The sequence below is a fragment of the Bacteroidota bacterium genome (assembly GCA_017303905.1).
In the GTDB taxonomy this organism is placed as follows: Bacteria; Bacteroidota; Bacteroidia; order B-17B0; family Aurantibacillaceae; genus JAHEYG01.
This window is the reverse complement of record JAFLBH010000004.1, coordinates 1-57,671: the sequence shown is the minus strand read 5'-3', so window position 1 is coordinate 57,671 and position 57,671 is coordinate 1. Positions and strand designations below refer to the sequence as shown.

The following is a 57,671-nucleotide window of genomic DNA, read 5'->3' as shown; positions in this document are numbered from 1 at the left end:
AAAGGCATTTAGTACCTTCAAACGCACTTGCTGCTGAATTCAAAATTTGATAAGTCGTATCTGTATTGATGGAATTCTGAATTGTAATACCGGTTGTGGTTCCATAGCCTTCAAAACTTTCAATCCAATGAAATACACAAGCGTCTTTGTATTTAAACGTAAAATTTCGATTAACGGTAACACCTGGCTCAACAGCTGTGTCAATTATAATTGGCTGATAAAACTCGTAGGGTTGGCGGGTAGCCGAAATTCCATTGTTTTTTATGCCGGCAAAGAAGCTTAAAGTATTATTTCCTGAAACAGGAAAAGGCATGATATTTCCAACTGGATACGCTCCTTTAAATTGTCCGTTAATGTAATACCAAATGTCGGTAATATTATGACTGGTACTTCCTTGTAGGGTGTTAGTTGCCACAGCAATGGTTTGCGGCTTCACAAAAAAAGCATCGGGTGCTTTGTATTTGTCTTTGGTACAGCCGTAAAATAAAATAAAGAGTAAAAAATATTTCAATAACCTCATATAAAATTTAAAGGCGCAAAAGTAAGGTACATTTACTTATTGAGGAAGTTATTTTATCGTCTGATTGAGTATTTTTTCATCAATGATTTGCACCATTTTTAAAACCTCAATCGCTTCTTCAAGAGTAACGGCCGGCTTTTCACCTGTTGTTATACTCTTATGAAACGCTATTAACTCGTCTTTTATTGCGTTAGAAGGGGAAATATTCGGGTATTTTATTAACACATCTGTATCCTTTGAGTTTCGCAAAGAATCACTATTGGTTTTAGTTAGATTCTTAAATTCAGTTACAATGGATTTTTTATGAAGTAAATCAATTTGAATGATGTTATTATCCTGATATACAATTGTTTCTCTTTGGTTATAGGAAGCGTTTCTGTTAGTGATGAGTGTGGCGATACAACCATTTTCAAACTCAAGAGTGGCTTCGGCTACATCCGAGCTATTACTAATTTCTGTACGGCCATGAGCTGTAATGTTTTTTACCTGACTTTTTACAATATCTAACAATATATCTAAATCATGCACCATTAAATCGAGTGTTACAGATACGTCAGTGCCTCTCGGGTTATAAATAGCAAAGCGTTTAAATTCAATTAAATGTGGTGTTTTAAATAGAGAAACACATGAAGTGTAAGCGGGATTAAAACGCTCCACGTGTCCGATTTGAATAACTGCATTTTTTTGGTTTAGCATCAAAAGCTTCAAAGCTTCCTCTACTGTCGGGGTGACAGGTTTTTCAATAAATACGTGCTTTCCTTGTTCGAGGGCAAATGCTGCCAGTTTAAAGTGAGTAACACTTGGGGTAATGATATCAATGGCTTCGCTGATTTCAAGCAACTCCCGGTAGCTGTTGCAAGCGCGTAAATTAAATTGTTTTGCTAAATCATTCGTTAATTGAGTATCGATATCGTAAAGACCAACAATTTCGAATCCATCGATCTCTTGTAAAAGTTTCAAGTGAGTTTTACCAAGGTGGCCTAAACCGATTATTCCAATTTTTATCATCCAAAGCAAAAATATGTTTTAAAGTTTAATTGTTAGCAATAAAATTTAATAGTTTAAAAGATAACTGAATTGCCCCTTAAATTTGAAATCTAAACAAAAAAAGTGTTTTATCACGTAAGTAAAGAAGACGAGTATCTTTTTCAGGGAAAGCGAAGAAGGTTGGTTGAGCAGCTCAAATTAAAGGGAATTTTAGATGAGGCTGTATTAAAAGCCATTGAGAAAATTCCGCGTCATTTGTTTTTTGACCAAAGTACAGCCCGTCCCGCCATGTTAGAACATGCGTATTCGGATAAAGCGTTGCCAATAGGCGCGGGTCAAACCATCTCACATCCCTTTACAGTTGCTTTTCAAACCGAAAAATTGGAAATTAAAAGCGGAGAGAAAGTATTGGAGATAGGAAGTGGATGCGGGTATCAAACAGCCGTGTTAGTTGAAATGGGCGCAAAAGTTTTTACCATTGAGCGTCAAAAATCTTTATACGATAAAACAAAATTGTTTCTTCCATACCTCGGTTACAAATCAGTCCGTTTTTTTTACGGTGATGGGTATAAAGGTTTGCCGCAACACGCACCATTTGATAAAATAATTGTAACGGCCGGCGCACCTTATCTGCCCAATGATTTATTGGTTCAGCTAAAAACCGGCGGCATTATGGTAATTCCTATTGGAGAGGGGGAACAGCAGGAAATGTATATTCTTAAGAAAACGAGCGAAACAACCTTCGAAAGACAGGTTTTAGGCAAGTTTAAATTTGTACCTCTACTTCAAAACAAGGTCTGATAATCACTGTTTAACAAGCATTTAACATTTCTTTGTTAAAAAACTAACTTAAATCAGTTTAGCGTGTCTAATATAACAGGTAAATTTGCTCAATCATAAAACTAAACAAAACTATGAAAAAATCAATCGCTCTATTAGCATTAGCATTCGGTGTAACCGGTGCATATGCGCAAGATTTAACCTCTAAGAAAGGTGAGCCGATTTTACCAGAGGCCGAAGACTGGTCAATTGGTGTTGACGCTACTCCTTTTTTAAACTATGTTGGTAACATGTTTGGCAAAACTGCTAACAACGTTGCTCCAACATGGAATAACTACGGTGCAAACCAAACTATCGTAGGTAAAAAATTTAAGGATGCACAAAACGCTTACCGTGCAATTGTTCGTATTGGTTACAGCAACCAATCTTGGAAGAACGAGATCGCGAAGCCTGTTGCATCTACTTCTACACCTCCTACATTTCCTAATAAGCCTGAAATGGTTGAAGATAAATACAGCCGCTCAAGCACATTTGTGGGTGTTGGTGTAGGTATGGAAAAGCGTAAGGGAAAAACTCGTCTACAAGGTTTCTATGGTGCTGACGTGTTTATTTGGTTCTCTTCAAGTAAAGACAAATTCAAATATGGTAACGATTTAGTTCAGCAAAATGCAGCTAGTACAATCGACCCAGATGTTGATCCGGTAACACACTCTACTGATTGGTCTACAATTCCGGCTGCTGGTTTAGCTACAGCTAATACCGGTAATACCGGTTTAAATGCAGGTGCAGTTCAATGGCGTAAATTGTCTGAGAAATCAGGTGGACAATTTGGTTTAGGAGTACGTGCATTTATTGGTGCTGAATATTTTATCTTACCTAAAATATCTTTAGCTGGTGAATTCGGTTGGGGTGTTGGTGTTGCAATGAACCTTAAATCAAAAACAGTTTATGAAGCTGAAGGTTTAAATAGTGCAGGTGACGAGGTAAAAGGAGAAATCGAAAACACAGCAAAGCGTGGTATGCAGTTAATTCTTGATACTGACCGTAACGCAGCTGCAGGTTCTCAGTATAACTTAACTCCAAACGGAACATTACGTTTAAACTTCCATTTCTAGTCTTTAAACATTCTCTCTATATAAACCGCGGGCTTTGTCCCGCGGTTTTTTTATTTATAAAAAATCACAAAATCCACACCCAATTAAAACATAAACCTACTTTTGTATCATGTTTTGGCGGTTTTTCATATTCTTTATTATTGTAACTGTAATCGAAATCTATTTCTTACAGGCTGTTAAAACATTTAGCCAGGATTTTAGTGATGGAAAAAAGAAGGCCGTTCTTTGGGTGGCTTATGCATTAGCTTTTTATAACATTGCCATTGCTGTAATCTCCTTATTTCATCCGGTTCCTGAATGGAGCGCGAAGTTTCGTTTTATCTCTGCCGCAGGGTTAATACTTGTAATTTGTAAGCTGTTTGGCATTAGTTTTTTATTAATTGATGATATTATCCGCATGTTTAAATGGCTTTACCAAATCATTTTTGTAAAAGCACAGGCCAACGAAACCATTAACGAGAATGGCATTTCCCGCATAAAATTCTTAAGTCAGTTAGCCATCACTTTTACAGTTATTCCTGCAGTTTCCTTTTTATACGGCATGATAAAAGGAGCCTATAAGTATCGTGTTCATAAAGCAGAAGTGAGAAGTCCGAATTTACCGGAAGCATTCGACGGATTTAAAATTGTTCAGATATCCGATATTCATATTGGTTCATTTATGGATAATGAGCCGGTAAAAAAAGCATTTGATATCGTGATGCAACAAGGCGCGGATGTGATTTTATTTACCGGTGATTTGGTAAACAACATTGCAGATGAAACACGTGGCTTCGAAGAGCAATTAAAAAGTTTAAAAGCACCCCATGGTGTGTATTCCGTTTTAGGTAATCATGATTATGGTGACTATGTAAGTTGGCCAACAGAGGAAGCTAAGAAACAAAATCTGGATGCACTCAAAAAGGTACATGCCGATTCGGGATGGAAATTAATGATGAATGAGCATGTGGCATTGGAAAAAGACGGACAAAAAATTGCTTTATTGGGAATAGAAAATTGGGGTGCAAACATGCATTTTCCTAAATATGGAAAAATGCATTTGGCGTATGAAGGCGCTAATGAGTATCCGTTTAAAATATTAATGAGTCACGATCCATCGCATTGGGATAAACAAATACGCACAGAGTATCCTGATATTGATTTAACCTTAAGCGGACATACACACGGAATGCAGTTTGGAATTGAAATTCCGGGATTTAAATGGAGTCCGGTGCAATATATATACAAACAATGGGCCGGTTTATACAAGCAGGATAATCAGCATTTATACGTAAACAGAGGCTTAGGCTTTTTAGGTTATCCGGGCAGAGTAGGAATTTGGCCTGAGATAACTGTTATCGAATTAAAACGCGCTTAATTATTTTTTAAACGCTTTTTCATAAGTAGAAATCCAATCTTTCACACTTACTTTTTTTACTAGTTCTCCAATTAATTTATAAGGAATTCCGTCTGTTTTCTTAAAGCGAATACAACTTTTCCCCATGTCTAATTTGTATTTACTGTGTTTTGGAAATTCGCTCACAAACCAATCGTGTAAGTCTTTATTGGCATAAATCCCCATGTGATAAAATGCAATGAAGTTTTTTTGTGAAGCCAATCCCATAAAAGGAAGTGGTTGTTTAGGATCGCAATGATAGCCATTTGGATAAATTGAATGCGGTACACAATAGCCAACCATGCCATAACCCATGGCTTCCTGAAAACCCTTCGGTAAATTTTTCAGAATGTTTTTTCGCAATTCATCCATTGCTTCTTTACGTTCTTCCGGTAAAGATTTAAAATATTCATTCGGAGTTTTGGCTTCTGAGCGCATAATTGAAATTGTTGGAAAATAAAATTATCAATTATGCCTCATAAAATCAAATAAACAAAGCGTATTGTTTTACCTTGGCACTTTGCTTTTTTGCTGGTTGCTTAACCGGAGAGGTTTTACTGTTGTTATAATAAACGCTTTTAACCGGTTGCGGCACTTCTGTTTTGCATTCTAAAACCGGCTGTGCTGTAAGCATCGCTTCATTTTTAAGTGCTTTATAATCTAAATAAGCTTTGCCTTTAAAACAATTCAACACCTCATTAAGTAAGCCGGTACGCTTCTCGATGTACCACATGCGGTATAACTTATCCCACTTGGCACCCGGAAGGCTCTTTACTAATTTTACTAATTCATCGCTATATGAAAACTCAAGTTTTACAACCTCTCTGTGCTCATATACCATCTTGTTAACATGTACTACTGAATAATTCATAATTAATATTGTTTTTGATATAACAAAATTACTACGAATTAAAGCGAAGTGTTGCTACGTTTTGTAGCAAATTAAATAATCTAAGTGTTTGTAAATGAGTTATTTGTGATTATGGAGAACTTATGCTTCATTAATGCTTGCTATAATTTGCTGCAAAGCGAAGCGAAGTTCTTTATTGGAAATGATTAATGGCGGTGCCAGGCGCATCGCGGTGCTGCAATGTAAAAACCAATCGGTGATAACTCCTTTTTCTATACACTTCGAAATGATTTTCATGTTTAATTCCGTGTCTTCAAACTCAATGGCGCATAAGGCACCAACGCATCTTACTTCTTTTATTTTTGGATGCACCAACACTTCTTTCATCACTTTTTCAATTTCAAGTGCACGTAAGTATAATTTTTTATCTACCAAAACCTCTAACGTAGCTTGCGCCGCGGCAACGCAAACGGCATTACCGCCAAATGTGGTTATATGCCCAAGCACCGGATTGTTGGTTAAACAACTCATTAATTTTTCTGAAGCTACAAAAGCACCAATCGGCAATCCTCCGCCCATACCTTTCGCAATCAGCATTACATCCGGAACCACACCGTAGTTTTCAAATGCAAACAGGGCTCCGGTTCTTCCGAATCCGCTTTGTATTTCGTCAAATATTAAGAGTACACAGTGGTCGTCACATTTTTTGCGTAAAGCTTTTAAATATTCTGCATTAGCAATGTGTACACCGGCTTCTCCTTGTATTGGTTCAATGATAACGCAAGCCGTTTTACTGCTAATTTGTTCGAGCTGAGAAAAATTATTGAATTCTAATTGCTTTACGTCCGGTAATAAGGGGCGAAACGAATTTTTATATTCTTCATTTCCCATTACGCTTAATGCGCCATGTGTGCTGCCGTGATAAGAGTTCTTAAAGGAAATTATTTCACTTCTTCCAGTTACGCGCTTAGCTAATTTTAAGGCGCCTTCGGTTGCTTCTGTTCCCGAATTGGTAAAGTAAATGCAGTTGAGTTGAGGCGGCAATAAAGAGGTGAGTAATTTCGCGTACTGCGTTTGAGGATATTGAACATATTCACCATACACCATTAAGTGCATGTATGTTTGCGCTTGTTTATTAATTGCTTCAACAACTTTTGGATGGCAATGCCCTAAATTACTCACAGATATACCACTGATTAAATCAATGTACTGTTTCCCATTGGCATCTGTCATGTAAATACCTTCCGCTTTTACAATTTCCAATGCCAATGGAGTGGGAGAGGTTTGCGCTACGTTATGTAAAAATATATGGCGATGATTGACGTTCATTTATTTTTTAATTAAAAGAATAAACAACTCTCTTCCGGCACGTGGTGCAATGGAATTATAACAAGGTGCAAAGGTTTTGTAGGTGAAGTAAGGGTCGAAATAAGTTCTGAATTCTTCCTTATTTCCTCCAAAAGGCGGACCATCTTTTTCAAATACCGTATCGAATAAAAGCCCAACTAATTTTCCACCCGGTTTTAAAAGTGAATGCATATGTTTAGCATATTGAGCTCTTAATTTTGGATCAATGGCACAAAAGAATGTTTGCTCCACTATTAAATCGTATTGTCCTTTATGGTTAAAAAAATCGTCTTTCACCAAATTGTTTACCGGAAAATCAGGAACTCTGTTTTTGATATTTGTTAAAGGTTCTTGCGCAAAATCAACAACGGTTACATTTTCGAATCCTTTATTAAACAAATATTCTGCTTCGTAAGAGTTACCCGCACCAGGAATAAGAATGCTAATGTTTTTATTTTCTAACTGATCAAAATAGATTTTCAAAGGTTCGGTAATACTTCCGGTATCCCAGCCAAATTCGTTTTCCTTATAACGGGTATTCCAATATTCGGCGCTTAAAAACATGTTATTCGTTATTGGTTACTTTAAGACGAATGCTTTCGATACTCTGGCGATTCCTTTTCAGAATGGTGATTTCGTATCCATCACGAACGCGTTTATCGTTCACGGCAGGAATTCTTCCGAAAATATAATTCACATATCCTGATATTGTTTCATAATGCGGATTCTCCGGAAGTGCCAATGGTAAAATGTTATTTACGTCGACAATACTTGCCTGCGCATTCACTATAAATTCTGAATCGCTTTTTTGCTCTACATTAGGTTTTTCTTCATCATGCTCATCCTGTATTTCACCAACCAATTCTTCAATGATGTCTTCCATGGTGATTACACCAGCTGTTGTACCAAACTCATCTGTTACAATGGCCATTTGAATATGATGCTTTTGAAAATCGCGAAGTAGTTCATTAATTTTCATGCTTTCAGGTACAAAATGTACCGGACGCATAATATCTCTAATGGTTTTGTATTTATTTTCAACCACACTCTTTAATAGATCTTTACTGTGAACAATACCTATAATATTATTAATGTCGCCCAAAAACACCGGCATTCTGGAAAAACCTTCTTCTAAAATCTGTTTTACAATTTCATCTCTTCCTGATTCCACATCAACAGCAGCAATTCTGTTTGTAGGTACTAAAATTTGTTTTACAATGCGATCGTCAAAATCAAAAACGTTTTGAATTAATTCGTTTTCGCTTGGCTTAATAGCGCCGCCTTCTTCACTTTCCGTTAATATTAAGCGTAATTCTTCTTCTGTATGAACCTCTTCTTCGCCAACGGATTTAATTCCAAACAATCGTAAAAAAATATTGGATGACTTATTAAGTAACCAAATAAACGGACCAAACACAAAATAAAATGCGCGCATTGGCCAGGAAATAATCAAGGTAGTTTCAAGTGGAAATTTAATTCCCATCATCTTTGGAATTTGTTCACCAAAAGTAATATGCATAAAAGTGATTAAAGTAAATGCTACCGGTATAGAAATACTGTGAATGGTTTTCGGATCAAGTGTAGAGCCGAACTTATGAAAAATAGTAATAACCATTGCCGCAACAACACGTTCTCCAATCCAACCTAAGGCTAAGCTTGCTAAAGTAATTCCTAATTGTGTTGCTGATAAATAAGCATCTAATTTATCGATTAAGGTTTTTGCCATTTTAGCGCGTGTGCTTCCCTTTTGAATTTTAATATCCAATTGAGATGAGCGTACCTTCACTAAAGCAAATTCGGCGGCTACAAAAAATCCGTTAAGTAGTACAAGTAATAAAGTAATAAGTATATCTGCTAACATAATGTATTGTTTAAAGAGGGATGTAATTTAATTTCTTTAAACATGTTATTTCAGGCTGTCTAGTTGTGCCTGTTTTTGAACTAAAATTTGTTTGAGTAGAGCAATCTCTTCGGTTAATTCGTTTTTGTGCGCCGAAGCTTCACCTTCCCATAATTTATTGATATAATAAGGCTCCTCGTTAGGATTGAAATACGGTTTGTCTGAACGGAAAAAACTATAGAGAGGAATTTTAAGTCCCTTTGAAATTAATTCGAGTGTACGTAATTCTAATTTTTTTGTTTCAAGGGCAGTACTTAATTCCTGTTCGCTCATATTCACATACTCGGCTAAATCTTTAAACGAGTATTTTTCTTTTTCTAATATTTCTAAAACTTTCTCTTTTAGGTTCATAATTGTAAGAGTAAAAGTAGCAAAAAAAAGCGATTTTTTACGACCGACTTTTAGCTAATTATTTTACTCCTCCCATCAATTTTTTAATAGCCGGAGAAAGGATAATTATCAGAATACCAATAATTAAGGAGTATAATCCGAGTTGCTTATAGCCTTCCGTATAAGTTACCAATTTTTCATAATTATTTGCATTGGCCGAGGCTTCTGCAATATTAGCGCCTAATAATCCTGCAAAATATTGTCCGTAGGCACTGGCTAAAAACCACATGCCCATGGTAACTGCCTGCAATTTTTGTGGTGAAAGTTTTGTCATAACCGACATGCCGATTGGTGATAAGCAGAGCTCACCAAAAGTGATAATGAACCAACCGAAAGCAAACGCGCCGAGTGAGGTAACACCATTTTCATTGCCTAAGAAACGGGTATAAAAAAACATATAAAAGCCCAATGCCAGAAATACAAATCCCAACCCGAATTTTACAATGGTGTTGGGTTCGATTTTTTTCTTGTTGAGCCAAATCCATAACATGCCTAATGGTGCTGCAAAAGCGATAACAAATAATGAATTGGCAGAATTGTTTACGCTGTTTGGATCGAGAGGAATGCCGGCAACTGAATTTCCTAAATGATTGGCGGCAAAAATACTTAAGGAGCCTCCGCTTTGCTCGAAGAAGGCCCAGAAGAAGATGGAGAAGAACATGAATAAAATAGCCGCTACTAATTTTTTGTTCTCGGCAGCCGAATAATTTTTCATCTCATAAATGAGATAAATGAGCGAAACAGGTCCGATGATGTACATAAACCAATCGGTGTATTCCGTTTTAGAAACCATGGTAATAATTACGGGAACTAAAAGTAAGGAGCCTGCAAAGGTTAAGTATTCATACATTTTTCTTTTTGAATCGGGCAGATGTTGCAAAGGTGAATTTCCAATCACCGATAAACTTTTTTGTGTACGGACAAAAGTGAGCAAGCTAACAATCATAACAATAGCAGCGAGTCCGAAGGCGATATTCCATTCTTTTCCTTCAGGAATATAATCACCAAACAAGGCACGTTTACCAATAGCAATGCATAAATAACCTCCAATTAAAGCACCTAAGTTTACACCTGCATAAAACAAAGAGAAGCCGGCGTCAGTGCGTGGGTCTTCATCTTTATATAAACGTCCAACAATAGATGAAATGTTGGGTTTAAAAAAACCTGTTCCTACTATATTAAAACCAATGCCCATGAAAAAAAATCTTTCAGGGTCAATGGCGAGTACAATACTTCCCACAATCATTAGTAAGCCGCCCCAAAACAAAGAGCGACGATATCCTAAAAGTTTATCCGCGAAAAAACCACCGATGAAGGTAAAGGCATATACGAAAGCTTGAGAGGCTCCATATTGTAAGTTGGCCGATACTTCATCAAAATTTAAATGATTTATCATGAAGAAAACCAACATGCCGCGCATGCCGTAAAAGCTAAAGCGCTCCCACATCTCACTAAAAAACAAGTACCATAGTTGCTTTGGATATTTGCCTTTAAAATTTTGAATTTCCTCGAGAGTTATTTCCTTTTCCATTGTATATAAATAAAAAACCTACAAGTTAACTTGTAGGTTTTGAAGATATGAATTATAAAATTAATTATGCTCTGGTAACATCAACGGTTTCTGAATGTTTTTCCTTCATCATTTTTTCAAGCCATGAGCTTAAAACAAATAAAATACCAGCCGCAATTCCTGTCATAACTATGAATAACATAAAGAATTCATATAGGTTGGTAATTTGAAATCCGAAGAAAGAAGGGAATTCAGTTGGAGCTGGCGCTCCGGGTTCTACAGTTGGAGGAATTAATGCGCTTAAGGTTCCGGCAAATTTATTAGCGGCAGCATTCGCTAAGAACCATGTTCCCATCATTAAAGATGATAAACGTAATGGCGCTAATTTAGATACCATGGATAAACCGATTGGTGATAAACATAATTCACCCATTGAGTGGATGATGTAAAGAGAAAGTAACCACATCATGCTCACTTTTGCATCAGGAGCTAAACCTTTTACAGCAATTGCGATAATGATATATCCTAATGAAACTAAAGTTAAACCTAAAGCCATTTTCTTAGGAGAAGACGGTTCTAGTTTCTTGCTATATAAATAACCCCAGATAATTGAAAACACCGGAGCCAGAATAATAACGGCAAGTGGATTTACAGATTGGAAATAAGATGCAGGCATTTCCCAACCAAAGATGGTTCTCTCGGTTTGACGATCGGCAAACAATGTCAATGAAGCACCGGCTTGTTCAAACGCACCCCAGAAGAAGATCACAAAGAATGCAAGAATGAAAATCACAATGATTCTGTTTCTTTCTAATTTGGTGAGACTTTTATCCGTTAAGATAATTAATGGCATAATAATCATAGCGCCATAAATGAAATAACTGATTACGTCAACTTCGCTCTTAAACATTTGTTTGAAGTTTAACATGAAGAATACAATTCCGATTGATCCGATAATCATCAAGATGCTGCCCATGTCCAGTTTTTTAACCGGTAAACCAACTTCTTTTCCATCTTCAGAGATTAAATATTTCTTTTGGAAAAGTATAAAGCTCACTAAGCTGGCTACCATTCCTAAACAAGCTGCTAAGAATCCCCATTTGAAATCCATAGAACCACAGATTAACGGTGAGAAAAAGGCACCTAAATTGATACCCATGTAAAAAATGGTAAACGCGCTGTCAATTCTTCTGTCGCCCTCAGGGTATAACTGACCAACCATTGTAGAAATGTTTGGTTTGAAAAAACCGTTTCCGATAATTAAGGCTGTTAATCCTGCCCACATAATGGTTACACCGCCCTCGGCACCAATATTCGCACTTAAGAACATGCAAAACTGACCAATAGCCATTAAGATACCACCAATGATAATACTTCTTCTGTTTCCTAAAAATTTATCGCATAAATACCCTCCTAAAAGCGGAGTTAAATACACTAAGCCTGTATAACTACCATAAATTTCAGAAGCATCTTTGTCTTGCAACATTAAAACTTTTGTCATGAACAAAATGAAGATTGCTCTCATTCCGTAATAACTGAAACGTTCCCACATTTCTGTGAAGAATAAGAAATAGAGTCCTTTAGGATGCCCTTTTTTAGCTGATGTGTGTGCCATAGTTTTTAATTAGTGGCCCTAAAATAGAAGTTTTAGTTGAGTATAACAACCCCATAATGGGGGATATAAGGAGGATATAGGGTTTGAGAATGAAGGATTTAGTGATTTTGTTTTATACTACATCCTAACTCCTGCATCCTTAATACTAATAAACGTGCTGACCGCCGTTGATAGAGTAGTTGGCACCTGTAATAAAGCTGGTTTCTTCGCTGGCTAAAAAGCTAACTAATGAAGCCACTTCATGTGTTCCGCCTAAACGACCCATTGGAACTTGCGCTACAATTTGATTCAATACTTTTTCAGGAACGGCCATTACCATATCCGTACCAATATAACCGGGAGAAATAGTATTTACAGTTACACCATACTTAGCCACTTCCATCGCCAATGATTTTGTAAAACCATGCATGCCGGCTTTGGCTGCGCTGTAATTGGTTTGTCCGAATTGTCCGCGCTGACCGTTTACAGAGGAGATATTGATAATTCGACCGAACTTACGTTCGATCATTCCATCGATTACATTTTTTGTACAGTTAAAAACACTGTTTAAGTTGGTATTAATAACGGCATACCAATCTTCTTTTTTCATATTGACTAAGCGACTATCGCGTGTGATACCGGCATTGTTTACCAAAGTATCAATCGGACCAACCTCCACTTCAATTTTTTTAATCATATCAGCAGCGCTGTCGAAATCACTCACGTCTCCGTAAAACAATTTAATGTTGAAGCCTTCGCTTTTCATTTGCTCCATCCATTTATCGGCTTTTTCTTTGGTGTGATAATTACCCACCACATTAAATCCGTCTTTATATAATTTCTTACACATGGCAGTTCCCAGACCACCAGTTGCTCCTGTTACTAATACCGTTCTTTTACTCATAAAAAAATGATGAATGAATTAGAAGTGTTATATGTCTATTTAATTTTATCAACGTTCATAACGGTAGCTTCACCGCTTGTACATACAATACCCGTTGATTTATCCTTAATTAATGTTTCTACAATCGCGCGGTTTTTGTCTTTTAAAACTTCTTTCACTGTGAAAACAGCTTCATACTTAACATCAACATACATTGGTTTTAAAAAACTAAGCGATTGTTTTAAATAAATGGTTCCTTCTCCCGGGAAAAGAGTTCCGAAAACTTTGCTGAATAAGGAAGCACTTAGCATACCATGCATAATCGGTTTTTTAAACATGGTTTTTGCTGCGTAGTCAGCATCTAAGTGCACCGGATTTTTATCGCCTGTTACCTCGGCAAAGCGATTTACTTCATCTTGTGAAAAGTTGAAATCGTGTGTATAAATTTGTCCTACTTCAATCATGGGGCTGTAATTGTTTGTATAATAATAGGTTTCGAAGGTATAGATAAAAATTTAATTTAGACTAATAAATGCTTTTAGTCGATTATTTAATGTTTTTTTAATATAAATACTTGACATGTATGCTAAAAAATTCCGATATTTGCATAAAATTTCCAAATAACGCTGTAAGTTACTGGAAATCAGATAGAAAAATAGTAAATAATTGAATAATAATAATTTAACTTTAATTTAAAATGAAAACAAACAATCCATTTTTCGACAGTTTGCTGGAGACACAAACTACCGTTATGAATAATTGGATGGACTCAACCAAAAAATTCCAAAATGCAATGACCAGCGGTAATATTACTACTGAAGGTCAAAACATTTACAAGGAGTGGTTTGAGAAACAAATGAATTTATTAGGCGGAATGCAAGCGGGTATGCCAAATGCGTTTAATGCTGCTGAAAATAAACCTGAAGAGTTTTTCAAAAACTGGTATAACCAACAATTAAATGCTGTAAAGCAAATGACCGATTTTAACCAAAGCTTATATAACAGCTTTGCTAATTACGGTAAACCTGCTAACGAATACATGAACAGTTTTGGAGCTATGAACAGTTCTTGGACTAACATCTACAACAGCTGGATCAATACATTAAATAACACTTACGATACTTATACAAAAAACTTCAACTCATCTTTTAATAAAGATATGTTTAAGAATATGTTTGAAAGCAATCAGGTGTTTTTAAAAGTTCAGGAAGCTTTCCAACCAATGATGAAAGCAATCCAAAATCAAGACTTCACTGCTGAAACTTGGAAAAACATTTATAATGTTGAGAACTATAAAAAAGTAACTGAACAATTGTTTGGTAGCTTTTATTCAGGTGCAAACATGAAGGATGTTTACGATAACGCTACTAAACAAGTACGTGATTTCTTTACTCAACAAAATAATTTGAGCAAAGAATACTTCCAGCAAATTCAAGGTATGTCGGCTGAGTTTCCTCAGTTATTCAGCGGTAACTTTGAAAAAGTAAAAGAACTTTACAGTCAGGTTAATAACGTATTCGGTAAAACATTTGAACCGATTATGAAATTAGCTAATCCCGGTAAGGAAAAAGAAAATGTGGAAGCTGCCATTAATTTAATGGATAAAATCGCTGAATATTCAATTAAGCAAAATGAGTTACAGTATAACTTAATGACTACAACTCAAAAGGCTTTTGAAACCATTGCAAAAGAATATTCTGAGAAATATAAGAATGTAAAACCGGGCGAAATGCCTAACATGAATGAGGTTTATAACGAGTGGGTTAAAACCAGCGAAAAATTCTTAGGCGAATTATTGGCTACTGAAGATTTTTCAAAAATCAAAGCTGAAACGATTAGCTTAGGAATGGATGTGAAAAAGCAATTCGAAAAACAATTCGAAAATGTTTATGAAAATTATCCTGTAGTTTTCCGTTCAGAAGTTGATGAGTTATATAAAACCATCCATGATTTAAAGAAAACCGTAAAAGAGTTACAAAATAAATTAGCTCTTACCGGAAATACTGAACTTTTTGAAGAAGAAAAAGCTTCAAAAGCAAAGAAAAAATAATAACGGTTACTCATAGCAAAGCAGGTTGTTCTTTTAGTGTTTGTGGAACAGCTTGATGTAAATAAATCCCGGGGTAACCCGGGATTTTTTGTTTCGCACAACCTTCTTCCTGCACTCAACTATAATTAATCGTTTTTTTTGCTATATTTAAAAACCAATTTCTGTACTATGGAAAACATGATAAAGGAACTGGCCGACATGAGCCAGAAAATGATGAAGAGTTACGACACCCTTCAGCAAATTAAAGAAGTAGATATCGCTACTTCACCTAAAACTTCCGTTTATAAAGAAGATAAACTCACTTTGTATCGTTACGACCGCGAGACAACTGCAACTTATAAAACACCGGTACTTATTGTTTACGCTTTGGTAAACACCTATAAAATGCTCGATTTACAACCTGATCGCAGCTATATTAAAAATCTATTAAATGCAGGTTTGGATGTGTATCTCATCGATTGGGGTTATCCTTCTAAAAGCGATCGCTATTTGGATTTGGATGATTATGTAAATGGCTACATCAATAATTGTGTAGACTTCATCCGTAAAAAACACCGCATCGATAAAGTCAATATTTTAAGTATTTGCCAGGGTGGAACGCTCAGTGTAATTTATTCTTCTTTATATCCTAACAAGGTAAAGAATTTGGTTACCCATGTAACACCAATCGATTTCTCTACCAATGATGGTTTATTATTCCGTTGGAGTAAAAATATGGACTTTGATAAACTGGTAGATGGAAACAATGGATTAATTCCGGGTGATTTCTTAAACCAAGGTTTTGATTTATTGAAACCAATGATGAAAGTTCAGAAACAACAGAGTTTAGTGAATGTGTTGGATGATAAAGACAAGCTTCTGAATTTCCTTCGCATGGAAAAATGGATTAGCGAAAGTCCTGCACAAGCCGGCGAATGTTTCCGTCAGTTCATGAAAGAATTATATCAGCAAAATAAATTAGTAAAGGGTGAACTGGAAGTAGGAGGAAAGAAAGTGAATCTTAAAAATCTGACTTCACCTTTATTAAATATTTACGCAACCGAAGATCATTTAGTGCCTCCTGCCGCAACTATCCCGTTAAACGACCATGTTGGCAGTAAAGACAAAGAACTTTACAGCTTCAAAGGTGGGCATATCGGGGTGTTTGTTGGTGGTAAATCTCAAAAAGAATTGGCACCTGCTGTTACTGCTTGGTTGAAAAAGAGGGATTAAGGTTTTAATGATAAAATATAGTTGCATACTATTTATTGCTATTGTTTTGGGCTTTTTTTCTTGTAAGAAGGAAAAAAAGAAGGAACCTGAACCTAGTAATAGTGTTATGTTGGATATCTATCCAAGCGATAGTTTAAAGCAATATATTTTCAAGCCAGGTACTTATTGGATATATAAAAAAACCACGTCTTCTGATGTTGATACCGTTAAAGTCTCTTCAATTAGGGAATTTAATTGTACTCAGGGTCCTTGTAGCGTACATGGCTTGAAGGTGGATACTTGTCGTACATACCATTGGACGATTATGGAGCTGAAATCCAGTTTCTTTGCCAATCATCGTGTATTATCTTTTTGCAAAAATACTATTTCAACAGGTGTTGGAACTTGGTGTGAGAATTATCCTATTCACTTATTAAATCAAAATGGTGGTGATAGTATAGGCTCACCTTACATTTACGTTCATTATAATTACGCAACAATTACTGTATTGAGTAATACCTTTTCACATGTTACTAAGGTAAAAGCAACAAATAGCACCTATAATGCTTTAGGTTCTGTCTTTAACGCACCAACTGGATATAATAATGTGTCGTTTTTCCTAGCTAAAAATATTGGTATCATCCGTAAGGAGATACTTGTAGGTCCAAGTCAAACAGACGTATGGGATTTGGTTGCTTGGAACATCGTTCAATAGCGTTTTTAACAATTTACGGTTAACTCTATTTCAGGCTTTTGCGTATAACGTGGGGTAAAATAGCCTAATTTTACTATTTTACTATCATTATGAAAAAAGCCTATGTATTCCCCGGACAAGGTTCTCAATTTTCCGGTATGGGAAAAGATCTTTATGATTCGTCCCCTTTAGCTAAAGACTTATTTGAAAAAGCGAACTCTATTTTGGGTTTCCGCATTACCGATACCATGTTTGGTGGTACAGATGAAGAGCTTAAGCAAACAAAAGTAACTCAACCCGCTATTTTTTTACATTCAGTTGTGTTGGCTGCTACAAAAGGCGCCGATTTTAAACCGGATATGGTAGCAGGTCACTCTTTGGGAGAGTTCTCCGCATTAGTTGCAAATAAAACGTTGAGTTTCGAAGATGCTTTGCAATTAGTATACAAACGTGCTATGGCCATGCAAAAAGCCTGCGAAATAAATCCTTCTACCATGGCTGCCATCTTAAATCTAGATGATAAAGTCGTAGAAGATATTTGTAAAGAAATCACAGCATCAGGTCATACTGTTGTTGCAGCTAATTATAATTGTCCCGGACAATTAGTTATTTCCGGAAGTATCGAAGGCATTAACATTGCCTGCGAAAAAATGAAGGCGGCTGGCGCTAAACGTGCATTGGTTTTACCTGTTGGCGGAGCATTTCACTCGCCATTAATGGAACCGGCTCGCGTTGAACTTGAAGCAGCGATTAACTCCACAACCTTCAACAATCCAATTTGTCCGGTTTACCAAAATGTAACAGCCAACGCGGTTACTAATCCGGATGAAATCAAGAAAAACTTAATTGCTCAATTAACCGCTCCTGTAAAATGGACTCAAACTGTTATCCAAATGATTAACGATGGCGCCACTTCATTTACTGAGGTTGGTCCGGGTAAAGTTTTACAAGGTTTGGTTAAGAAAGTAAACGCAGGGATGGAGACCGTTAGTGCTTAATTCATTTAAATGAAGAAACTACTCGTTATATTAAGTCTGATTTTTGTTTCGGTTGAAACAAACGCTCAGTTTTTCAGAGGAATTGGAATTTTTGTGGCAGGAAACAGTACCGCTCATCGTTACCGTAATTTAAATTCAACTAAAAAAGATCCGAATGTTTTTGTGTATGAGTATTATTATCCGCAAAACCATTACTCACGCGATTACCAAAGTTTCGGTGTAGGATTGCTGGCAGAATTTTTACGTTACGATCATATACGCTGGCAAACAGAATTTGAATACACTATGAAAGGTGCCGTTGAAAAGGAAATCGGGAATTTATATACCGGTGAATTGAGTGGAAGAGTAGGTGCCAATGTTTACCAATACATTCAATGGAATAATTATTTGAAGTTTATGGGTAATACCACTCGAAAAGGACAATGGTACACTATGTTGGGCGTAAGATTAGAGTATTTATATTCATTCGCGGTTACTGTATTTCCTGAAATGTCAGGTACATTCCCAAAAATTTGGTTCAGTGGCGATGCCGGTGCGGGGTATGAATTTTTCACATGGAAAAAATGGCATCCGTTTGTGGAATTCCATTATAATCCGGATTTGATTTATCAACCACCTCGCTTAGGCGCAAGCAGCGTTCGCAGCCGTACTTTTGAATTAAGAGTTGGAATTATTTTCCGACCAATGCCAAAAAGTATTGACGATTGTAATGCGCCGGTATATCACGGCACCTATTATTAATTTATAAAAGAAACTAATTATGGTAATGAATAAAGATGTTTTGTTTTCGCTGACTAAAGGCGCGCTTGCTCCGCAAGAAGAAATGCTGGAGGTAGCACGTAAAAAAGGAAAACTTTACATTGGTATTCCAAAGGAAATTGCTTTTCAGGAAAACCGTGTGCCACTTGTTCCCGATGCAGTTGCACTTTTAGTGAATAACGGTCACCGTGTTGTTATTGAGGCCGGTGCCGGTAAAGCGGCACACTTCGAAGACAATGATTACAGTGAAGCAGGTGCTGAAATAGTTTATTCGCCGCAAGATGTATATAAGGCGGATGTGATTTTTAAAATTGCACCTCCCACTTTAGAAGAAATTGAGATGATGCAGCACAAGCAAACTTTGTTTTCTGCATTACAATTAACCGTTCAGCCTGAAGATTTTTTAAAGAAGTTAATTGGTAAGAAATTAAACTGCGTAGCCTTTGATTTAATCACCGATGATGTGGGTATTTATCCGATCATTCGTTCGATGGGAGAAATCGCAGGTGGCGCCAGTATTTTAATTGCTGCCGAATTATTGAGCAACGTAAACAATGGCGTTGGTTCCATTTTAGGAGGTATCAGCGGTATTTCTCCAACCGAAGTGGTAATTATTGGTGCAGGTACAGTGGGTGAATTTGCAGCACGTGCCGCATTAGGATTAGGCGCATCCGTAAAAGTATTTGATTCATCTGTTTCACGTTTACGTCGTTTGCAAAACTCATTAGGTACACGCGTATTTACTTCTGTAATTGTGCCGAAAGTGTTAGAGAAACATTTAAAAACAGCCGACGTAGCTATTGGAGCTTTACGTGCGCATAAAGGTCGTACCCCTTGCATTGTAACCGATACCATGGTTTCTGAAATGAAAGCAGGCTCGGTTATTATTGATGTGAGTATTGATCAGGGTGGTGTGTTTGAAACTTCTAAAGTAACGAATCATACCAAGCCTGTATTCCGCAAGCATGGTGTTATTCATTATTGTGTGCCAAACATTGCTTCACGCGTAGCACGCACTGCATCTTACGCATTCAGCAGTATCTTCTCACAGATTATTTTAAATATGGGTGATGAAGGCGGCTTTGATAGTTTAGTACGTAAGGATGCCGGTGTTCGAAACGGCGTTTATATTTATAATGGAATTCTTACCAACCAATATATGGGAGAAGCGTTTAATCTTCCATTTAAAGATATTAATCTCTTAATGGCGGCTATATAGCATGTCTGATACTTTAGGAAATTTAGAATATCCGGTTGAACCATTTGTTTATGGTAAGGATTATACCTTAACTGACGTAAAGAATAATCTAAAAGTTTTTTCGGCGTTTCCCGTTAAGCTGGAAACCTTAGTGAAAGATTGGAACTCATCTATACTTGCTACCACTTATCGTCCCGGAGGTTGGAATGCCCGTCAAATTATACATCATTTAGGTGACAGTCACGGAAACTTTGTAATTCGTGTGAAAGGCGCACTAACCGAAGAGCCATCACAAATAAAACCATACGATGAGAACCGATGGATTGCCTTGTATGATGGAACTTATTCGGATATTAAACCGAGTTTACAAATGTTACATGGCATACATGCGCGGATGACAGATTTATTTAATAATCTGAATAATGAGGAGTGGCAATTGACAGCGTATCATCCGGGCAGCAAGCATATGTTTACGGTGGCAGAATTATTGGCAAATTATACCTGGCATGGTGAGCATCATTACGGGCAATTAAAGTTGATTGAGAAAATTTATAAAGGAACTTAAAATGACATTTCTACAACGTTTAAAATTTTACGGAATTGGTTTTTTAATTGGATGTTTGATTGTGTTTGCAACGGTTGGCAATCGCAGTTGTGTTACAACCAATGAAATGAAAATGCAGGAGCTCGTGTTTCAGCATTTTGAATTTAGCGATAAGGCCTTGTGTAAATTAAAATGCATGCATTACAATGGCGCTTTACTGAAAATAGAAATGCGCAATTTTGAAGTGAATTACGATTTAACCGATGTACATGCAGATCCTTGCGGTACGTATTTTATTCAGCCAAAAGAAGAGTTTAAAGACAAATACAAATTTGATTTTGTCATCAACGATTGCGATACTACTTCAAAGATTCTCGATATTAACGTCCACGATCCAAAGTGGAACTGCGAAGAGTGTAAGTAAATTTATTGAGACTTTTTTGAAGGTAGTTTTCCTATAAGGAAAAATTTAATCCATTTTCTTAAAGCGCATTTGCAATACGCCCCAGAAGGCTTCTTTGAAAATTTTGGTGCTCATTTTGCTTACGCCTTCAACACGGTCAACAAACATAATCGGCACTTCAACCAATTTAAATCCTTTTTTGTAGGCGGTGTATTTCATTTCAATCTGAAAGGCATATCCCATAAATTTTATACCATCCAGATTAATGGTTTCTAAAACTTTTCGCTTATAACATTTAAAGCCGGCAGTCGTATCTTTCACCGGAAGCCACAATACAATGCGCACGTAAACCGAGGCAAAATAACTCATTAAAATGCGACCTAAAGGCCAGTTGCTCACTTTTCCTCCGCTGCAATATCTGGAACCAATCGAAACATCAGCGCCTTTTTCACAGGCTTCCTGCAAGCGTATCAAATCATCCGGATTGTGACTAAAATCGCAATCCATTTCAAAAATGTATTCGTAATTTTTAGCTAATGCCCATTTAAATCCGTGAATATAGGCTGTTCCCAATCCTAACTTTCCTTTTCTCTCCTCAATGTGGAGTTTACCGCCAAATTCGTTTTGAAGTTCTTTTACTTTCTGAGCTGTTCCATCAGGAGAGCCATCGTCTACAATCAACACGTGAAATTCCCGCTTCAGCGAAAAAACTTTACGGATCATCTTTTCGATGTTCTCGATTTCGTTGTAGGTAGGAATTATGACTAAGCTCTGGCTCATTAATTCTGCTAATATACAAATTGTGTCAGTTCTGCATAACGTTCACAATAATAATAAATTGCTCATTTTGTAAAAAATTAACGCTTTTATGGAAGGGTGTTTTATTTTCTTTTCTGCCTTGATGAAAACTTAGACGAATTTCTTTATGTCACTTTTTGGTTCGCCAAAAAGTAACCAAAAAACTCTTGATGCCGAAAGGCGATTTTGCGCAAGAGGCAGGCGCAAACCGCGGTTAAAATTGCCGTCGGCTTAGGCCTCGGAGAAGGCAATTTTCCCGCTATCGCTGCCCGGCATCAACCCTCCGATTAGCATTTTACTCCATTTAATCCAAACGTTCCCAATATTCTACATTCTCCATTCGGAGCGTTCCTCGAAGACGATATTACCGAATACTGGCCTCATTTTATACGGTTTTTTATGCGCAACAAATTGCGTTAAGCCAAATGGGAAGCTCCGCAGGCGGGCCAAGGAGATCACCCATTTGGTAGCTTGCCAGCGTTAAGAAAATGTGCAGTGCACATTTTTAGCGCCCGGCAATGGCTGTTGTGCATAAAAAATTACGACCGTAGAGAGTAAAGGATAAAATGAAGCCTTGACTTCTTTGTTACTTTCTGCGTCAAGGCAGAAAGTAAGTAAGATAATTTGATGGCAGCAAAAAAGAAAGAAGTATATTTCCAAGCTTATTGACAATTTCGTCAATTATCAACATCTCTCGCCAAAGCCCTGCCAATTCAGTAAATTTGTTACTTATGTTAAGCCTCAATCCTAAAGATCTTACCATACCGCAAGTACATCAGTATTTGTTGGGTGCAGTCGGACCGCGTCCGATTTGTTTTGCGAGTACCATCGATAAAAATGGGAATCCAAATGTGGCGCCTTTTAGTTTTTTTAATGTGTTTTCTGCAGCGCCTCCAATTGCGGTTTTTTCGCCCGCACGCAGCGGAAGAACCGGTGCAACGAAAGATACATTTGAGAATGTGAAAGAAGTACCGGAATGCGTGATTAATATCGTTAATTACAACATGGTTTATCAAACCAGTTTAGCAAGTAGTCCGTTTCCAAAAGGTGTAAGTGAATTTACAAAGGCCGGTTTAACACCAATCGAATCGCAATTAGTAAAACCTTTTCGTGTAAAAGAATCACCGGTACAATTAGAGTGTAAGGTAAAGGATATTATTGAGCTCGGACAACAAGGTGGCGCAGGGAATCTGGTGATTTGTGAAGTGGTGATGATACATGTAAGTGAAGATGTATTAGATGCCAATAAAATGATTGATCAGCAAAAGATTGATTTGGTGGCACGCATGGGCGGAAATTATTATTGCAGAGCACATGGCGATGCTTTGTTTGAAATTGAAAAACCAATTACAACTATCGGAATTGGTTTTGATAACATGCCTGATTATATCAAGAAAAGTCATGTATTAACAGGAAATAATTTAGGGCAGTTGGGAAATATTGAACATTTACCTACAAAGGAGGAAGTTGTTCAGTATAAAAACTCAGGGGCTATTAATGAAATGTTTGAGCTATACAGCAAAGACCGTCATAAATTGGAAGAGCATTTGCACCACATGGCACAACGCTTATTAAAAGAAAATAAAGTGGCAGAGGCATGGAAAGTGTTATTGGCAGTGGAGCATATTGATTAGTAAAAAATAAAAAATAAATATATCATGGAAGTAACAGGTATCTTAAAAATGAAATTCGATACGCAAAAAGTAAGCGATCGTTTTTCGAAACGTGAATTCGTTTTAACTACAGAGGCTACATCTCCGTATCCTCAGCACGTAAGTTTTCAATTAACTCAAGACAAGTGTAATTTATTAGACCAATATAACATTGGTGACGAAATGAAAATTCAATTTAATCTTCGTGGTCGCGAATGGAATGGTCCGCAAGGCATAAAATATTTCAATACTTTAGAAGCTTGGAGAATTGAGAAAATGAATGGCGGAGCATCTAATCAAAATTCGCAAGCACAAAGCAATAATACAGAAACAGCATCACCGGTGTTTACATCAAACATCAGTGATAATGATGATCTACCTTTCTAAAAAATAAAACGAATCAATTAAAAGACACAAGATAAAATTAACTTGTGTCTTTTTTTTAAAAAGCAATTTATGGCCAAGTCAAAATCAAAAGTACTGCTGATTTATACAGGTGGAACAATTGGAATGATGCAAGATCCGAAAACAGGTTCTCTCAAACCGTTCGATTTTAAATCGCTTACCAATCAGGTTCCTGAGTTAAATAAATTTGATATTGAACTATCATCCATCGCTTTTGAAAAACCAATCGATTCATCCAATATGCATAAAGACGTGTGGGTGAAATTGGCGAACATGATTAAGGACCATTACAAAGCCTACGACGGATTTGTGATTTTACATGGCTCCGACACGATGTCGTTTACGGCAAGTGCCTTGAGTTTTATGTTAGAGAGTTTAGATAAACCGGTAATCCTAACCGGCTCTCAATTACCAATTGGTATTATTCGTACTGATGGTAAGGAAAATTTAATTACAGCCATTGAAATTGCAGGCGCTAAAGAAAAGGGAAAGAGTATTGTCACGGAGGTTTGTATTTATTTTGAGTATAAACTTTACAGAGGTAATCGCACCTTTAAATATAATTCAGAACATTTCGATGCCTTCAAATCTCCAAATTATCCTCCTTTAGCAGAGGCAGGCGTTGAAATTGCCTATAACAAGAATGCACTTTTAAAACGCGGTAACGGAAAGTTGAAGGTGTATTCAGAGTTGGATAACGACATTATCGTTTTAAAATTATTTCCCGGACTCAGTAAAAAATTAACTACATCCATCATTAATACCAAAGGTGTAAAAGCCATTGTTCTCGAAACGTTTGGTGCAGGAAATGCCAGTACTCAGGAATGGTTTGTGAATGAATTGAAAGCGGCTATTGCGCGTGGTGTGGTGATTTTAAATGTTACGCAATGTCATGAGGGTAGAGTAGTGCAGGGCATGTATGAAACGAGCCGTCAGCTTAAAAATATTGGTGTCATTAGCGGACACGATATTACCTATGAAAGTGCTGTGGCTAAATTGATGTTTTTGCTCGGACAAAAATTACCGCATGCAAAATTAAAACAGCAATTGGAGAAAAATTTAAGAGGAGAATTATCGGAATAATTTATTTTCCTTTATTCTTTTTCAGGAATTCTTTCACGATTTGATCATCGCTTTTTCCCAGTAAATCACGCGCAGCAGCGGCATTGGCAGCCCATTCAGTACCGCCATATAAACTAATGATTTGATTATATAATTCAAGCGCGCGATCCTCATTGTTTAGATATTGCGGCTCATCATACAATTGTGCCAATAAGAACATGGCAGCTCCTCTGTTTTTAAACTCCGGAAATTCTTCAATTACTTTTTCATAACTGACTTTAGCTTGCGGCATGTTATTGATGCTTTGCGCTATTTGTCCGGCTTTTAAAAGAAAGACAGGCGCTAAGCTATCCGTATTACAATACTGTGCGAAATCAGCGAATGACTTTATGGCTTTGTTAGCGACTACAACATCAATTTGAGTAGCGGATAAAATGATGCTGTCGTTTTTGAGTGCATCCAAATAAAGTGTTCTGCAATCGTTGGTGAGGCTTGGGTTTTGAACCGTTTCAGTTTTAACTGTTTCCTCTTTTGTAGTTTCTGTTTTGTTGCCGCTGCAGTTATAAAATAAAAAGAAAACAATTAAGGCAACGAAAATTAGAATGATTAATTGTTTAATGATGTTTTTCATTTTATCTTTTGGCTTTATATACACGAATTTTATAGTCGGCACTTACTTTACCTTTACTGATATCTGAAAGTTTGCCGGAGATTAAACGACGCTTAAGCGGGCTCACCTTATCAGTGAAAAGAACTCCTTCTATGTGATCATACTCGTGCTGAATAACACGAGCAATCACGCCATCGTAAGTCTCAGTGTGTTTCTTAAAATTCTCATCGAGGTACTCGATTTTAATAGTAGGCTTTCTTAGAACATCTTCACGTATTTTAGGAATACTCAAGCAGCCTTCGCTGAATTTCCATTCTTCGCCGTCTTCTTCTAAGATGCGGGCATTAATAAAGATTTTCTTGAAATCCTTCATTTCCTCGAGTTCCTTTTTCGTAAACTCGCTTTCTTCATCTTCTTCCACTTCCGCAAACGGAGTAGCGTCAACAATAAACAAACGAATAGCTCTGTTAATTTGAGGTGCCGCCAGTCCAACACCGTTAGCCGCGTACATGGTTTCGAACATGTCTTTTATCAACTGATCCAAGCCTTCATAATCAGGTGTAATATCCTCGCACACCTTTCTTAAAACCGGATCGCCATATACAACTATTGGTAGTACCATTTTATTTCTTGTTTACTGTTTCTTGTTTCGGGTTTTATTACAGAATCAAGAAACTTCTAATAATGAATAATAATTATCTGCTATAGTTTGGAGCTTCGCGTGTAATTACAACATCGTGCGGATGTCCTTCTTTCACACCTGCTGAAGTTATGCGGATGAATTTAGCGTTTTGTAATGCCTTAATATCTTTTGCACCACAGTAGCCCATTCCGGCACGTAAACCACCAATGATTTGATAGATTACTTCCGATAAATACCCTTTAAAAGGCACTCGACCACTAATACCTTCCGGTACTAATTTCTTAATATCGTCTTCCGCATCCTGGAAGTAGCGGTCTTTGGAACCTTTTTGCATGGCTTCCAAAGAGCCCATGCCACGGTAAGATTTAAATTTACGACCCTCGAAAATGATTGTTTCTCCCGGACTTTCTTCCACACCTGCGAACATTCCGCCCATCATAACGGTTCCCGCACCTGCGGCAAGTGCTTTAACCACATCACCGGTAAAACGAATACCACCATCGGCGATTAATGGAATATTTTTACCTTTTAGTGCCGCAGCAACATCCATAATAGCGGATAATTGAGGTACACCCACGCCGGCAATAACGCGTGTAGTACAAATTGAACCAGGACCGATACCAACTTTAACGGCATCAGCACCTGCTTTATATAAATCTAATGCAGCTTTACCCGTAGCGATGTTTCCAATTACCACTTGTAAATCTTTATGTTTCTTCTTTACTTCTTTTAATTTATCGATAACACCTTTAGAATGACCGTGCGCTGTATCAATGATAATAGCATCAACATTTGCTTTCACTAAAGCATCAACACGTTCAATGGCATCGGCAGTTACACCAACCGCTGCAGCTACACGTAAACGTCCCATTTCATCCTTACAAGCATTTGGTCTAACTTTAATTTTGATAATGTCTTTGTAAGTAATTAAACCAACTAATTTTTGGTTTTTATCGGTGATGGGAAGTTTTTCAATCTTGTGTTCTTGTAAAATCTCTTCTGCTTTTTTAAGGTTAATACCTTGTTGCGCAGTGATCGCTTTACTGGCAGGAGTCATAACTTGAGTAACCGGACGTTTAAGGTTCTTCTCAAAACGTAAATCGCGGTTTGTAATAATACCAACAAGTTTATTGGATTTATCAATCACAGGAATACCGCCAATTTTGTTTTCAGCCATAATGTTTAAAGCATCACCAATAGTGGCATCTTCAAATAAAGTTACAGGATCTAAAATCATTCCGCTTTCACTGCGTTTAACCTTACGCACGTGCATAGCTTGATCCTCGATACTCATGTTTTTATGTAACACACCAATTCCACCTTCCTGAGCAATGGCAATTGCCAATTGATACTCAGTAACAGTGTCCATAGCCGCCGAAACAATAGGAGTATTTAGTTTTATATTACGGGTAAAATGACTCGAAATGTTAACATCACGAGGCAATACTTCCGAATAATCGGGAACTAATAAAACGTCATCGTAAGTAAGTCCTTCTTGAACAAACTTTTGAGAGTTAATAGATGAAGCCATAGAAATGAATTTTAAGATTATAAAATTCGGGCAAAGTTAATGAAAATAATCAGCAATTGGGCTTTTTGGGAATTATTGTTTTTTGTTTTACTCAAGATTAATTCAAATACACTCGTTTATACAACACTTTTGCTAAATCATTTTAGTAACTATCTGATATTCTTATACATTTAACAAATTAATCTCCTTAATTATGAAGAAACAAATCCAATCTTGCATTTGTTTAATTTTTTTAAATCTAACTGTTTTCTCACAAAGTAATATTATTGTAACTAACTCTGAGGTTCCTGACCAAGCTTTGCAAGGAGACATTGATGCGATAAACTCTCAAAACTTTGTGAAGTCACCTGAACAATTTTCGGGTGAAAAAATCATGTGGTGTGCTTCTGCTAATACCTTAGTTACCGGTTATCCGGCATGGACCAATTATTATGCAGGTTGGATGGTTAATATTAATAATATCTCAACTAACACAATTACAATAAATTGTTTTGAAGCAAGATTTGGGGGCACAACCGGATATAGAATTTATACAAAAACAGGAACCTTTGTAGGATTTGAGGGTAATGCAGCTTCGTGGACTTTAGTGGGAAGTGCTGCGAATGTTACAGGTGCCTCAACTACAACTTCTTCTCCAATTCCAATAGCGGTTAATGTTAATATTAATCCTGGTACAACTCGAGCTTTTTATTTAACACGTGAAGACAATGTTGTTGCTAACAGGCATATGTATATTTCCGGAAGTGGAACCGCGGGAACAACAGTTTATTCTTCTGATGCTAATCTACAAGTTACAGAAGCTACATATTGCGATGTGTTTTTTCTTCCGCAGGTTGGTGTAAGGAGACCAAGTTTCCAGATTTATTATTCCATTTACAATCCGCTTCCTGTTGAGTTAGGGAATTTTAAATGTGCTTCCGACAAAACAGGCACTCAATTAAATTGGGCCACCTACAGTGAAAAAAACAATGCGTATTTTAGTGTACAGCGCTCACAAAACGGAGCGGATTTTGAAGAAATCGGACGGGTAGAAGGAGCCATAAATTCTAATCAAATTATTAATTATTCTTTCAAGGATAATTTACCTAAGCGTGGCGTTAATTATTACCGTATAAAGCAGGTGGACGTAAACGATGATTTTAAAATTCATGATATGATTACTTGTCTGTATGAGCCGAAGGAAATTAAAATTAATGTTTATTCTGTTACCGGAATTCTAATTACTTCATTAATTACCGATGATTATAAAAACGGCGTAGATAAGTTAGATCTAACACCCGGTGCCTACCTTTTAGAGTTAAATGACTCTGAAACTCCAACGTTTATTAAATATATACGCCAGTAATTGTTTAATATTTTTTAATAAAGGTCTAAAAGACATAAACCATTTTAATTGCTATCTTTGCGGCACATATAACGAGTATGTATCGCAAATTAGTATTAATAACCGCAATCAGTGTTTTAGTGACATCCTGTGCCAATGATAATCAGGAACAAGGTGTTTCTACCAATGATATCACTAATTCAGCCTCTGCTAACGGAGAGGATAAGGGAAGTTTACCTGAAATTAAGTTTGAAGAAGAGGAACATGATTTTGGCCGAATTACTCAAGGCGAAAAGGTATCTTATGCCTTTAAATTTAAGAATATCGGTAAAGGTAACTTAATCATTGCATCAGCTGCAGGTAGTTGTGGTTGTACGGTTCCTGAATTTCCAAAAGAGCCTGTTTTACCAGGACAAGAAGGAAAAATTAATGTTGTTTTTAATAGCGAAGGTAAAAGCGGCATTCAGGAAAAAACAATTACAGTTGTTACCAATTGCGAGCCTAGTACCCGTGTTATCCGAATCAAAACCGATGTTATTGTTGCGGAAGCTGTAAAGGACGAAGGTTTTTAATTAATAAATTTATCTAATCAATCAAATATGTTACAACAATTCATTTTAATGGCTCCTCAAGGGGGCGCTCAAGGCGGAAACCCAATCATGCAAATTTTACCACTCGTATTAATCATTGTGGTATTCTACTTTTTTATGATTCGTCCGCAAGTGAAAAAAGCAAAAGATCAAAAGAAATACATTGAGGCTTTAAAAAAGGGCGATAAAATTTTAACCATTGGCGGTATCTACGGTAAAATTGTAGAAATGCGCGATGATGCTACTGTAATTATGGAAGTAGAAGATGGCACAAAGATGAAGATTTCTAAGAACGCCATTTCTCAAGACGCTTCTGCTACTTTAAACCAAAACGCATAATAACTATTGGCAGGCGGTAATTCTTCATATGGCATTAAACCAAAGTTAATGCGGGGGAAATTATCAGCCTTCCTTATTTGCCTTGCTATTTCCGCTTTTTTGTGGATTTCCCATCGTTTAAATCAAACGTATTTTTATTCGATTAATGTACCGGTTAAGTTTGTTAATCTGCCCGCTAACAAAGCGCTGATTAACGAACTTCCCGATCATTTGCGTTTTGATATTAAAACAAACGGCTTGAAATTGTTTTTTGTTTTGTTGCGCCGTCCGTTTAATGAAATCACTATCGACTTTAATAAACTGAAAAGCGATAACAAACAACAGGCTTATTCAATCAGTTCCGGTAACATTAAATTAAGTGAAACCACAAAATTAAATGTGGATGTTAAGCGGATCAGTCCGGATACTTTGTTTTTTGTGAGTAAAACGGGTATCACTAAAAACGTAGCCGTTAAAGCAATTATTTCCGCGAATCCCGAAAAGGGTTATGTGCTATCAAAACCTGTTATCAGTCCTGCCTTTATTACTATTAACGGCGATAGTATTTCTGTAAATGGAATTGATAGTATTTCAACAGCACCACTTTACTTAAATCAGGTGAATGCTAATTATAACGGACAACTCGCATTGTTGCGTCCGTCGGAAAATGTATTTCTGAATATCAATGAGGTTAACATAAGCATTAAAGCCGATAAGCTTTTGGAAAAACAAATTGAAGTGCCATTAACCGCTTTAGGAATAGCGCCTTCAACAGTTGCAAAATTGTTTCCATCAAAAGTAAAAATCACATACTCTGCTGCACGAAATGATTTTAGTGAAATTTCCTCCGATGATTTTAAAGCTGTGGTGAATTATTCCAAGCATCATAACAATAAAATGATGGTAGAATTAAGTACAGTTCCAACGCAAGCCAAAATTTTATCCATCGAGCCAACCGAAGTTGAATTTTTACTCTTTAAAACAAAATGATAGTAGGCTTAACAGGAGGCATCGGTACAGGTAAATCAACCGTTGGAAAGTTGTTTCAGGTGTTGGGAGTGCCTGTATATAATTCCGACTACAGAGCCAAGGAAATGTACTTTTTACCCGAGGTCAAAGAAAAAGTAATCGCACTTTTAGGAAATGAAGTCTATCATGCAGATGGCAGTTTAAACAGGGCTTATATATCTCAGAAAATATTTTCCGATTCATCGTTGCTTTCTAAGATAAACGGTATCATTCATCCGGCAGTAGAAAAGGATTTTACATCTTTTAAGGAAGAATACAAATCTCACAAATACATTATTAAAGAAACCGCGCTTTTATTTGAAACTGGTTTATACAAAAAAGTAGATAAAATTATTCTGGTAATGGCGCCGCTTGAAGAGCGCTTGAACCGCGTAATGCAAAGAGATAAAAGTAGCCGTGAAGATGTTTTAAAGCGTATCAGTCATCAAATGCCCGATGAAGAAAAGCAACCCATCAGCGATTTTGTGATTGATAATAATGAAACAGAAGGATTAATTCCTCAGGTTTTGGCTATCCATCAAAAACTGCAAAATGCTTAGGAAAGATTATATCATGCGGATGTATGAAGAGTTCGGGAAGTTTTTAGGAACTCTTTTTGGTTTACGCAAGATGGGGAATTGGCCGGAGTTGGAAGAATTAATTAAAACATCTGCTCAAAAATATTCCTTGGTTGAAGTGGAGTTTGCAGAATCTTTGGAAACAAAAGGTCTTCCGGAATATTTAATGAAAAATCATAGTCTGAATTCGGAAAACCTTAAAATGTTAGGAGATTTATTGTACGAAAAAGGCTTAATGTACTTGGCAACGGATAGAGCAGAGGCAGCAAAAAACGCATTTCAAAAAGTATTCGTGTTATATACTTACGTTCAGCAAAATGCCCTGGAATCGGATTTTTCGCTCGATATGCATACCAAACTCGGCAATGTGAAAGAGTTGCTGGGATTACATGACAAAGCTTAACGTTTTAATATCGTAGCTTTTCTCCTCTCCATTTTCATGAATTAATTGCAGCAGTCCCTGTTCACTCACACCTTTTATACGAGCATTAAACTCTTCCGTATCATGCTTAAATCGCATGGATTGATGAATGCCGAATAAATGCGCATGGTATTGTTCGTCAATTTCCTTTAGTTTGTTTTGCTTTAATTTTAAATACCATTTTTCAAAATACACAAAAAGGTTTTCACTCACTGCATCAGGATTTGCATCAGAGTTTCCTAACAAAAGCAATGAAGTAGCGCTATTCATTAAGGAACCGAATTCTGTCTGCATGACATTAAGCCCAATCCCGATAACACTCCAGTTAATATGTTGCTCATGAAAACTGTTTTCGATGAGGACGCCTGCAATTTTTTTTCTGTTTACAAGTATGTCATTTGGCCATTTGATTTTTATGTCAAATTGACTATTGGCTAATATTTCCGTCAATACGTCATGCAATGCCAAAGCAGTAATTTTGCTCAAATAGAAAGCGTTTTTGGGGGCTAAAAAATTTGGTTTTACAACAAGAGAAAGAGTGATATTGAGAGAGGGATTTGCAATCCAACTGTTACCTCTTTGTCCTCTTCCAGCGGTTTGATGATGGGTGTAAACAACAGTGCCTTCAGGGCAGTTAACGTTCTTTAACAAGCTAATGGCATAAGAATTGGTACTATCTGTTTCAGGTAAAAAAACTTTGTTTTGCCCTATAAAAAGTGTTGCCATTAAGCCAAAAAGGTTAATTTTGTTGGTTAGTGCAAACTTAGATAAAGTAAGCAAATAAAGCTAAGTATTTAATATCCTTTATGGCTAAAAAAATTGTAAAAAAGTCGGCTGCTAAATCAGCCAAAAAATCTTCGGCAAAGCCGGCAAAAAAACGTACATCATTATCGGTTGGCGGAAAAAAGAAGCCAACGAAAAAAGCAGCGGCTAAAAAGCCGGTGAAAGAAAAGGATGTAATGACCAAGCAAGCGAACCTAATTGCCAATTCCGAAAAGAAGAAAAAATCGAAACGTCCTAAGAAAACAGCTACCGCCGAACAAACAACCAATCTTTTGGATGCGATTATCGACGGTATGCAGGAAAAGAAGGCGAAGAACATAACGATTGTTAATTTATCGGATGTTGAGAACAGTGTGTGCGATTTCTTTGTTATTTGTGATGCCGACAGTAAAACACATGTCGAAGCGATTGCAGATTCAGTAGAAGAAGTAGTAAGAAAGACAACAGGAGAAAAGCCTTTCCATGCAGAGGGTTATGAAAATGCAGAATGGATTTTAATTGACTATATAAATATTGTGGCTCATGTGTTTCAGAAAGAAATAAGAGATTATTACAATTTGGAAGCTTTGTGGGCAGACGCTGAAATAACAACAGCATAATTTAAATGATACTAAAATAATGAGCGACGAAATTAAAAATACCGACAATACCAATCATCAGTCGGATAATCAACAGAACGATCAGGAAGAGGCGAGAAGAAAGCAGTTTGAGAAAATGAAAGAAAAATTTTCCAAACAGTCTAACTCAGGCTCTAACAAAAACAGCAACAGCGGTAATAACTTTTACTGGATTTACGGTTTGGTAATTGTTGGATTACTATTCATTACTTTTTTCGGCACTAACTTTTCATCGCGTGCCATCGAAATTAGTCAGGTTAAATTTGAACAGGAAATGTTGGCGAAAGGTGATGTAGTTAACATCGACATCGTTAATGAGAAATATGCACGTGTTTATATCAATGTAGATAGTTTGGTAACGCTTGACCGTTATAAAGACCCTAACACAGGTCGTGCTTATTTTACCGATAAGAAATTCCGCGGACCACATTTCGTACTTACAGTATCATCCGTGGATGATTTCTTACGTCGTATAGAAAAGGTGCAAGATGAAGCACAAATTGCTAAAGAGCGTCGTGTGTATCCTCATTCTATTGAAGAAACCAATTGGATGAATGAAATGACTTGGATTGCACCGATTTTAATAATGGTGGTATTATGGTTATTCATGATGCGTCGTATGAGCGGCGGAGCAGGCGGTCCCGGTCAGATCTTCAATATCGGAAAATCAAAAGCTGTATTGTTCGATAAAGACACCAATGTGAACATTACATTTGATGATGTGGCCGGCTTAGAAGGTGCAAAAATTGAGATTAAAGAGATTGTTGATTTTTTAAAGAATCCGAAAAAATACACCGACTTAGGTGCAAAGATTCCGAAGGGAGCCTTATTAGTAGGGCCTCCGGGTACCGGTAAAACCTTATTGGCAAAAGCCGTAGCCGGTGAAGCGAAAGTACCTTTCTTCTCTTTGTCAGGTTCTGACTTTGTGGAAATGTTTGTTGGGGTAGGTGCGTCGAGGGTTAGAGATTTATTTAAAAACGCGAAAGAAAAAGCGCCTTGTATCATTTTCATTGATGAGATTGATGCGATTGGTCGTGCGCGCGGAAAAAGCATTTCTGCAGGCGCTAACGATGAGCGTGAAAACACATTGAATCAGTTATTGACTGAGATGGATGGTTTCGGAACTAATAGCGGTGTTATTATTTTAGCAGCCACTAACCGTGCTGATATCTTAGACCGCGCTTTATTACGTGCCGGACGTTTCGATCGTCAGATTTATGTAGATATGCCGGATGTTATAGAGCGTCAGCAAATCTTTAAAGTGCATTTAAAGCGTATTAAAATTGATGATAGTGTAGATGTTGAATTCATGGCTCGTCAAACTCCCGGATTTAGCGGAGCTGATATCGCAAACATTTGTAATGAGGCGGCTTTAATTGCGGCGCGTGCCAATAAGAAACAAGTTACTAAACAAGATTTCTTAGATGCGGTGGATAGAATTATCGCAGGTCTTGAAAAGAAAAATAAAATTATTACACCACATGAAAAACGTGTGATTGCATTCCATGAAGCAGGACACGCTACGGTTAGCTGGATGTTGGAGCATGCTTCACCGCTAGTTAAAGTAACCATTGTACCACGTGGTCGTTCTTTAGGCGCAGCCTGGTATTTACCGGAAGAACGTCAGATTACAACTGCCGATCAAATTATGGATGAAATGTGCGCTGCTTTAGGCGGACGTGTGGCTGAAGAAATAGTATTCGGAAAAGTAAGTACAGGTGCATTAAGCGATTTGGAAAAAATCACCAAACAAGCTTATGCAAGTATTGTGTATTACGGATTAAATGACAAAGTAGGTAACATCAGTTATTATGATAGTTCAGGGCAATCAGAATATTCATTTGGTAAACCGTATAGTGAATCAACCGCTAAAACCATTGATGAAGAGGTGAAGAAGATGGTAGATGTAGCCTACGCGAGAACAAAACAAATCTTGACCTTAAATAAGGAGAAACTGACTACACTTGCCGAGAAGTTATTGGAGAAAGAAGTTATCTTTAAAGAAGATTTAGAAGAGATTTTCGGTAAACGTCCGTTCGATAAGAAGGAAGACGTTTCGCCTCAGGTAAAAACAATTGAGAACACCAATCCTGAGAATCCAATCGCTTAATTAAATTAAATCAATTCATAAAAAATCCCCGGCTGTTTAGTCGGGGATTTTTGTTTTGATTAAAATCCGGTCGTTGAGCTTGTCGAAACGCCGGGCTTGAATCACATAAATACTTCTATAAATGTATTTGTGTGTTTTTTAATCTTTCTTGGTTTAATATCCTTTTTTAATCGTTATGACGATGTGATTTTTAAGAAACAGCTTTGTTAACAGTATGTTAATTAATCTAAACTTCGTTTTAGATTGAGTGAACTGAGCTTATTAATTAGGTAACAGACTTGTTATTTTAGTCTTATTAAATAATTTTAAAGAATTGAAGACGGTTTAATTAATCAAATATGAAATTATAATTAAAAAGCAGAGCATTATGAAGTTAAAATTACATTACAAATTATTTCTGTTCTTACTTTTTTTTATTGGTATTCAATATTCTGTTAAATCGCATTCGGTTCAGATTGCCTATTGCGTAGATTGTGCGGGTAATTTGAGAATTTTCGTTGAGCATTGGCATGGTAACGCTGCAGCGAACTCAACAAGTATGACAATTAGTTTAGCGGTAGGTTCAGTTACAACTACCCAAACTGCTTCGCCTCTTGCTAATTTGCAAAACATACCCATGAGTCAATTACCCGGCTGCGCAACCACTATATTATCTGTTGCTGGTTGTACCGGACAAATGAACACCTATAATGATTGGGTTTATTTTGATTACACCGGATTGCCTGCAGGAGTGCCTATTTCTTTTACTATTTTAAGTGGAAGTAACGTATTTACTGCGGATGGTTGTAGTATGTTCCCTCTAACTGTAACTTTTACAATACCCTTGCCAACTACTAATAATGTGCCCGTTGTTGTGTGTGAAGGAAATCTAACCCCTGCCATAAATGTTCCGGCCGGTGTTGCATGGACAAACAGTAACCCAGCAATTGGATTACCTGCTTCAGGTACCGGCTCAATTGCTCCATTTCCTGTTGTTGGCCCTAACACATCTGTAATAACCTATACAACCGGTTGTGGTGTAACAAATACAACTCTTACAACTGTTCCTAATATTACGGTAACTCCATCTGCTTTGGCTAATACTGTTTGTGCGGGAAGTCCGATTAACTTAAACTGTAATTCTTTGACTTCTTACACTTGGACAGGTCCAAATGGATTTACCTCTAATTTGCAAAATCCTACCATTCCAAACGCATCAACATTAGCTAGTGGTACTTATTCGGTTTCTTCTACAAGCGCGAGTGGTTGTACAAGAACGTCGACTCTTAATATATTAGTGAATCCTTTACCGGTACCTACACCAACTAACACAGGTCCTTATTGTGTTGGAACTACCATGCAATTGAATGGAGGTGCCTATAGTACGTTTACTTGGACAGGACCAGGCTCCTTTAATTCCAATTTGCAAAATCCTACACAAGCGAATACCCAAATTGCAAACGCCGGTATCTATACAGTATCGGTAACTGATGCAAATGGATGTGTTGGTTCCGGAACAACCAATGTAGTCGTGAACCCATTGCCGATTATTGCAGTAACTCATCCAACCAATTGTATTAATTCAACTATCAATTTAACGTCGAGTGGTGGAGTAACTTATTCTTGGTCGGGACCTAACGCGTATACTTCAAATGTGCAGAATCCTTCAATACCGTCAGCGCAATTAAACATGACCGGAATTTATACGGTGACTGTTACGGATGCAAATAATTGCGTGAATACCGAAACAGCGAGTGTTACAGTTTTCGCACTTCCTAGTCCTACCATAACCAGTAATAGTCCGGTTTGCGTTGGTAATACTTTGAATTTGTTTTCTTCCGGAGGTTCAAATTATACATGGGTCGGTCCGGGTTATAGCGGCACAACTGTAAATCCTGTCATTACCAACGTACCTATGTCTGCCGCCGGTGTTTATACATTAATTGCCGGTGTAGGAACATGTACAGCGGGTTCTACTTACACTGTAGTGATAAATCCATTGCCAACGCCAAATATAGTAACGAATAGTCCGGTTTGTATTAATTTCCCTATCAGTTTTACAGGAAGTGGAGGGGTAAGTTATTCATGGAGTGGTCCGGGTTTATCCAGTTCATTACAAAATCCAACCATTACAAATGCATCAATGTCTAATAACGGAAATTATGTATTAACTGTTACTGATGCGAATGGTTGTGTGAATTCCACTAATCAAAATGTTGTGGTTAATCCTCAGCCTATAGTTTCCGTTTCCGGAAATACAGTTTGTTTAAATTTAAACACAAGCTTAAGTGCAAATGGCGGAACTTCCTATAGCTGGACAGGTCCTGCAGGATTTACATCAACGAGTCAAAATCCAGCTATTATCAATGCACAATTAAGTAATGCAGGGCAGTATCAGGTGATCATTACAGATGCAAACACTTGTTCTGATACACTTGTAACGAACTTAATCGTTAATTCATTACCGGTACCACAAATCAATTCAAATAGTCCTATTTGTATCGACAATATGTTAAACTTAAGTGGAATTGGTGGCGTATCGTACTCTTGGACCGGTCCGAATGGATTTTTCTCTGCAGTTCAAAATCCAACCATTATGGCTCACACCGTTGGATACACCGGTACTTATAATTTAACCGTAACGGATGCAAATGGCTGTGTTAACACAACTACTGCAGCGGTAGTTGTACATCCAATTCCTGATGTTGCTATTGCTTCTACTAAAAATAATGGTTGTCCACCTTTCTGTACTGATTTCACCTTCTCAAGTTCTGCAACTATTCAAACATATAATTGGAACTTAGGGAATGGTTTTTCAGGTACTGCATCTACTGCTCAAGGATGTTATGACGCAATAGGTATTTATACTATCAATGTTCAAGCAACAAGTATTTATGGTTGTGTAAACTCTACAACGCACACGGTTGAAGTTTATCCGGTACCTGTAGCAGATTTTAATCACGCACCAATTAAACCAATTATAAATATTGATGGCGAAGTTGTATTTACTGACGCTTCTCACGGTGCAAATATTACAGGCTGGCAATGGTATTTCATGAATACAGCTCAATATACTTCAGTTCAACAAAATCCTACCTTCATGTATACCGAACCCGGTAACTATGTTGTAGCTTTAGTTGTAAAGAGCGATAAAGGTTGTGTTGATACAATTCTTAGACCACTTGTGGTTGGTGAAGACTTCGGAATTTATGTGCCTAATGCATTTACACCTAACAGCGATGGATTAAATGATGTGTTTCAACCAAAGGGATTTGGAGTTGTTGACTATGAATTATTTGTTTTTGATCGTTGGGGAGAAAAAGTATTTAGTACCAAAAAATTTGAAGAAGGTTGGGATGGCACTTTTCAGGGTCGTGGAAATAAGGGATGCGAACAAGGTACTTATGTGTGGTTGATTCGATGCACATCCGTATTCTCAAAAGCGCACGAGTTAAAGGGACATGTTACCCTTATAAGATAATACTTACCATAAAAAATCTTTTAATTACTATCTTTATCTGAAACAATGTTGTTTAACATTTAAAATGAATAAAGGATTTTTTATAGGTCTGGTATTGTTATCATACACGTGTTTTGGTTATAGCAGTAAAAGTATAAAGGAAGATAAACCAAACAAAAATCTTATTTCATTTACCGAAAACAAGGGACAGATTTCCGATCAACATTATAAACCGCGTACGGATGTACTTTTTGCAGGTTCTGATGGAGAAATCAATTTTCATATTCGTAATAATGGTGTAAGTTATCAATTAACAAAAGTTGATTCCTGGAAACAAAATAAAAACACGGATATTTTAAATAAAGAGATTCCGGATATTAAATTACCCGATAAAATTACACTCTATCGAATTGATACCTATTGGAAAAATTGTAACACAAGTTTAAAAATTAAAACAGATAAAGCTCATGCCGGTTTTACAAACTATTATTTACCGGCCTGTCCAAATGGTGTGTTAAACGTTCCATCTTATGAAGGCGTTTCTTTAGAAAATTTGTACAATGGAATTGATGTACATTATTATCAAAAAAACGGAACATTAAAGCATGATTACTTAGTAGCACCGCATACCAATTATAAACTCATTCAAATTGAAGTGAAAGGCGCGGATGTTAGAATTCAACCGGATGGAAGTGTTATCTTAAGTACACCAATTGGAGAAGTTCAGGAAGGCGCGCCTATTGTTTTTCAAAATGGTAAACAAATTAAGGCTTCCTGGAAGCTTGAGAATAATATATTAAGTTTCGACATTCCTAATTACAATAGCAACCAATCTCTGATTATCGATCCGATGGTTCGTGTTTGGGGTACCTACTATGGTGGAGACATGACAGATTTTGGACAAGCATGCACAACTGATGTGTCAGGAAACATTTTTCAGAGTGGTTATACCAGTTCTACAACAGGTACATCCATCGCTACTGTTGGTGCGCATCAAACAAGCTGGATGGGAATTGAAGATGCTTATGTGGTAAAGTTTAATTCAGCCGGCGTTCGTCAGTGGGCAACATATTATGGTACCATAGTTGACGATCATGCTTATGGTTGTGCCGTTGATAATTCCGGTAACGTTTATATATCCGGTGATACACAAAGTCCGTCGTATATTGCAACAAGTACCGCGCATCAAACTGTTTTTGGTGGTGGAATAACGGATGCTTTTTTAGCCCAATTTGGTTCAACCGGAGCGCTTCAATGGGCTACCTATTATGGAGGAAGCGCGGATGATATCGGGCAACAATGTAGCACCGATAATTCCGGAAATATCTATTTAATAGGAAATACTTACAGTACAAATGATATTGCAACTATTGGTTCACATCAAACGAATATAAGTGGTATGCAAGATTGCTTTTTAGTTAAGTTTAATTCTGCCGGTGTTCGTCAATGGGGAACCTATTACGGAGGAGGCGATGATGAATTCAGTAATAAAGTTTGCACCGATGCAAGTAATAATGTTTATATCAGCGGATACACAGCAAGTACAAGTAGCATTTCAAGTTCAGGATCACATCAACCAATTCATGGTGGTGGAATATTCGATGGTTTTTTAGTGAAATTTAATTCGTCAGGTGTTCAACAATGGGGAACGTATTATGGAGGTGCGGGATTGGATTACGGACAAGGATGCACCTGTGATAATTTAGGAAATGTTTATTTGACGGGCTATACACAAGGCGGAAGTAATATCAGCACACCTTCATCGCATCAGGTTAGCTATGGCGGAGGATCATTAGATGCTTTTCTGGTTCGGTTTAATTCATCAGGAATTCGACAGTGGGGAACCTATTATGGAGGTATCGGAAGCGATCGTGGATTTAGTGTGGCAACAGGAACCAATACAAATATTTATTTAACCGGAATGACATCCAGTACGGGAGGAACAGATATAGCAACAACGAATGCGCATCAACCGAGTCATGGTGGCGGACCAAGTGATGCGTATTTTGCCGAGTTCAATTCTTCAGGGCAAAGAATGTATGGAACCTATTATGGTAATTTTGGAGATGATGTTGGTGTTGGATGCACGGTAAGTAATGCGGGTAAACTATATTTAAGTGGATATACAAGTAGTGCAGTTGGTATATCCACATCAAATTCGCATCAACCAAACTTTGATGCTGTGTTGGACGCTTTTATTATTGAGTTTGAACAGTGCAATGTACCACCGGCTCCAACCAATCTTACTCCTACAGTAAATTTGAATATTTGTGTCGCGCAAACAGCAACATTAACCGCCGGAGGAATTGGTAATCTTAATTGGTACGCTTCACCAACATCTACAGTAAGTTTAGCTACGGGATCAGTTTATATTACGCCAACCTTAACAACTAACGGAACATACAGCTATTACGTTCAGGATTCAACTTGTACTAACGGTCCGCGGACATTAATCAATGTAGTGGTTAGTGTTTGTACAAGCATTTTAACGATGGGACCTTCCATTTCAGGTGTGATGTTATATCCAAATCCAAATCCCGGCGCATTTACCATTGAATTGAATAATAGTTTTCCGAAAACTATTGAAGTGGTAGATTTATTTGGGCGCGTATTAAGAACAGATGAAACTTCCGATTCAAAAATTAATTTCGAAATTCCAAACTTAGCCAATGGAATTTACTTCGTGAAGATAAAAACGCACGATAAATTACAAGTCATTACAATTTCCAAACAGTAACTCATCTTTATAAAAAGAAAAAGCCTGCAAATGTATTGCAGGCTTTTTTTGTTGAATGAAAGTCCGGTCGTCGAGCTTGTCGAAACGAAACGCCAGACAAGAACTTGTCATTATACAATCGGTGGCGGAACATTATTAAACAAAGCCGCTAACTCCGGCTGTGTTTCTGCTGCTAACCAGCCTGTCATGCCTGCTTTCCAAACTAAACTTTGTTTGGTTAATTGTCCTTGCTGAGCCATTGCTTGCAATTGTTGCAAATTAAACGGGCCTGTTTGCTGACCGTTTACAGCCACATGAAATTGAACAATCGGCGGCGGTGTAATAGGAGGAGGGGTATTCGTATTCATGCCCTGTTGCGCGTTAAACTGATTGTTTTGATACATGTTGCCCATTTGATTGCCCATACCGAAGCCCATACCTGCACCTATGCCTGCCCCCATGATACCACCGTTAGAATTTTCGGCAGCTTTTTCCATACTCACACCGGCCTGGAACTGATTAAATGCGCCCAGATTACCAACAATTCCCATACTGCTGCGTTTGTCCAACATGGCTTCCACTTCAGCAGGTAAAGAAATGTTTTCAATTAAGAATTTTGTTAACTCTAAACCAATTTCGTTAAACTCAGGTTTGATTTTTTCGTGAATGATTTTAGAAACTTCATCATAATTGCTCGCCATGTCAAGCACCGGAATTTTACTTTCGGCAATGGCATCCATTCCGCGTGATACAGCTAAATTGCGTAATTGCTCATTGATTTCATCAACGGTAAATTCAGCATTGGTAGATGCTATCTCTTTATAAAACTTAACAGCATCATTTAATTTAAAAGCATAAGAACCAAAAGCGCGTATTCTTAACGGACCAAATTCAGCATCACGTAACATAACAGGGTTTTTAGTGCCCCATTTCTGATTGGTGAATTGCTTAGTGTTAAAGAAAAACACATCCGCTTTAAATGGAGAGTTAAAACCATACTTCCAACCTTTTAAAGTGGTAAGTATCGGCATGTTTTGGGTGGTTAAATTATACATACCCGGCTGAAATAAATCGGCCACCGTACCTTCATTTAAAAATAAAGCTTGCTGACTCTCACGAACAGTAAGCTTCGCGTTCATTTTTATTTCATTTTGGTAACGTGGAAATTTCCATACCAAAGTGTCATTTGTGTTGTCTGTCCATTCGATAATATCAATGAACTCATTTCTTATTTTATCAAACAATCCCATGATTATAGTTTTTAATTTATACTAAAGTGTCTGGTTTCTATTTTATATACAGGCTACTTTAGTATAAATGTAAAGAATTTTACGATTCCCTTTTCGTTAAAATGCCTTAAACTTTATTTTATAAAGAGGTGGTTTTGAATACGATGTTAGTTGCCGAATTGGCCTCATAGGATTTTGCGTAAAAAAAATAGAATTTATCAAACGCGTGGTCTGTGCTGAAGGTGCTACGTTGCCTTTCGCTTTGCGCTCAGTAGCACCGGCTTGATAAATTCTAATTTTAGCAAAATACTATGCAGCCTTGACTTTTTTGGTTACTTTTTGTGTTAAGACAAAAAGTAACAATGATAATCCTCATATTTGCAATGTAAATGGCTACAAAGCAAATAATAGTAATAGGAGGCGGTGCAGCAGGTTTTTTTGCGGCTATTAATGTGGCAGAGATGCATCCCGATTACCGTGTCATTATTCTTGAAAAAAGCAATAAGTTATTATCGAAAGTTCGGATTTCAGGAGGTGGACGCTGTAATGTTACCAATCATACTTTTGAGACCAGTGAATTAGTGAAAAATTATCCGCGCGGGGCAAAAGAATTAAGACAAGTTTTTAGTCGCTTTGCGGTACAGGATACCATAGATTGGTTTGAAAAACGCGGCGTGAAATTGAAAGCCGAAGCCGACGGAAGAATGTTCCCTGTCACTGACAGTTCTGAAACGATCATCGATTGTTTTTTAAATGAGGCGAAGCGACTAAATGTAAAAATTAATTTGGAAGAAGAGGTGTTGGATATAGTTAAGCACGAGAATGACCAAATACAAGTAATTACAATTCGTACAACTTATACCTGCGATGCGGTGATTTGCTCCAGCGGCGGACATAATCAAAAAAAGAACTATAATTTTATTGAGAAAGCAGGTCACACGATTTCCGAATTAATTCCAAGCTTATTTACGATTAATCTGAAAAACGAAGCCATTACAGAGTTGATGGGATTAAGTGTAAAGAATGCAACGGTGAGAGTAGAAGCAACCAAACATCAATATACGGGACCGGTTTTAATTACGCATTGGGGATTTAGTGGACCGGCAGTATTAAAACTTTCAGCCTTCGCCGCAAAAGACTTTTTCGAAAAGAATTATAACGCGGGAATCTTAATTAATTGGACAGGAAGTTTAAGCGAGGAGCAAGTGAAAAATGAATTTGAAAAGCATTCCGCTTCAAAAGCATTAATGGTGAATGCGCCATTGTTTGATATTCCGAAGCGGTTGTGGGAGTATATTTTACTGAGAGCCGAATTAGCTTTAACGAAACCCTGGATAGAGCTTGGTAAAAAACAACAAAATAAATTAGCGCAGGTGCTGTGTGCCGACCGTTACCAAATGCGTGGAAAAACAACCTTTAAAGAAGAATTTGTTACCAGTGGTGGCGTCAACTTAAAGGAAATTGATTTCAGGACCATGCAAAGTAAAATCATGCCCAATTTATATTTCTGCGGGGAGGTAATAGATATCGACGGAATTACCGGTGGTTTTAATTTTCAGAATGCTTGGAGTACAGCGTATGTGGCTGCGAGTTCGGTGGGCTGATGTGTTTTGTTTAGTGTTTCACCACTGAGAACCAGAGAGCACAGAGTTTTAGTTTGTTATCTGCGTTAATCTGCGCTATCAGCGGGAAATTAAAATCTCCGCGCCTTTACGTCTCCATCTTCATTGCGTTACGTTGGATAAATCCGTGTGATACCACATCTCTGCGTCTCTGCGTGAAACCACAAAGCCTCGCTTTCATTCATAAATTATCTGCGTTAATCTGCGCCATCTGCGGGAAATAAAATAATCACTTTTCATTGGTAAATGCGGAGAATAACGACTATAATCACCGCAAAAATGCGGAGAATAATTTTGGAAATGCGGAGAATACGCCGTATATTTACCGCATAAATGCGGAGATTATATAGTCCTTATATCCATCAAAATAAACAATGGCCCAATTTTACCTGGGACATCCACACCTTATTGCCATTACTCACCACTGTTCGTCACCAACAAGGTCGGCTAAAAGGCTACATGGAATTGCTGGGTTTTGCCATGCGTAACGAATCTACTTTACAAACGCTTACCATGGATGTGCTTAAATCTACCGAAATAGAAGGTGAGATACTCAACTCCGATCAGGTGCGTTCTTCCATAGCGCGTCGTTTGGGAATGGACATAGTCGGACTTGTGCCCGCCGACAGAGATGTAGAGGGTGTAGTGGAAATGATGCTGGATGCCACGCAGAAATACCAGAAACCTCTTACCAAAGAACGTTTATTTGCATGGCATGCCTCTTTGTTTCCTTCCGGAAGAAGCGGTATGCATAAAATTAAAACGGGTGCCTGGCGTGATAATGATTTAGGTCCAATGCAGGTTGTTTCGGGTGCGCTGGGAAAAGAAAAAGTACATTATGAAGCACCTGATGCGAAGCGTTTAAATAAAGAAATGACTTTGTTCCTGAAATGGTTTAACACACAAAACGAATTAGATCCCGTTATAAAATCGGGCATAGCGCATTTGTGGTTTGTAAGCATACATCCTTTTGATGATGGTAACGGACGCATCGCGCGCGCCATAGCCGATATGCAATTAACGCGCGCCGATGAAGACGCGCAACGATTTTATAGTATGTCGGCGCAGATACGTGTGGAGCGAAAAGCGTATTACGAAATGCTGGAGAAAACACAGAAAGGAAATTTAGACATCACGCCATGGTTAATGTGGTATTTAAATTGTTTGCAACGCGCTTTAACTACTACCGACAAACGCTTACAAAATGTGTTGAATAAAACTAAATTTTGGGATAAGCATACAAAAACCATCATTAACGAACGCCAGCGTTTAATGATCAATAAATTATTTGATGGCTTTGAAGGTAAGTTAACCTCCTCTAAATGGGCCAAAATAAATAAATGCTCCGCCGATACGGCCCTGCGCGATATAAACGATTTAATGCACAAGAAAATACTTACCAAAGAAGAAGGCGGCGGTAGAAGTACAAGTTATGTTTTGAGGTAATTTTTTCAAAATTGAGAAGCTCTAGTATGATATTGTTAAAAATATACGGTACACTCAAGATTGGCATTCAGAAAAAGCGGAGATTTGTATATATTTATTGTAAAATGAGATAGGGTGTGCGGAGACTGAGAGATTCGAACTCTCAGCCGGTATGGAAGAGGGGATACGTGAAGCCAAAGTGAAACAATTTGTAATTGATTAAAACCAAAGGCTGCTCCAAAGGCAGCCTTTGGTTTTAAAATTTAAAAAAAATTAATCGATTACTATCTTAATGGTTTTGTAATTGCCATTTGTCTTTATTACAATACTATAAATTCCTTTAGCAAAGCCAAAAAGGTCAAATGTATAGTTGCCTTTTAAATTTGTGTTTTGTTTAACAAGTTGACCAATGTTGTTGTAAACTATAACATCATAAATATCCTGAAGTGCAGTTTGAATATTAAATAAACCTGAGCTCGGGTTTGGACTAATGATAAAGTATGTATCTAAACTGTTTTCTTTAATTCCAATAGTATTGTATTTTAAACGGTTTGAATATGATTTGCTATTAAATGATGAAGATTTTTGTGACGGGGTACATGTAATGCTCCATAGTGTTCTTACGCGCCATGAAGCAGTTGATTGATACGTTGTATAGGCAGGATCAATAACAAAGGATTGGGTTCCGGCTACACTGCCAATGGTTGTCCATGTCCCATTGGACAAATTATCTCTTTCAAGAACATAAGAAGAAACAGGATTTGCTTGCCCCTCTATTGAATAAGGTTGCGGCCAAGAGAAAGTACCACTTGTGTTAACAATGAAGATAGTATTATGATAAGGGCTGTAAGTACTATAATTGCCGCAACTGTCTCTTGTCATTAACTTATAACGATAAGTTCCTATGTTCGGATCGCCGGTACTAGGAAAATACATTGTGCGGAAAGTATCTGTTACCTGACTGAATGCACTATATGGTAATGCTTTGATGAGCTGGTAAACATTAGATGACGTTTCACGATAAACAAAGAAACTATCAGCAGTTGGGAATAAAGTTTTCTCCCAAGTGATTACATTAAATTGAGAAAGGGAATCTACAGTTACAAAGCATAAAGGAACTGAAGAGAATGAAGCAGCAGCATTGATCACTGAAAATGTATTTGTTTTGGTACATTGATTAGCGTCCTTTACAGTTAAACTATATGTACCTGGCGCAAGACTTGAAGCAGTGGTTGTATTGCTTCCAGTTGACCATGTATATGTGAAAGGAGCGGTACCGCTCGTAACACTTACAGTCGCTGTTCCATTATTGTTACATGTTGAACCTGTTGTATTAATTGTAAAAGCAACATTACCTGTAGTTTGTATAATAGCTAATGTTTGTGTAACGATGCAAGTTGTGCTTGGTGCTGATGCAGAAACTGTATAAACGCCAGCTGAAGTCACTACATAACTTGACCCGGTGGTTGTTGCTGAGGATGGGGCTGTCCAGGTATATGTAACACTAGCTGTACTATTAGTATTAATTGCGTTCAATGTTTGTGATGTAATAGCGCACATTAAGGTGAAGCTTGAAGTTGATGAGTTCACACTGAAAGTAGGGCAAGCAGTTTGACCGAGCTTTAATACAAAAACATCATCACTTCCACCACCACCGTTTGAATTAAGCGTATAAGTTCCGGCGCTTGGATCGAAATCTGTAATTTGACTGAAGTTTCCAGTCGCATAAATATCAAAAAAAGGAGATACTGAAATATCATAACCAGAAGCTCCGGCATAACCGATTCCATTTGCGAAAGCAAAATTTCCTGATGCATCAAGCTTTGAAATAAAAATACCGGTCCCACCAATAGTAGAAAGAGTATAGGTGCCTACACCAGGATCAAAATCAGCGTTATTACTATAATATCCGGTTGTATATACTTCGCCAGCTGAACTTATTACTATTGATTTTCCTTCATCAGATGACGAACTTCCCATTCTTTTTGCCCAAACAAAATTCCCGGAAGCATCTAATTTCAAAACATAAGTATCAATTGCACCGGCGGATGTCATTGTAAACGCAGAAACACTTGGGTCAAAATCTGTTGTTTGATCAAAATATCCAGTAGCATAAATGTTATTAGCCGCATCTACTGCAACTTTATTTGCTGTATTGCTGCCGCTAACACCGCCCATTGTTTTTGTCCAAATCAGATTACCTGAAGCATCAAGTTTAATAATGTAAATATCCATATTCAATGCAGTGATTGTAGATGAAGTCGCAGAAGGATCGAAATCAACTGTTCCAATAAAACTTCCGCCAACACAAATATTTCCTGCACCGTCTAAGGTAATGCTGTTTACAAAAACCTGCTGGCTGCTTCCTGTTCCTCTGATTTGTTTTGCCCATACAAAATTTCCGGAAGCATCCAATTTAGAAATGAATCCATCCTGATTTCCTCCGGATGCGTTAAGGGCATAAGTTGTTCCTGCAGGGTCAAAATCTGCAGTGCTCATAAAATAACCAGAGGTAAATACGTTTCCGGACGCGTCTGCTGAAATAGAGTAACCTACGTCATCAGAGGATCCTCCCATATTTTTTGCCCAAACTAAATTTCCGGCGGGGCTTAATTTTAGAACAAATATATCATTACTACCAAACGATGTAAGATTAGTAGTACCAGTGTTAGGGTCAAAGTCAACAGTACCCTGGAAAGATCCAGTTATATTAATATTTCCTGTACCATCAATATTTATTCCTTTACCAACATCTGAACCTGCAGAACCAATGGTTTTTGCCCATAAAAAATTACCATTAGCATCTAATTTTGAAATAAAAATGTCGTTACTTCCTGTTGAAGTTAAATTAAATATTCCTACGCCCGGATCGAAATCTGATGTACCCTGAAAAGATCCTGTTGTGTATACGTTTCCTGATGCATCTGTAGCTATTGCATATGCACGATCAGCAGAAGGACCACCCATGTTTTTGGCCCACTGGAAGGTAGTTTGTGAGTTAATCTTTAATATTGAAAAAAGAGTAACTGTGATTAGGCTAATCTTTGACATAGTAAAATTATTTTTCATTGTATTTAGTTTAAATAATGATAAAGAGGGCTAATCAAAATTAAAGCAAAAAAGAACTACTTTTTGATAAAATGTACCGCAGTAAGTGTTTTTTGTACAGTTAGCTGTTAAAACTATTGATTGCCTCTGATAATTCGGCGTATTTACGGCTCGATACAGGAACATGAGAACCATCTTTGAGAATTAAAACACCTCCTTGTTTCTTATCTAGTTTGGATACAAAACTCAGGTTCACCAAATGCGAGTGATGGCATCTGATAAAACCATCAGGACTTAGCAAGCCGTCGTATTCCTTTAATCCTCCTGACATTAATATTGGTTTTTTATCAAGGAGATAGAAATATGTATAATTTCTTTCCGCTTCGCATCGGATTATTTCATTCAAACTGACAATATGAGTTGCTTCATGCGTATTAAGAACAATCTTTTTGTTTTTGAAGCCGAGATTTTCGATCAATGTTTTTAATTTGATATTCTCTTCTTCGGTATTTATTTTTTGTTTGGCTTTGTTGAGCGACTCTATTAATTCGTTAGCAATGACAGGCTTCATGAGATAGTCAATGGCACTATATTTAAAAGCTTTGATCGCAAATTCATTAAATGCAGTGATGAAGATAACTTTGAATTGTAAAGGGAATAATTTGTTTAGAAGTTCAAAACCTGTTCCTCCCGGCATTTTTATATCTAAAAGTACAACATCCGGCTTTAGTGTACGTATAAAACTCTCGGCATCAGCAATGTTATCAGCTTCGGCAATGATGTCTGCTTCGGGATAATTTAATTGCAAAACTTTGCGTAAAGAATTTCTTACTCTTTTTTCATCATCAACTAATATGATCTGTAGCTTCCCCACTAGATAGGTATTGAAAATATAACTTCAGTTCCTTTTTTTTCTTCACGTTCAATTTCTTTAATTTCAAAGATCATTTTTTTATTCTTCGATCTGTTTAGAAGTTTCAAACGTTCCTGCGTAATTTGCATAGCCATTGACTTGTGTGAATGGTAAAGTTCTTTTTGTTGCTGAGCACTAGCAATTCCGATTCCATTATCAATTATTTTAATTTGTAAAACATCTTTATTTATCGCAAAATGAATTTTAATTATTCCTGTTTCTTTGATGCCTCTGAAACCATGTTCAATTGCGTTTTCAATAAATGGTTGTGTTAGCATTGGGGGCAAAGATATTTGACTGGTTTGGATATCAGAATCAACTTCAATAGAGTAATCTAGATTATCATTCATTCTTAATTTTTGTAATGAAAGATAATATTCCAACGTTTCAATCTCTTTGTCAAGACTTATATATTCATTTGCAGAATTTTCCAATATCAATCTCATCAACCATGCAAATCGTGAAAGATAATCGCCAGCTTCTTTTGGCTGATGTTCATAAATAAAATTTTGTATGCTTGTGATAGAGTTAAATAGAAAATGGGGGTTCATTTGAGTACGCAATAATTTTTGTTCCAGTTTCATTGTTTCCTGTTTTAATCTTAATTTGAATTGATTGAAGACTAATAAGCCGATTCCTACTAAAAGTATTAAGATAATCGATAGACCGTAGATCAAGTATTTTTTGTTTGTAGCAGAGAGCAATAAAATATTGTTAGATTGTGTCAGTGATTTGATTTCAGCTTCTTTTTTTTCGGTCTCAAATTTTATCTGCAACTCAAGCAGGTCTTTTTTATCTACTTCAATTTTTGCACTATCCTTTAACAGGATTAATTTTTCAAAATGCATTAGAGCTAAATCATGTTTATTAGTGAGTTTGTAAAGTCTATAATACCTCTCGTGATTGAGTTTTATTTCATTTGCTGAATTCGTTTCATTCGCAAGTTTTTCAGCAATCTTTAAATGACTGAACGCATTGTTGTATTTCTTTTGTTTTGTATAAATGTCACAAATACTTCCTTCTATTCCCGCAATAAGATTATAAAGTTCAATTTCTTTTGCTACTCTTTTTGCCATTTCATGATATTCAATCGCTTCGTTAAATTTTTTATTTGAATACTCAATATTGTTCTTTGATAAAGCGGAATCTCCTTGTAAAGCATAAGCCTGAGCGATATTGGCCAAGATAAAAGCCTGAAACATTTTTCTATCTAACTCCTTGGCAAGGCTTAAAGCTTCAAAATAATAAGTTTTACCCAAGGCAAATTCTTTTTCTTCTACACTGATCACACCAAGATTAGTTTTTATTATGGAAATAGAATTTTTGGCATTTCTTTCGATTGCAAGTGGAAGAGCTTTATTAAAATATTCTTTTGCTTTTTTGTAATTTTTCTGATCTTGGAAAACAGTGGCGATGTTAATCAGCATATTGGTAATTACTTTTTTGTATCCTATATTTTCCGCAACTTTAAGTGCAGCGGTATAGTATTTTAGTGCATTGAGATTATCACTAAGGTTACTGTAAGAAACACCAATATTTCCTAATGTTCCACTCAGTGATTTTTTGTCGTCTAATTCTTCCCACAATTTTACTTCAATTAAACGGAGCTCCAATGCTTTAGCGTTGTTTCCTTGATTTTCGTAAGCATCGCCAATACACGAATAACCAAGGGCAATTCCTTTTTTCCAATTTATTTTTTTCGCAAGGTCAAGTGATTTTTCTCCGTATATAAGTCCTTTTGCAGGATCACCGAAAACGGTTTTAACACTGATCTGTTTGAGTACATTAACCTTGTTTGTGTCTTCTTTTAAAGTTGGAAGTATTTTTATAAGGCTATCTATATTGTTTTGAGCAATAATATTATTGAAAAAGGAAATAACTAATATTATGTGTAGGATTCTACGCATAGAAAATTGAAAATACTAAATTTTAAATTAATATTCAAAGTTTAGTTCTATAATGTACTGGCGTATGTTTTTTTTGTACTGATGAGGAGTTCCTGATCGAACCTATAACAGAACCTTTAATTGTAAATTATTAGTTATGGAAGAGGGGATGGGTTAAAAGCAGTTAAAGGTTATTTTTTTCTATTTTATGAGTAATTAAAAACGTTATTTATCATTTATTTTTTTAAATGACTTTAAAAGATCTACTTTAGGATACAGGAATAAATGTGAGTCTTTAGCTTTTTATGTAAATCGAAAATCTTGAATAGTAACTTGTTTAGCCATTCTTTATAAATTAATTTATAAACAAGTGCTTAGAAAAAGCGTTAAAGGTTTAACTTCATTATATGGTAAAAAAAACAAAACCGAAAACCGATTCAGTTGGATATACTTGTGCTGAAAAGGAACTTTTCAAAAAATTAGGAAAAGACAATGTGCTAATTGAAATTAAAGCTAAAGTAAATGACAAAATGAAAGTTATACAAGCTATTGAGTTTCGTTTTGATAAAACATGGCAAATCGGAAGAAGGCCAAACGAATTAAATTTATCCCAGGCAAAAGAAAATAGTCGGATATATAAGAACGTAAAAAAATACTTTAGAACAAATAAGGCTTAATTAAAAGGGATAGATGTAGGTGTTTGTTTGTTGATGCAAAAGCGAAACATTATAATCCGGATTTATACTGATTTTTGCTGGATTTTCAGGATCTAAATCCTCTGGAATTATCGATTTTACTATAATTCCATAGGATTGGCCTTAATTCATATTTATCTGCATTAATGCGGATAAATTATCATAAATACCTATCATAACAAAGGGTATTCGAATTAATTCAAATTAACCTTTTAAATAATAACTAAACCTACTATTATACAATGATTGGACAATTATCATTAGTAATCTACGGTCTATCGTAGATTTTTATTCAGAAATTGGGATAAAAATTTAGCATGGAGAAAACTAGTGGTGCGGTTTCGTTCTTTTCTTTAGTGCTGAACAAGTCGTTTGTTTCTTTTGCTTTTAGCTTACCCGCTAAATAATCATTCATAAAATGACTATTAAATTTATCTGTAGTAGCCCGTACGGGAATCGAACCTGTGTTCCATTCTTTTAACTCATTCATTAACTCAAATATAATCAATTCCTCCGGTTTTTCTGAATGCCAATCTGCGGTCTACCGTAGATTTCTAACCCCTCAATTAATAATTAAAGTGAAACAAGAAATAAATAATTGTAATGGTGTTAAATGAATCACAAATTCTAAATGAGAAGCATCCTTAACCATTTTTTATTTAATGTTATATGTTTAGTGTTTTATATTAAGAGTTAAATATTAAGTGTAATATGTTTGTTGATGTTCACCACAGAGAAACAGAGAACACTGAGTGTTGGACTGTTTTTAAGGTAAAATAAGCTATCTTTAATGATTAACACAAAACAAGAAATGGCGAGGTAACACTCGCCATCACGAGCTTCGCCTCGCGACATCAAACATCAAACATCAAACAAAAATCCTAACTCACTCTTATTTCCTCAATTACTAACTGAGTACTTACAACCCCTCTGAATTCGTTATCCTGGATTTTAAATACAATATCTACCGGTGTTTTTTTCTGGAAGAAACTTAAGAAGTCTCCTTTATCATAGGCAATTGCCTGAAAGCGTACATTGGGATTTACACTTTGAAATAATTCAAGCTTCAAATGATTTTGTCCTACAACTTTTCCCCAACCTGTATCCAACACATTTCTCGCCATAAAAAGTGGCGTCATGTTTTCTGGTCCGTGTGGTGCAAACTGACGTAATATGCGTGTGGTTTTTTCACTGATTTCCTGCAATTCAATTTCAATGTCAATATCTACAATAGGAATCAATTGCTCAGGTAAAATACTTCCGGCAACTATACGTTCAAATTTTTCCTGAAAGGCAGGCACATTTTCTTTCTTCATGGTTAATCCCGCAGCAAATTTATGTCCGCCAAACTGCTCTAATAAATCGCTGCATTGCTCAATGGCGGCATACACATCAAAATCTTTCACACTGCGTGCTGAGCCTGTCGCTTTCCCTTCTGATTCGGTTAAAACAATGGTAGGCTTGTAATATTTTTCAATTAAACGCGAGGCTACAATTCCAATCACACCTTTATGCCAACCCGGATTAAATAACACGGTTGATTTTTTAAATTCGGTCATCGGATCATTTTCCAGAATCACCTGCGCTTCCATGGTAGTGCCTTGGTCTAAATCTTTACGCTGCGAATTGGTGTTATTGATGCTTTTAGCAATTTCGTTGGCCTCTTCTTCAGTTTCACTTATTAAAAGTTCAACCGATTTAGAGCCGTGTTCCAATCGCCCTGCCGCATTTATTCTTGGTCCCACAATAAAAACAAGGGTCGTAATCGTTAAGACTTTTGTTATTTTATTGGAGTCGATAAGCGCTTTAATTCCAGGACGAGGATTGGAGTTCATTTTCTCCAAACCATAATACGCCAAAATGCGGTTTTCTCCGGTTATAGGAACGATATCGGCAGCAATGCTGGTAGCAACTAGGTCTAAATAATTTAAACACTCCTCAAATGCAATATTGCTTTTTTGGCAATACGCTTGAATTAATTTAAACCCGATTCCGCAACCGGAAAGCTCTTTGTAAGGGTATTGACAATCGTTTCGTTTTGGATCGAGCACCGCATGTGCTTTTGGTAATTCATCTCCCGGAAGGTGATGATCACAAATAATAAAATCTACACCTTTTTCATTGGCGTAATTGATTTTATCAATGGCTTTAATACCGCAATCGAGCGCGATAATTAAACTGAAATCATTGTCGGCAGCGTAATCAATTCCTTTAAAGGAAATGCCATAGCCTTCTTTGTAACGATCGGGAATATAATAACCGAGATTTGTAGTGATTTTTCTGAAGAAACTGTAAACAAGCGCAACAGAGGTGGTGCCGTCAACATCGTAATCACCAAAAATTAAAATACGTTCGTTATTGTTGATGGCTTTTTGAATGCGTTCGATGGCTTTGTCCATGTCGCGCATCAAAAACGGATCATGTAGTTCGTTTAAATCGGGACGGAAAAAACTTTTTGCCTCGTCGAAGCCTGATATTTTTCGCTGGAATAAGAGAGAAGCAATGATACGGTCGACGTTCAGGATTTCTTTCAAATTCCTAACGGTTTCCTCATTGCTATTATCTTTAATCTTCCAGTTTTTTTTCAAAGGGCAGGGTATTAAGCTATGTTATGGTAAACAGCAACAACATCATCATCATCTTCCACCTTCTCAATCATGGCCATAACTTCAGCTTCCTGCTCGGGGCTTAATTCGGTGGTGGTAGTTGGAATAAAAACCTTAGAAGATTCTTTTACAATGTATTTTTTCTCTTCTAAAGCGCTTTGCATTTTACCAAAATCGGTAAATGCAGTTTGAATCACTAACTCATGATTTTCATCATCCCAGTTTAATTCTTCGGCACCGAAATCAATTAAATCTAATTCGGTAGTATCCTTATCCAAGCCTGTGGAATCTACTTTAAACATCACCTTACGGTCGAACATAAAGCTTACAGAGCCGGAAGTTCCCAAAGCGCCTTCAGCGCGGTTAAAATACATACGTAAACTCGCTACCGTGCGGGTAGGATTATCGGTACTGCATTCCACTAAAACAGGAACTCCGTGTGGTGCGTATCCTTCGTAAATAACTTCTTCATAGTTCGCCGAATCTTTTTCTGAAGCGCGTTTGATAGCCCCGTCAATATTAGCTTTTGGCATGTTAATAGCCTTAGCATTTTGCATAATCATACGCAAGCGCGGATTACTTTCGGGGTGTGGTCCGCCAGCCTTAACGGCCATTGCTATATCTTTTCCAAGTTTGGTAAACGCTTTTGCCATTTTAGCGTAGCGTTTAAACATGGTTGCTTTTCGTTTTTCAAATATCCTTCCCATGAGTTCTTATTTTTTACAAAAGTATTAATTTTTGTTACAAAGTTTCTCCAAGAGTGAACTTAAAGTACGTGTTAATTCCTTTCTTGAATACTGTGAAATTGCTTTTTTATCCGGTGTTATATTCTGTCCCGAGAAAATTTTAAGAATATTTTCTTTTAATAAATTTTCATCGTTAAAGTCGGAGATGAGTCCGCTTTGTGTTTGTTTCAATATCGCTGCTAAATCGCCGTCAGTTGGTCCGATAGCAAGAATTGGCACATTAGCCGCAAGGTATTCGAAAATTTTTCCGGTTAATATGCTTTTAGCGTTTGGTGTATTATTGACAAGAAGCAAAAGCACTTTGCTTTTTTGTTGTTCTTTTATCACTTCATTGTGTGGCAGGTAATCGATTTTACGGATAAACGAATCGAGTTGATAATGTTTCAGGCGTTCCATTACATAATAATCCACTTTCCCCACCAATTTAATTTCGAGATTGTTTTTAAAGTCGGAATTAATTTCGCACAATGATTTTAAAACCTTCCATAAAGTCTCCGGATTGCGGCTTTTTACGAGGGTACCAATGTGTGCAATGGAGAATTTTTTATCGGTTTCGATAGATCCTTTATACAAATCATCTTCATCAAAACCATTAGTGATAACCGTAAATTTTTCGGGATTTGAACCAAGAATGGTTTTAAACTCTTCATTCATGCCGTTACCAATACTGATAATAGAATCAGCGTTTTTAAGCACTTCTTTTTCGAGACGTTTATGTTTTTTGTCGGACGAAGAAGAAAGCATTAATTCTTTATAGAAATCGATATTGGTCCATGGATCGCGAAAGTCAGCCACCCATTTTATGGAAGGAAAATTCTTTTTTACACCCAAAGCTATGAGGTGCATCGAATGGGGCGGACCAGTAGATATGATGGCATCCACAGGATTCTTTTTCAGATAATCGTTTAAGTATTTTACAGAGGGATTAATCCAGAATTTACGTGCATCGGGAATAAAAAAATTACCTCTGATCCATACTGAAATTTTCTCCGTTATACTGGGCTTTTTGTTTTCTGACAGAAAGGAAGCATTTATTTTTTCATTTTGCTTTTTACCAATGAAAGTTTTGTAAAAACTATACGGTTCCCAAATTTTAGTTTTTAAAACAGTAATGTTATTGGGGATATCTTTTTCAAGCGAAGCGTCAATCACAGGCATTTCTGCATTTTCAGCAGTATAAACGATGGGTTCCCAACCAAATTCCCGTAAGTATTTTACGAACTTTAGCCATCGTTGTACGCCTGCACCACCACTTGGAGGCCAATAATAAGTTATGATGAGAACACGCTTCATTAGGAGCTTTAAAACTAAAGATATTATTTGGTTTTTTGCAGAGGGAACCTAAAGTTTTAGATATTTTAGGTCTCATAAACAACTAGATATCAAACGAATCAGGAAATTATCAACAAATATTTGGAAAAGAGCTTCGAAAGTATGTATCTTTGCCGTCCCGTTTTTTGAGTTAAGTATTGATAAAATGTAATGAGCTGAGGCTCATTGTTAGAGATAGAGGAGAAAGAAAAAAGAATAAATTTTATCGAAATATTTGGAGATTGTTAAAGTTGTTATTACTTTTGCAGCCCCAATTTATGGGAAAGTTGATTGAAATGCTGAGAAATGAGAACTAAAGCCGGATGAATAGTCTGGAGTTTTAGTTTAAATAGCTCGGTTTTAAGATATTACGTTCATTGAAGGAAATGATTGCCAAAAATGTAGCAGGTAATTTGTTGAAGAAACGATTATCACATGAAGATGATATTAGTTGAGAAACTGATTCATCATACCCTTGAGGGATTGTGTTTAGACAT

Annotated in this window: 53 protein-coding genes (1 of these 53 running past the window's edge); 27 read left to right on the top strand and 26 right to left on the bottom strand. The window is 36.8% G+C overall.

Going from position 1 to position 57,671, the window contains the following annotated elements; translation table 11 throughout:
• Positions 1 to 520, bottom strand: the 5' portion of a protein-coding gene (locus J0L69_13545; GenBank protein MBN8694213.1) for a hypothetical protein. Its footprint begins 323 nt before the window's first position; 520 of the gene's 843 nt are visible here — the first part of the coding sequence; its start codon is at positions 518 to 520; its stop codon lies beyond the left edge, outside the window.
• 48 nt (positions 521 to 568) lie between these two features.
• Positions 569 to 1,528 (bottom strand): Gfo/Idh/MocA family oxidoreductase, encoded by a 960-nt coding sequence (locus J0L69_13540; GenBank protein ID MBN8694212.1) that lies wholly within the window; start codon positions 1,526 to 1,528, stop codon positions 569 to 571.
• A 102-nt stretch (positions 1,529 to 1,630) separates the two neighbouring features.
• Here J0L69_13540 and J0L69_13535 point away from each other — a divergent pair, with 102 nt between their 5' ends.
• The 3 genes from J0L69_13535 to J0L69_13525 all read left to right on the top strand — a co-directional run bounded on the left by J0L69_13535 (position 1,631) and on the right by J0L69_13525 (position 4,759).
• Complete coding sequence (locus tag J0L69_13535) at positions 1,631 to 2,308, top strand: protein-L-isoaspartate(D-aspartate) O-methyltransferase (protein ID MBN8694211.1); 678 nt, start codon at positions 1,631 to 1,633, stop codon at positions 2,306 to 2,308.
• 113 nt (positions 2,309 to 2,421) lie between these two features.
• Entirely contained in the window at positions 2,422 to 3,402 is a 981-nt protein-coding gene (locus tag J0L69_13530; GenBank protein ID MBN8694210.1) for a hypothetical protein, read from the top strand.
• A 109-nt stretch (positions 3,403 to 3,511) separates the two neighbouring features.
• Entirely contained in the window at positions 3,512 to 4,759 is a 1,248-nt protein-coding gene (locus J0L69_13525; GenBank protein ID MBN8694209.1) for a metallophosphoesterase, read from the top strand.
• On the opposite strand, the gene J0L69_13520 is transcribed toward J0L69_13525, so the two are convergent.
• The 10 genes from J0L69_13520 to J0L69_13475 all read right to left on the bottom strand — a co-directional run bounded on the left by J0L69_13520 (position 4,760) and on the right by J0L69_13475 (position 13,715).
• The gene (locus tag J0L69_13520) at positions 4,760 to 5,215 is read right to left on the bottom strand and encodes a DUF1801 domain-containing protein (protein ID MBN8694208.1); all 456 of its coding nucleotides are present in this window, start codon (positions 5,213 to 5,215) and stop codon (positions 4,760 to 4,762) included.
• A 46-nt stretch (positions 5,216 to 5,261) separates the two neighbouring features.
• Entirely contained in the window at positions 5,262 to 5,648 is a 387-nt protein-coding gene (locus tag J0L69_13515) for a hypothetical protein (GenBank protein ID MBN8694207.1), read from the bottom strand.
• A gap of 120 nt (positions 5,649 to 5,768) precedes the next feature.
• Positions 5,769 to 6,956, bottom strand: a complete 1,188-nt coding sequence (locus J0L69_13510) for an aspartate aminotransferase family protein (protein MBN8694206.1) — start codon at positions 6,954 to 6,956, stop codon at positions 5,769 to 5,771.
• Entirely contained in the window at positions 6,957 to 7,538 is a 582-nt protein-coding gene (locus J0L69_13505; protein ID MBN8694205.1) for a methyltransferase, read from the bottom strand.
• Position 7,539: 1 nt separating this feature from the next.
• Complete coding sequence (locus J0L69_13500; protein ID MBN8694204.1) at positions 7,540 to 8,835, bottom strand: HlyC/CorC family transporter; 1,296 nt, start codon at positions 8,833 to 8,835, stop codon at positions 7,540 to 7,542.
• 45 nt (positions 8,836 to 8,880) lie between these two features.
• Entirely contained in the window at positions 8,881 to 9,225 is a 345-nt protein-coding gene (locus tag J0L69_13495) for a hypothetical protein (GenBank protein ID MBN8694203.1), read from the bottom strand.
• A gap of 58 nt (positions 9,226 to 9,283) precedes the next feature.
• Positions 9,284 to 10,795, bottom strand: a complete 1,512-nt coding sequence (locus J0L69_13490; GenBank protein ID MBN8694202.1) for a peptide MFS transporter — start codon at positions 10,793 to 10,795, stop codon at positions 9,284 to 9,286.
• Between the two features lie 64 nt (positions 10,796 to 10,859).
• Entirely contained in the window at positions 10,860 to 12,389 is a 1,530-nt protein-coding gene (locus J0L69_13485; GenBank protein MBN8694201.1) for a peptide MFS transporter, read from the bottom strand.
• Between the two features lie 145 nt (positions 12,390 to 12,534).
• A complete protein-coding gene (gene phbB / locus J0L69_13480; GenBank protein MBN8694200.1) occupies positions 12,535 to 13,272 on the bottom strand; it encodes an acetoacetyl-CoA reductase in 738 nt (245 codons plus the stop codon).
• Positions 13,273 to 13,307: 35 nt separating this feature from the next.
• Positions 13,308 to 13,715 (bottom strand): MaoC family dehydratase, encoded by a 408-nt coding sequence (locus J0L69_13475; GenBank protein MBN8694199.1) that lies wholly within the window; start codon positions 13,713 to 13,715, stop codon positions 13,308 to 13,310.
• 233 nt (positions 13,716 to 13,948) lie between these two features.
• Between J0L69_13475 and J0L69_13470 the strand changes: the two genes are divergently transcribed.
• The 8 genes from J0L69_13470 (at position 13,949) to J0L69_13435 (ending at position 21,109) form a co-directional block, all read left to right on the top strand.
• Entirely contained in the window at positions 13,949 to 15,301 is a 1,353-nt protein-coding gene (locus tag J0L69_13470) for a hypothetical protein (GenBank protein ID MBN8694198.1), read from the top strand.
• A gap of 168 nt (positions 15,302 to 15,469) precedes the next feature.
• Positions 15,470 to 16,513 carry a class III poly(R)-hydroxyalkanoic acid synthase subunit PhaC gene (phaC, locus tag J0L69_13465; GenBank protein ID MBN8694197.1) on the top strand — a complete coding sequence of 348 codons (1,044 nt, stop codon included), beginning with the start codon at positions 15,470 to 15,472 and terminating at the stop codon, positions 16,511 to 16,513.
• Between the two features lie 106 nt (positions 16,514 to 16,619).
• Positions 16,620 to 17,207, top strand: coding sequence for a hypothetical protein (locus tag J0L69_13460; protein MBN8694196.1), 588 nt, complete (start codon positions 16,620 to 16,622; stop codon positions 17,205 to 17,207).
• 89 nt (positions 17,208 to 17,296) lie between these two features.
• Positions 17,297 to 18,184, top strand: coding sequence for an ACP S-malonyltransferase (gene fabD / locus J0L69_13455; protein ID MBN8694195.1), 888 nt, complete (start codon positions 17,297 to 17,299; stop codon positions 18,182 to 18,184).
• 9 nt (positions 18,185 to 18,193) lie between these two features.
• Positions 18,194 to 18,925 carry a hypothetical protein gene (locus J0L69_13450; protein ID MBN8694194.1) on the top strand — a complete coding sequence of 244 codons (732 nt, stop codon included), beginning with the start codon at positions 18,194 to 18,196 and terminating at the stop codon, positions 18,923 to 18,925.
• 19 nt (positions 18,926 to 18,944) lie between these two features.
• A complete protein-coding gene (locus J0L69_13445; GenBank protein MBN8694193.1) occupies positions 18,945 to 20,162 on the top strand; it encodes an alanine dehydrogenase in 1,218 nt (405 codons plus the stop codon).
• A gap of 1 nt (position 20,163) precedes the next feature.
• Positions 20,164 to 20,706 (top strand): putative metal-dependent hydrolase, encoded by a 543-nt coding sequence (locus tag J0L69_13440; protein MBN8694192.1) that lies wholly within the window; start codon positions 20,164 to 20,166, stop codon positions 20,704 to 20,706.
• A gap of 1 nt (position 20,707) precedes the next feature.
• The gene (locus tag J0L69_13435; GenBank protein ID MBN8694191.1) at positions 20,708 to 21,109 is read left to right on the top strand and encodes a hypothetical protein; all 402 of its coding nucleotides are present in this window, start codon (positions 20,708 to 20,710) and stop codon (positions 21,107 to 21,109) included.
• Between the two features lie 45 nt (positions 21,110 to 21,154).
• On the opposite strand, the gene J0L69_13430 is transcribed toward J0L69_13435, so the two are convergent.
• Positions 21,155 to 21,868: a polyprenol monophosphomannose synthase gene (locus tag J0L69_13430; GenBank protein ID MBN8694190.1), complete on the bottom strand. Its 714-nt coding sequence runs from the start codon at positions 21,866 to 21,868 to the stop codon at positions 21,155 to 21,157.
• A gap of 749 nt (positions 21,869 to 22,617) precedes the next feature.
• On the opposite strand from J0L69_13430, the gene J0L69_13425 reads away from it, so the two are divergent.
• From J0L69_13425 to J0L69_13415, 3 genes are all read left to right on the top strand, one after another.
• Complete coding sequence (locus tag J0L69_13425; protein ID MBN8694189.1) at positions 22,618 to 23,520, top strand: flavin reductase family protein; 903 nt, start codon at positions 22,618 to 22,620, stop codon at positions 23,518 to 23,520.
• A 24-nt stretch (positions 23,521 to 23,544) separates the two neighbouring features.
• Positions 23,545 to 23,925, top strand: a complete 381-nt coding sequence (locus J0L69_13420) for a DUF3127 domain-containing protein (protein MBN8694188.1) — start codon at positions 23,545 to 23,547, stop codon at positions 23,923 to 23,925.
• A gap of 69 nt (positions 23,926 to 23,994) precedes the next feature.
• On the top strand, positions 23,995 to 25,026 hold the full coding sequence (locus J0L69_13415) for a type I asparaginase (GenBank protein ID MBN8694187.1): 1,032 nt from the start codon (positions 23,995 to 23,997) through the stop codon (positions 25,024 to 25,026).
• A 1-nt stretch (position 25,027) separates the two neighbouring features.
• Here the strand turns inward: J0L69_13415 and J0L69_13410 are convergent, their stop codons facing one another.
• From J0L69_13410 to guaB, 3 genes are all read right to left on the bottom strand, one after another.
• On the bottom strand, positions 25,028 to 25,636 hold the full coding sequence (locus J0L69_13410) for a tetratricopeptide repeat protein (GenBank protein ID MBN8694186.1): 609 nt from the start codon (positions 25,634 to 25,636) through the stop codon (positions 25,028 to 25,030).
• Between the two features lies 1 nt (position 25,637).
• The gene (locus J0L69_13405; protein MBN8694185.1) at positions 25,638 to 26,237 is read right to left on the bottom strand and encodes a peptide deformylase; all 600 of its coding nucleotides are present in this window, start codon (positions 26,235 to 26,237) and stop codon (positions 25,638 to 25,640) included.
• Positions 26,238 to 26,310: 73 nt separating this feature from the next.
• On the bottom strand, positions 26,311 to 27,777 hold the full coding sequence (gene guaB / locus J0L69_13400) for an IMP dehydrogenase (protein ID MBN8694184.1): 1,467 nt from the start codon (positions 27,775 to 27,777) through the stop codon (positions 26,311 to 26,313).
• 205 nt (positions 27,778 to 27,982) lie between these two features.
• On the opposite strand from guaB, the gene J0L69_13395 reads away from it, so the two are divergent.
• The 6 genes from J0L69_13395 (at position 27,983) to J0L69_13370 (ending at position 32,010) form a co-directional block, all read left to right on the top strand.
• Complete coding sequence (locus tag J0L69_13395; GenBank protein MBN8694183.1) at positions 27,983 to 29,134, top strand: hypothetical protein; 1,152 nt, start codon at positions 27,983 to 27,985, stop codon at positions 29,132 to 29,134.
• A 77-nt stretch (positions 29,135 to 29,211) separates the two neighbouring features.
• The gene (locus J0L69_13390) at positions 29,212 to 29,685 is read left to right on the top strand and encodes a DUF1573 domain-containing protein (GenBank protein MBN8694182.1); all 474 of its coding nucleotides are present in this window, start codon (positions 29,212 to 29,214) and stop codon (positions 29,683 to 29,685) included.
• A 27-nt stretch (positions 29,686 to 29,712) separates the two neighbouring features.
• The gene (gene yajC, locus J0L69_13385; GenBank protein ID MBN8694181.1) at positions 29,713 to 30,042 is read left to right on the top strand and encodes a preprotein translocase subunit YajC; all 330 of its coding nucleotides are present in this window, start codon (positions 29,713 to 29,715) and stop codon (positions 30,040 to 30,042) included.
• 48 nt (positions 30,043 to 30,090) lie between these two features.
• Complete coding sequence (locus J0L69_13380; GenBank protein ID MBN8694180.1) at positions 30,091 to 31,011, top strand: YbbR-like domain-containing protein; 921 nt, start codon at positions 30,091 to 30,093, stop codon at positions 31,009 to 31,011.
• Positions 31,008 to 31,589 (top strand): dephospho-CoA kinase, encoded by a 582-nt coding sequence (locus J0L69_13375; GenBank protein MBN8694179.1) that lies wholly within the window; start codon positions 31,008 to 31,010, stop codon positions 31,587 to 31,589. Before J0L69_13380 ends, J0L69_13375 begins: the two co-directional genes overlap by 4 nt.
• Positions 31,582 to 32,010: a hypothetical protein gene (locus J0L69_13370; GenBank protein MBN8694178.1), complete on the top strand. Its 429-nt coding sequence runs from the start codon at positions 31,582 to 31,584 to the stop codon at positions 32,008 to 32,010. Before J0L69_13375 ends, J0L69_13370 begins: the two co-directional genes overlap by 8 nt.
• On the opposite strand, the gene J0L69_13365 is transcribed toward J0L69_13370, so the two are convergent.
• Positions 31,993 to 32,754 (bottom strand): biotin--[acetyl-CoA-carboxylase] ligase, encoded by a 762-nt coding sequence (locus J0L69_13365; GenBank protein MBN8694177.1) that lies wholly within the window; start codon positions 32,752 to 32,754, stop codon positions 31,993 to 31,995. The genes J0L69_13370 and J0L69_13365 overlap by 18 nt on opposite strands.
• A gap of 233 nt (positions 32,755 to 32,987) precedes the next feature.
• Between J0L69_13365 and rsfS the strand changes: the two genes are divergently transcribed.
• From rsfS to J0L69_13345, 4 genes are all read left to right on the top strand, one after another.
• On the top strand, positions 32,988 to 33,410 hold the full coding sequence (gene rsfS / locus J0L69_13360) for a ribosome silencing factor (protein ID MBN8694176.1): 423 nt from the start codon (positions 32,988 to 32,990) through the stop codon (positions 33,408 to 33,410).
• A gap of 115 nt (positions 33,411 to 33,525) precedes the next feature.
• A complete protein-coding gene (gene ftsH / locus J0L69_13355) occupies positions 33,526 to 35,538 on the top strand; it encodes an ATP-dependent zinc metalloprotease FtsH (GenBank protein ID MBN8694175.1) in 2,013 nt (670 codons plus the stop codon).
• Between the two features lie 367 nt (positions 35,539 to 35,905).
• Positions 35,906 to 38,998 (top strand): gliding motility-associated C-terminal domain-containing protein, encoded by a 3,093-nt coding sequence (locus J0L69_13350; GenBank protein MBN8694174.1) that lies wholly within the window; start codon positions 35,906 to 35,908, stop codon positions 38,996 to 38,998.
• Positions 38,999 to 39,062: 64 nt separating this feature from the next.
• Entirely contained in the window at positions 39,063 to 41,714 is a 2,652-nt protein-coding gene (locus tag J0L69_13345) for a T9SS type A sorting domain-containing protein (protein MBN8694173.1), read from the top strand.
• Positions 41,715 to 41,824: 110 nt separating this feature from the next.
• Here J0L69_13345 and J0L69_13340 read toward each other — a convergent pair whose 3' ends face one another.
• Complete coding sequence (locus J0L69_13340) at positions 41,825 to 42,943, bottom strand: SPFH domain-containing protein (GenBank protein ID MBN8694172.1); 1,119 nt, start codon at positions 42,941 to 42,943, stop codon at positions 41,825 to 41,827.
• Positions 42,944 to 43,311: 368 nt separating this feature from the next.
• Here J0L69_13340 and J0L69_13335 point away from each other — a divergent pair, with 368 nt between their 5' ends.
• Entirely contained in the window at positions 43,312 to 44,526 is a 1,215-nt protein-coding gene (locus J0L69_13335) for an NAD(P)/FAD-dependent oxidoreductase (protein MBN8694171.1), read from the top strand.
• A gap of 351 nt (positions 44,527 to 44,877) precedes the next feature.
• Positions 44,878 to 45,990: a Fic family protein gene (locus J0L69_13330; GenBank protein MBN8694170.1), complete on the top strand. Its 1,113-nt coding sequence runs from the start codon at positions 44,878 to 44,880 to the stop codon at positions 45,988 to 45,990.
• Positions 45,991 to 46,242: 252 nt separating this feature from the next.
• Here the strand turns inward: J0L69_13330 and J0L69_13325 are convergent, their stop codons facing one another.
• The 3 genes from J0L69_13325 to J0L69_13315 form a co-directional block, all read right to left on the bottom strand.
• Positions 46,243 to 49,020 (bottom strand): T9SS type A sorting domain-containing protein, encoded by a 2,778-nt coding sequence (locus J0L69_13325; GenBank protein ID MBN8694169.1) that lies wholly within the window; start codon positions 49,018 to 49,020, stop codon positions 46,243 to 46,245.
• A gap of 118 nt (positions 49,021 to 49,138) precedes the next feature.
• The gene (locus tag J0L69_13320; protein MBN8694168.1) at positions 49,139 to 49,891 is read right to left on the bottom strand and encodes a response regulator transcription factor; all 753 of its coding nucleotides are present in this window, start codon (positions 49,889 to 49,891) and stop codon (positions 49,139 to 49,141) included.
• Positions 49,891 to 51,837, bottom strand: coding sequence for a histidine kinase (locus J0L69_13315; protein ID MBN8694167.1), 1,947 nt, complete (start codon positions 51,835 to 51,837; stop codon positions 49,891 to 49,893). The genes J0L69_13320 and J0L69_13315 overlap by 1 nt, the downstream gene beginning before the upstream one ends.
• 386 nt (positions 51,838 to 52,223) lie before the next feature.
• Between J0L69_13315 and J0L69_13310 the strand changes: the two genes are divergently transcribed.
• A complete protein-coding gene (locus tag J0L69_13310) occupies positions 52,224 to 52,493 on the top strand; it encodes a hypothetical protein (GenBank protein ID MBN8694166.1) in 270 nt (89 codons plus the stop codon).
• Between the two features lie 310 nt (positions 52,494 to 52,803).
• Here the strand turns inward: J0L69_13310 and J0L69_13305 are convergent, their stop codons facing one another.
• From J0L69_13305 to J0L69_13285, 5 genes are all read right to left on the bottom strand, one after another.
• Entirely contained in the window at positions 52,804 to 53,019 is a 216-nt protein-coding gene (locus J0L69_13305; GenBank protein ID MBN8694165.1) for a hypothetical protein, read from the bottom strand.
• Between the two features lie 185 nt (positions 53,020 to 53,204).
• A complete protein-coding gene (locus J0L69_13300; GenBank protein MBN8694164.1) occupies positions 53,205 to 53,366 on the bottom strand; it encodes a hypothetical protein in 162 nt (53 codons plus the stop codon).
• Positions 53,367 to 53,392: 26 nt separating this feature from the next.
• Positions 53,393 to 55,099: a single-stranded-DNA-specific exonuclease RecJ gene (gene recJ / locus J0L69_13295; protein MBN8694163.1), complete on the bottom strand. Its 1,707-nt coding sequence runs from the start codon at positions 55,097 to 55,099 to the stop codon at positions 53,393 to 53,395.
• An 11-nt stretch (positions 55,100 to 55,110) separates the two neighbouring features.
• Entirely contained in the window at positions 55,111 to 55,824 is a 714-nt protein-coding gene (locus tag J0L69_13290) for a YebC/PmpR family DNA-binding transcriptional regulator (protein ID MBN8694162.1), read from the bottom strand.
• A 24-nt stretch (positions 55,825 to 55,848) separates the two neighbouring features.
• Entirely contained in the window at positions 55,849 to 57,156 is a 1,308-nt protein-coding gene (locus J0L69_13285; GenBank protein ID MBN8694161.1) for a glycosyltransferase family 4 protein, read from the bottom strand.
• Between the last annotated feature and the right edge of the window lie 515 nt (positions 57,157 to 57,671).

Coding starts and splice junctions, on each gene's coding strand:
- J0L69_13540 (MBN8694212.1), bottom strand. CDS start 1,528: ATGATAAAAATTGGAATAATCGGTTTAGGCCACCTTGGTAAAACTCAC.
- J0L69_13530 (MBN8694210.1), top strand. CDS start 2,422: ATGAAAAAATCAATCGCTCTATTAGCATTAGCATTCGGTGTAACCGGT.
- J0L69_13525 (MBN8694209.1), top strand. CDS start 3,512: ATGTTTTGGCGGTTTTTCATATTCTTTATTATTGTAACTGTAATCGAA.
- J0L69_13520 (MBN8694208.1), bottom strand. CDS start 5,215: ATGCGCTCAGAAGCCAAAACTCCGAATGAATATTTTAAATCTTTACCG.
- J0L69_13515 (MBN8694207.1), bottom strand. CDS start 5,648: ATGAATTATTCAGTAGTACATGTTAACAAGATGGTATATGAGCACAGA.
- J0L69_13510 (MBN8694206.1), bottom strand. CDS start 6,956: ATGAACGTCAATCATCGCCATATATTTTTACATAACGTAGCGCAAACC.
- J0L69_13505 (MBN8694205.1), bottom strand. CDS start 7,538: ATGTTTTTAAGCGCCGAATATTGGAATACCCGTTATAAGGAAAACGAA.
- J0L69_13500 (MBN8694204.1), bottom strand. CDS start 8,835: ATGTTAGCAGATATACTTATTACTTTATTACTTGTACTACTTAACGGA.
- J0L69_13495 (MBN8694203.1), bottom strand. CDS start 9,225: ATGAACCTAAAAGAGAAAGTTTTAGAAATATTAGAAAAAGAAAAATAC.
- J0L69_13490 (MBN8694202.1), bottom strand. CDS start 10,795: ATGGAAAAGGAAATAACTCTCGAGGAAATTCAAAATTTTAAAGGCAAA.
- J0L69_13485 (MBN8694201.1), bottom strand. CDS start 12,389: ATGGCACACACATCAGCTAAAAAAGGGCATCCTAAAGGACTCTATTTC.
- phbB (MBN8694200.1), bottom strand. CDS start 13,272: ATGAGTAAAAGAACGGTATTAGTAACAGGAGCAACTGGTGGTCTGGGA.
- J0L69_13475 (MBN8694199.1), bottom strand. CDS start 13,715: ATGATTGAAGTAGGACAAATTTATACACACGATTTCAACTTTTCACAA.
- J0L69_13470 (MBN8694198.1), top strand. CDS start 13,949: ATGAAAACAAACAATCCATTTTTCGACAGTTTGCTGGAGACACAAACT.
- phaC (MBN8694197.1), top strand. CDS start 15,470: ATGGAAAACATGATAAAGGAACTGGCCGACATGAGCCAGAAAATGATG.
- J0L69_13460 (MBN8694196.1), top strand. CDS start 16,620: ATGTTGGATATCTATCCAAGCGATAGTTTAAAGCAATATATTTTCAAG.
- fabD (MBN8694195.1), top strand. CDS start 17,297: ATGAAAAAAGCCTATGTATTCCCCGGACAAGGTTCTCAATTTTCCGGT.
- J0L69_13450 (MBN8694194.1), top strand. CDS start 18,194: ATGAAGAAACTACTCGTTATATTAAGTCTGATTTTTGTTTCGGTTGAA.
- J0L69_13445 (MBN8694193.1), top strand. CDS start 18,945: ATGGTAATGAATAAAGATGTTTTGTTTTCGCTGACTAAAGGCGCGCTT.
- J0L69_13440 (MBN8694192.1), top strand. CDS start 20,164: ATGTCTGATACTTTAGGAAATTTAGAATATCCGGTTGAACCATTTGTT.
- J0L69_13435 (MBN8694191.1), top strand. CDS start 20,708: ATGACATTTCTACAACGTTTAAAATTTTACGGAATTGGTTTTTTAATT.
- J0L69_13430 (MBN8694190.1), bottom strand. CDS start 21,868: ATGAGCCAGAGCTTAGTCATAATTCCTACCTACAACGAAATCGAGAAC.
- J0L69_13425 (MBN8694189.1), top strand. CDS start 22,618: ATGTTAAGCCTCAATCCTAAAGATCTTACCATACCGCAAGTACATCAG.
- J0L69_13420 (MBN8694188.1), top strand. CDS start 23,545: ATGGAAGTAACAGGTATCTTAAAAATGAAATTCGATACGCAAAAAGTA.
- J0L69_13415 (MBN8694187.1), top strand. CDS start 23,995: ATGGCCAAGTCAAAATCAAAAGTACTGCTGATTTATACAGGTGGAACA.
- J0L69_13410 (MBN8694186.1), bottom strand. CDS start 25,636: ATGAAAAACATCATTAAACAATTAATCATTCTAATTTTCGTTGCCTTA.
- J0L69_13405 (MBN8694185.1), bottom strand. CDS start 26,237: ATGGTACTACCAATAGTTGTATATGGCGATCCGGTTTTAAGAAAGGTG.
- J0L69_13395 (MBN8694183.1), top strand. CDS start 27,983: ATGAAGAAACAAATCCAATCTTGCATTTGTTTAATTTTTTTAAATCTA.
- J0L69_13390 (MBN8694182.1), top strand. CDS start 29,212: ATGTATCGCAAATTAGTATTAATAACCGCAATCAGTGTTTTAGTGACA.
- yajC (MBN8694181.1), top strand. CDS start 29,713: ATGTTACAACAATTCATTTTAATGGCTCCTCAAGGGGGCGCTCAAGGC.
- J0L69_13380 (MBN8694180.1), top strand. CDS start 30,091: ATGCGGGGGAAATTATCAGCCTTCCTTATTTGCCTTGCTATTTCCGCT.
- J0L69_13375 (MBN8694179.1), top strand. CDS start 31,008: ATGATAGTAGGCTTAACAGGAGGCATCGGTACAGGTAAATCAACCGTT.
- J0L69_13370 (MBN8694178.1), top strand. CDS start 31,582: ATGCTTAGGAAAGATTATATCATGCGGATGTATGAAGAGTTCGGGAAG.
- J0L69_13365 (MBN8694177.1), bottom strand. CDS start 32,754: ATGGCAACACTTTTTATAGGGCAAAACAAAGTTTTTTTACCTGAAACA.
- rsfS (MBN8694176.1), top strand. CDS start 32,988: ATGACCAAGCAAGCGAACCTAATTGCCAATTCCGAAAAGAAGAAAAAA.
- ftsH (MBN8694175.1), top strand. CDS start 33,526: ATGAAAGAAAAATTTTCCAAACAGTCTAACTCAGGCTCTAACAAAAAC.
- J0L69_13350 (MBN8694174.1), top strand. CDS start 35,906: ATGAAGTTAAAATTACATTACAAATTATTTCTGTTCTTACTTTTTTTT.
- J0L69_13345 (MBN8694173.1), top strand. CDS start 39,063: ATGAATAAAGGATTTTTTATAGGTCTGGTATTGTTATCATACACGTGT.
- J0L69_13340 (MBN8694172.1), bottom strand. CDS start 42,943: ATGGGATTGTTTGATAAAATAAGAAATGAGTTCATTGATATTATCGAA.
- J0L69_13335 (MBN8694171.1), top strand. CDS start 43,312: ATGGCTACAAAGCAAATAATAGTAATAGGAGGCGGTGCAGCAGGTTTT.
- J0L69_13330 (MBN8694170.1), top strand. CDS start 44,878: ATGCGGAGATTATATAGTCCTTATATCCATCAAAATAAACAATGGCCC.
- J0L69_13325 (MBN8694169.1), bottom strand. CDS start 49,020: ATGTCAAAGATTAGCCTAATCACAGTTACTCTTTTTTCAATATTAAAG.
- J0L69_13315 (MBN8694167.1), bottom strand. CDS start 51,837: ATGCGTAGAATCCTACACATAATATTAGTTATTTCCTTTTTCAATAAT.
- J0L69_13310 (MBN8694166.1), top strand. CDS start 52,224: ATGGTAAAAAAAACAAAACCGAAAACCGATTCAGTTGGATATACTTGT.
- J0L69_13300 (MBN8694164.1), bottom strand. CDS start 53,366: ATGTCGCGAGGCGAAGCTCGTGATGGCGAGTGTTACCTCGCCATTTCT.
- J0L69_13290 (MBN8694162.1), bottom strand. CDS start 55,824: ATGGGAAGGATATTTGAAAAACGAAAAGCAACCATGTTTAAACGCTAC.
- J0L69_13285 (MBN8694161.1), bottom strand. CDS start 57,156: ATGAAGCGTGTTCTCATCATAACTTATTATTGGCCTCCAAGTGGTGGT.